This window comes from Bradyrhizobium sp. USDA 326 (genome assembly GCF_049739485.1).
GTDB lineage: Bacteria > Pseudomonadota > Alphaproteobacteria > Rhizobiales > Xanthobacteraceae > Bradyrhizobium.
In genome coordinates, this window is record NZ_JBMGQA010000001.1 from 5,301,485 (window position 1) to 5,359,155 (window position 57,671).

Below are 57,671 nucleotides of genomic sequence, written 5' to 3' on the forward strand. Positions count from 1 at the left end.
GCGCGGACGGAGAAGTCGTGTGGTCCTGACGCCCAGGGTCTGTGCGTCAAGTCATGTGGTGATGCTCACGGCCCAACCGGGCACGCACATCAGCCATCTGCATGGCGACGGGGGCAATAGTGCATCGCTCCCCGGGGAGAGCACGAAGGACACCGTTAAAACCATCCGCGCAGGGAAGGCCGGGATTCCGGCGTCACCTGTCGTCCACCCCGTGCGCGTTCTCATCGCACACGGGACTTCGGGTGCCTGCCGGTGCCCGGCCTTCCTTGCGCCCTCGCTTCGGATGAGGGCGGAAGAGGACAGCAAAGCTCGGGCGAAATGTGCCGCGAGGCCGCGAAGGTGTGTCCAGATGAAATGCGAGTCGTTAGAGCGATGTCGTCTCTCCACACTCCGTCATTGCGAGCGAAGCGAAGCAATCCAGAATCCCTCCGCGGAAAGATTTTGGATTGCTTCGTCGCCAGAGCTCCTCGCAATGACGGGGGGTGGGGAGACGCCGATGCCTATTTACGGCGACCGGCGCCCCGCTACGCCTTCTCCTCCAACGCGCGGCGCAGCCTTCGGATGATGACGCCGCGGGCGCGGTCGTCGGCGGCGGCTGCGACACGATCGTTGATGTCGAGCATGAGCTCGGACATCTCGTTGTGCCAGTCGAGACGGGTGACGGCCTCCGGCGCGAGCCGCCGGCGATGATCCACGTCGAGCACCCGCGGTTCGGGGGCAGCGAGCTCATAGATGTCGTCCAGCATCGGCTGGTAGATCTTGGCCGCGGGAATGATGCGTTCGGCCACGCGCTCGGCAAGCCCCGCAATCGCGCCTTCCTCGCCGTGGACCAGGAACAGCCCGCGGGCGATCGGTCGGCGCGCCGCGATCCAGCTGGCCATGCCGGCACCGTCGGCATGGCCGGAATATTCGTCGATCATGCGGATGCGGGCCGCGACCTTGATCTCCTCGCCCTGGATCCGCACGGCCTTGGCGCCGTTCTGGAGGAAACGGCCGAGCGTGCCGTTGGCCTGGAAACCGGCGAGAAGCACGGTCGCGCGCTCGTTCCACAGCCAGCGCTTCAGATGATGGCGGATGCGGCCGGCATCGCACATGCCGCTCGCGGCGATGATGATGTGGAATCCGCTGAGACGCATGATCGCCTTGCTCTCGTCCACGGTTTCGGTGAACTTGAGATGCGGCGAGTTGAGCAGGCGGGTGACATCGACGGAGGGGTCGAGGCTCTCGGCATGGCGGCGGAACACTTCGGTCGCGCGGATCGCGAGCGGCGAATCGAGGAAGATCGGTGCCGTCGGAATCTCGCCGTGCTCCATCAGGTCGACGAGATCGACGATCAGCTCCTGGGTGCGCTCGACCGCGAAGGCGGGCAGCAGCAGTGCGCCGCCGGCCGCCGCGGCATCGCGCACCTCGGCGGCGAGGTGCTTGCGGCGGAGTGCAGGTGTCATGGCCTCACGCACCCGGTCACCATAGGTGGATTCCGAGATGACGTAGTCGAAATCGGTCGGCGCTTCGGGATCAGGCTGGAGCAGCTTGGCCTCCGGGCCGACGTCGCCGGAGAGCAGCACGCGCAGCGGCCGCGCCGAACCTTGCTCGGCGATTTCGAGCTCGATCGAGGCGGAGCCGAGCAAATGGCCGGCGTTCCAGTAGCGCGCGCGGACGCCCGGGATCACGTCGGTCCAGCGTTCATAGTCGACCGGGCGAAACGATTGCATCGATGCGATCGCATCGGCCTGCGTGTAGATCGGCTGCACCTCCTTGCGCCCGCGCGAGGCGTTGCGCCGGTTGAGCTGGGTGACTTCCGATTCCTGGATGCTGCCGGCGTCGGGCAGCATGTAGGAGCAGAGGTCGATCGTGCCGCGCGTCGCCAGGATCGGTCCCTCGAATCCTGCGCGCACGAGTTTCGGCAGCAATCCGCTGTGGTCGATGTGAGCATGCGTGAGCAGCACGGCATCGATATCGGCGGGGCGAAACGGAAAGGCGCCGTAGTTGAGCTCCTTCAGCGTCTTCTGGCCCTGGAACAGCCCGCAATCGACCAGGAAGCGGCCGCTCGCGGTCTGGAACAGGTAGCTCGAGCCGGTCACGGTGCGGGCGGCGCCGCAAAATCGAACGGTGATGCTCATGTCGTCGTCTCCGGAAGCTGTGTCGTGGGCAGTTCGGACCGCAACGCGGCCGCGAGAATCTCGTCGAGCGCAATCGCATTGGTCGGATGCGGCACGCTATCGGTCGAGCGGATCGACCGTATGCCGGCCTCGGTGAATGCGGCGATCATCGCGGGTGGAAACAGCGCATGCGTCACGACCGCATCGACGACCGTCGCCCCCATTGCGGTCAGCGCCTTCGCTGCGGCCGTCAACGTCGTCCCGGAGGAGACGATGTCGTCCACCAGGAGCGCCGGTCGTCCCGAGAGCAGGGCAGGATCGACAAAGCTGACTGCCACGGAACGATCGTCATGCCGCGTCTTTCGCGCCACCGTGTGCTGCAATCGCAACCGGCCCGCGACATCGTTCACCCAGGACTCGGACTCCATGTCGGGCCCGATTACGACGGTCGCCGGATCGATGCTGCCCGCCGCCAGCGCCTTCGCGATCGCCGGCATGGCGGACAGATTCTCCGCTTCGATCCCAGGAAATACGGACCTGATATCGGGAGTGCGATGCAAATGCGCATCCACGGTGACGACGCGGTCCACGGTCGTTGCCAGCAGGCGGCCCATGGCGCGCTGGCTGATGGCCTCGCCCGCATGAAATGCAGCATCCTGCCGCATGTAGCAGAGATAGGGCGCGACCAGGACCAGCCGCTTCGTGCCGTTACGGCGCAGGGCCTCCGCAGCGAAGAGCAGGGTGATCAGCTTGTCGTTGGGTTGATCGAGCGAGGCGTAGAGAATCGTCGTGTCGGTCGCCGGCGCGACTGCGACGCGCAGTTCTCCGTCCGGAAAGCGATGCACGGCGATCTCGCCGCAGGCGAGTCCAAGCCGCGCCGCGAGGCGCTTCGCAGCATCGACGCTGCACGGCAATGTCTGGAGCGCGATCGTGCTCACGGCGTCGTCGTGCCCTGCAGGGCTTCGTGACCGTTGACGAGATACCCGGTCTCTTCGGCGGCGGCGTCGGCAACCAGATCATGCTCGGGATGGTCGAAAGTGTAGACGCGATAGAGCGGCTCGCCCTGCTCGACGCGGTCGCCGATCTTCTTGAACAGGCGGATGCCGGCGCCCTTGTCGAGCGGCGCGCCGGCGGTGCGCGCTAGGCGGTTCAGACGCAGGCAGTCGATAGCGGACACGATGCCGTCATGCATCGCCTTGACGTCGAAGCTGAGCGGTCCGAGCTCGTTGCTGCAGGTCGAGGGGCCCTGTGCATCGATGATCTTCTGCATCTGCTTCAGCGCCGCGCCGCTGTCGAGCAGCTCGCGCGCCCGGGCATAGCCGGCACCGCCGCGCAGCTTCGGATCGTATTCCAGGAGATGGGCGGCGAGCCGGAGCGACTTCTCGCGCAGATCGCGCGGTGCGGTCGGCTCGTTGCCGAGCACCGCCATGACGTCGTTGGCTTCGAGCACCGGCCCGATGCCGTTGCCGATCGGCTGGCTTCCGTCGGTCGTGATCACCTCGACCGAGCGGCCGAAGCGGTCGCCGACGAATTCGAACAGCTTTCGCAGCCGCATGGCCTCGACGCCGCCGCTGACCTTCGCGGTCGGCCCGACCGGAATATCGATCAACAGATGGGTCGAGCCTGCCGCGATCTTCTTGGACATGATGGAGGCGACCATCTGCTCGCGGGTATCGAGGCTCAGGGGACGCTCGACCGAGATCAGGACGTCGTCGGCCGGCGACAGGTTCACGTGCCCGCCCCAGATCAGACAGCCGTTGCAGGCGGAGACGATCGCCTTCATCTCCTCGACGCCGACATTCACCCGCGCCAGGACCTCCATCGTGTCGGCGGTGCCGGCGGGCGAGGTGATGGCGCGCGAGGAGGTCTTCGGTATCAGCAGGCCATGGGCGGCGACGATCGGGACCACGACCATCGAGGTGCGATTGCCGGGGATACCTCCGATGCAGTGCTTGTCGACGACGACCGGGGTCGGCCAGACCAGTTGCGTGCCGGCCTGCGCCATTGCCCCCGTGAGGGCGAGAAGCTCGTCGCTGGTGATGAAGCTCGCCGAACTGATCAGGAAGGCGGCGATCTCCATGTCGGAGTAGCGATAGTGCGCAAGGTCGCTGATGATCGCGCCGATCTCGGCCTGGTTCAAGGTTCGTCCGCGGATCTTCGCGCGCACGGCTTCCAGGCTCTCGGGAGGCGAGGCGGGCCTGACCGTCACCAGCGTGCCGACGGCTTCCGCGAAGCGCCGGAACGCAGGTTCGGAAAGGCCGATCTCGTCCGAAGCCGCCAGCGAATCGTCATCCGTGATCAGCAGCGTCGCCAGCAGAGCCTTGCCGCCCCGACGAAGCTCGACGCGGCTGAAGCCGCGGAAGATCTCCGCGCGCAGCGCCTTCGAGTGCCGCGAGACGACGACCACGTTCTCACGGCCGGTATCGAGGCGGACGCGGCGGATCTTCAGTTGGGAGTGCGGAAGGTCTGGATGCATGGACAAGCCGGCGGCAGGGAGTTGGGCCTCCATGCTTAAGCGTCTCACACCTGATGCTGTTGACCCAGATCATGGCCCGCAGGGCCGGCGAATATCGGCGAGAAGCGCGGCGCGCCGTTGCGCAAGCCGGGGCGGCGGTTACTTCATCGCCGAGCTGATCGAGTTGAACTTGTTGTTGAGCAGCGCGCCACCCGTGTTGTTCACGGCGGTCACGATTGCCAGAGCGATCCCGGCGGCGATCAGGCCATACTCGATTGCGGTTGCGCCATTCTCATCGGCAAGGAAAGACCTCAGCAAACGCATTGCCAGCTCCTGTTCATCCGATCCAATGTATGGTCGCGTCCTTATTGGACTCGCAAATCGATCTAATATGTCTTTGTGCTCGCCGGAAGAATTAAGCCCGGGCCATCGCGCTTTTCGCTCATACGACGGCATTCATTAAATTAAGGTTCCATCGATCCCTCCAAGTGGATTCGAACGGCAGCCCCAGGGTTGCGCCGGCGCAGTGCCCGTCAAGGCGTGATCATGCGGGCCGCTTAACCGATTGTTGAGCCTGTTCGTCGATGGGCCGGCATGGACATCTCCATCGCGCTTCATCCGCTCCGGCCGTCCGCATTCAGCGCCCGCAACATGGCGATGCGGGCGAACATCACCCAGCCGCCGCCCATCTCGGCGGCATTGATCAAGGTTTCGATGGCGGTCTGCCAGTTCGCCGCGTGCTGGGTGTCCTCAGGCAGCTGCATGATATAATCCGCCGCATCCTGAAGCGTGAGCAGCCTGCGCCTGTTACCCATGCGAATGGGATCGTCGAACGCCGTCGACCAGGGCATATGTCAGGCCGCCTGATCGACGGGGAGAGACATCACGGCGCGATCGCGGGGGATGGCGCTAGCCGGCCTTCTTCGCCCGCGCCGGTGCCCGCACCGGCTTGTCGGCCTTCTTCGAAGCGTCCTTGGCCGCTTCCCTGGTTGCTGTCTTCGCCGCGGCGTCCTTGCCGCCCTTGCCGGCGATCGGCAGCAGCATCTCGCGCTGACCCTCGACGCGCTTCTTCGGCCTCTTGCCTTTGATGGTCTCCTTGGCGACCTTCGCCGTGGGAGCTGCGTCCTTCTCGTTCGCGATGCTCTTCTTCAGCGCGTCCATCAGATTGATGACATTGCCGCCGGTCTTCGGTGCGGCCTTCGCGGTGATCGGCATGCCGCTGCGCTTCTTGTTGATGAGATCGATCAGGGCCGTCTCGTAATGATCCTCGAACAGCTCCGGCTCGAACGCGCCGGACTTCTTCTCGACGATGTGTTTCGCGAGGTCGAGCATGTCCTTGGTGAGCTTCACGTCCTGGATGTCGTCGAAATATTCCTTCTCGCTGCGAACTTCGTAGGGATAGCGCAGCAGCGTGCCCATCAGCCCGCTGTCGAGCGGCTCCAGCGCGATGATATGCTCGCGGTTGGTCAGCACCACGCGGCCGATCGCGACCTTGTCCATGCTGCGGATGGTTTCGCGGATCACCGCATAGGCGTCGTGGCCGACCTTGCCGTCCGGCACGAGGTAATAGGGCCGGATCAGATAGCGGTTATCGATGTCGGCCTTCGGCACGAACTCGTCGATCTCGATCGTATGGGTGGAGTCGAGTGCGATCTCGTCCAGCTCGTCCTTGGTGACCTCGATATAGGTGTCGGTGTCGACCTTGTAGCCCTTGACGATGTCCTCGGAGGTCACCTCGTCGCCGGTTTCGGCGTCGACCTTGAGGTACTTGATCCGGTGGCCGGTCTTGCGGTTGATCTGGTTGAACGAGACCTTCTCGGTGTCCGAGGTGGCCGGATAGAGCGCGACCGGGCAGGTCACGAGCGACAGACGCAGAAAACCCTTCCAATTGGCGCGGGGGGCCATGGGCTACTCCAGACGCAACAGAGGACAAGCGGCAAGGATAACATCGCCCAGGTGCGAATCATAGCAACCGCCCGCGCGGAATCTTGCAACGGCGTTAATCGCTGCCTGCGCCGTATTGCCGGCGCCCCATGGTCCGGAACATCGCCCGGGATCACGCGTTGCCCCGGCACTTCAGAGCCGCGAGGAAAGTCGCGGCCATCGCAAGCGACAGCCACAGATCGAGGTCACCATGGCAACCACGCGAGAGCAGAACCGCATCGTGGAAACTCCGACCGAGGCGCGCCAGGGCGAGCCCGGGCCTTCGGTGGCGGCGCTGCTCGCCATCTCGACCGGACTTGCGATCCTGATCCTCGCCGTCGTCTGGTTCGTGTTCTTCCGGACCTGACGGCCGGATCCGGACGCCGGGGGCCCCCCGGCTCGCCGCGCAACGCGGCACATTGCGCCCGCCATGCCGCCGGCTCGTCCTGCGGCATGGCGGGCGCAGTCGCATTGGCTCGCGACAGGTTCTATATGACCAAAAAGTAACGTAGCCCGGTTCCGCGCGTTCATATTCAGTTCACGCCGGAATTGTTCATCTCTGGCGGTGTTCATGCAGCCTGTTCTTGCAGTCGATCTTTGGAGAGAAGCGTGCGCCTGCTCGTTGTTGAGGACGACCCAGATCTCAATCGCCAGCTCACCAAAGCGCTGACCGACGCCGGCTATGTCGTCGATCGGGCCTTCGATGGGGAGGAGGGGCACTATCTCGGCGACAACGAGCCGTATGACGCCGTGGTGCTCGACATCGGCCTGCCGAAGAAGGACGGCATCTCGGTGCTGGAGGCCTGGCGCCGCAACGGCCGCACCATGCCGGTCCTGATCCTCACCGCACGCGATCGCTGGAGCGACAAGGTGCAGGGGTTCGATGCCGGCGCCGACGACTATGTCGCCAAGCCGTTCCACCTGGAGGAGGTGCTGGCGCGCATCCGCGCCCTGCTGCGCCGTTCGACCGGCCACGCCCAGAGCGAACTCAGCTGCGGCCCCGTCACCCTCGATACCAGGACCGGCCGGGTCAGCGTGTCGGGCAATCCCGTCAAGATGACCTCGCACGAATATCGGCTTCTGGCCTATCTGATGCACCATTCCGGGCGGGTGGTCTCGCGCACCGAGCTGGTCGAGCATCTCTACGACCAGGATTTCGACCGCGACTCCAACACCATTGAGGTGTTTGTCGGCCGTATCCGCAAGAAGCTCGATGTCGACATCATCCAGACCGTCCGGGGCCTCGGCTACCTGCTAACCCCGCCGCCTGCACCGGGCGCTTGAGGCCTGGACTTCGCGCCGTCCGGGCTTGACGGCCGCCCTGACACGGGCCTTGGTCGGCCCATGACCTCCGACGACCTGACTTCCAGCCCGTGCCGGGACCGTTCCGATGGCCGCTAGCTCGCTTGCGAACCGACTGTTCCTGTCGGCGACCGCCTGGCTGGTGGTGATCCTGGCCATCACCGGAGTGGTGCTGTCGTCGGTCTACAAGAACGCCACCGAGCGCGCCTTCGATCGCCGGCTCAATCTTTATCTGCGCACCCTCATCGCCGAGGTCGCGACCCCCGACGAGCCGCCGGACCGCCAGTTCCAGTCGCTCGGCGAGCCCCTGTTCGAGCTGCCGCTGTCCGGCTGGTATTGGCAGATCACGCGCACGGACACCGAAAAGCCGGAGGTGCGCTCCTCGCGCTCGCTCTGGGACAAGAAGCTGCCGAAGCTGGAAGACCAGGGCGCCGAACTCACCGCCGCCGGCATCCGCCTCGCCTATGTCGACGGCCCGGAGGGGCAGAATCTGCGCATGGTGGAACGGCCGGTCGACCTCGGCGCCGACGGCAAGTTTCTCGTCAGCGTCGCTGGCGACGACACCGAGATCTTCGACGAGACGCGGAGCTTCGACTATTATCTCGGCGGCACCTTCACCGCGCTCGGCATCGTGCTGCTGCTGACGACCGTGTTCCAGGTCCGCTTCGGCCTTGCGCCGCTCAAGCGCATCTCGGAGTCGATCGCCGACATCCGCTCCGGACGGGCGGAACGGCTCGAGGGTGAATTCCCGGTCGAGATCGCGCCGCTGGCGCGCGAGACCAATGCGCTGATCGATGCCAATCGCGAGATCGTCGAGCGCGCGCGCACCCATGTCGGCAATCTCGCCCACGCGATCAAGACGCCGCTCTCGGTCATCGTCAACGAGGCCGGTGCCCACCTGGCTGATCCGTTCGCGGCCAAGGTGATGGAGCAGGCGGACCTGATGCGCGACCAGGTCGCCCATCATCTCGAGCGTGCGCGCATTGCGGCGCGGGTCTCGGTGGTTGCGACCGTGACGGAGGTGGCGCCTGCCATCGAGGCGCTGCGGCGGACCATGGAGAAGATCTATCGCGATCGTGGCATCGTCGTTGAAGCCAAGGCGGATCCGTCGGCAAAATTTCGCGGCGAACGACAGGATCTGGAAGAGATGGTCGGCAATCTCGTCGACAATGCCTGCAAATGGGCAGCCTCGCGCGTCCTCATCGAGGTTTTGGTCGAGGCGCCGCACCGGGCGGGCGCGGGTCCGCGCCTGCGGATCATCGTCGATGATGACGGCCGTGGCCTGTCGGAAGCGGAGCGCGCGCAGGTCTCAAGGCGCGGCCAGCGGCTCGATGAGTCCAAGCCCGGATCGGGACTGGGCCTCTCCATCGTGGTCGACCTCGCCGCGCTCTATGGCGGCAGCCTTTCGCTCGGTGCTGCGCCGACCGGCGGCCTGCGCGCCGAATTGGTCCTTCCCGGACTTTAATCGCTTGTTTCGACGCCGTTTTTCGTCTTTCTCGATCTCCGGCCAGAGGAATCCAGGGGCATTCGGACACACTTCCTAAACGGCTTCTTAAGTGGGGCGTCCTATGATCGCGCCCGGACGCATCCCATGTCCGTCATTTTACCGTGCATTACCCGGGCGCATGAGCCAGACATCGATCGAGCGGCTGAGGGAATATCTCGCGCAGCTCCCGCCGCAGGCGCAGGCCCTGCTGATGCGGGAATTCGAGCGCGCGCTGGAGCGCGGCCAGGACACGGCTGTCGCGACCCTGGTGCTCGAGCAGCTGCGCAAGATCGTCCGCAAGACCGAAGTCGACGAGGCTCCGCCGCCGCGCACCGACGATCTATCCCGGCTGCTGTTCCAGATATTGGAACCGTTCCTGGTCGAGGCGGGCACTCCGCTCCGGGCCGGCCAGATTCGCCGCTCCTCGCTCCAGCCGATCTGGCAGTGGCTCGGCCGTGACGGCGCGCCGGAGAAGGTGAACGAATTCGAGGCGGTACTGTCGCGCATGCCGGCGGACGATGCAGGGCAGGTCGAAGCCCTGGCCTCGAAGCTCCAGTCGGTGGCGGCGGATGCCATCTTCGAGCTGACGGGGCCGGGCGGAGGCGACAAATCGCGCGCGCTGGCGCGTGTCGGCCCGCCGAACGTGATCGAGGATCTTTATTCGGTTGGTGCGATACTCCAGGTCCGCGAGGCCATCGCCACGGTGAACGAGAGGCTGCCGCGCTTCCTGCGCGCCTTCGGTGATCCCCAGATCGCTTCGGTGACGTCAGCGCTCAACGTTCCGGCGCTGCAGACGCCGCAGATGCTGCCCTTCGCGCTCTCGATGATCGTGCAGCGCATGACCGCCCCCTGGCAGATCATCCGCCTCGCCATCAAGATTGCCGCGTCCGACGACGAGATCCGCGTGGCGGCAACGCCTTATGGCGTCGCCGTCACGATCGCGCTGCATGATTTGTCCCGCGTGGCCGCGATCCTTCGCATGGACATCAAGCGCGGCCATTTCGACAACGTCGCCGACAATCTCAAGACGCTGCACGACGGCGTGCGCGGCCTGCGCACCGAGCTCGACCTGCGCAACGATTCCGCCTGGGGCAAGCAGTTGACATCGATCCGCGCCGATATCTCCAATGCGCTGCAATCCGAGATCGACAGCGTTCCCGGCCGCGTTCGCCGTATCCTGCGCCAGCGCCCCGAGAAAGACATTCCGCCGGGCGCGCGGGTCGACAGCACGGAGGTGGAGGAAGCGGTGGCGCTGATCGACTTCGTCGCGACCTGCCGCAACTATGCGAGCGAGCTTGCGATCAACGAGGTGACGCTGCGCACCTATTCCGATCTGCAGCAATATGTGGAACGCTCGACCGAGCAGCTGGTGCAGTCGCTGCGCGCCGCCGATCACAAGGTCCGCGCCTATCGACAGCAGCAGGTGCAGGCCGCGATCCGCTTCTGCCAGGTGCTGTTCGGCGACGATTATGCCTCGCTGATGAGCCGGGCCGCGGAGAACGCACTCACTGGCGAGCGCAAATCGTCGCGGGCGGGCTGACTAAGCGAAAATTTCGTTCGCGCAATTTCTGGTTGACCATATCGATGGCGCGCCGTACGGTCCCCGAGCAAGTTCGGGGAATTTCTATCTGTGGGCGCATGAAACCCGTTATCAGCTCGATCGAGATTGAGAACCGCGTCATCGTTGCCAAGTATCAAAGGCTGATGGTTGGCGCCAAGGTGGTGTTGGTCGAGAAGGCGAGCGATCGCCAACTGCCGGAGACAATCACGAGGGTTGCATCTCGGGTTCCGGTGGGAGCGCTGCGCATCAGATTGCCGGATGCAATCAAGCCGGGAACATACTTCTTGAGGGCCTTCAATGGGCACGGCGAGGACGCTGCGCGAAGTTCGGACTTCGAGATCGGCTAAGCTGTTGGATTTTCACTATTTCGGGACCGTATGCGGTTGCGCGCTTTGACAATTGTCAATTGCCGCATCGTCTGGCCGTGGTGTAAAGGCACCTATAGGCGCGGTTTGTGCGCTGCCGGAAGCTTGCCAGATGACTCTATGGTTCGTGTTCGCGCTGATGACGGTCGCGGCGATTTTCGCCGTGCTCTGGCCGCTTGGTCGCAGTAGCGGCGCGCAAGACCAGGGCAGCGAGGTCGCGGTCTACAAGGATCAGCTGGCCGAGATCGAGCGTGATCTCGCCGCAGGGCTGATCCCGGCGCCGGAGGCCGAGGCTGCGCGCATCGAGATCAGCCGCAGGCTGCTCGCGGCGGCAGCCAGCGAGCCCGCAACGGCGCCGAAGTCGAACCTCAAATGGCGCCGTGCGGCGGCCGTGCTGGCGCTCGCCGGCCTGCCGCTCGTTGCGGTCGGCGTCTACATGCCGCTCGGCTCGCCGCGGCTTCAGGACTTTCCCCTGGCGCAGCGGGAGCGCGGGTCCGGCATGGCACAGTCGCTCGAGAGTCTCGTCGTGCAGGTCGAACAACATCTCGAAAAGAATCCGACTGACGGGCGTGGCTGGAACGTGCTCGCCCCGGTTCTGGAGCGGCTCGGCCGCTTCGACGACGCGGTGCGCGCCTATCGCAACTCGCTCACCTACAATGGCGAGAGTGCGGAGCGCCGGTCCGATCTCGGCGAAGCGATCTCGGCTGCTGCCGGCGGCGTGGTGACCGCCGAGGCCAAGGCCGAATTCGAGCGAGCACATGCCTTGAACGCCGACGATCCCAAGGCGAATTACTTCCTGGGTCTTGCCGCCGAGCAGGACGGCCGCAAGGGCGATGCAGCCACGATCTGGCGCGCGCTGCTTGCGAAGGCGCCCGCGGATGCGCCCTGGCGTGCGCTGGTGCAGTCCTCGCTCGCGCGAGTCGGTGGGGGCGGCACGATGCCCGCGCTGTCCGATGAGACGCTCGCTGCTTCCAGGGATATGGCCGAAGGCGATCGCAACGCGATGGTGCGCGGCATGGTCGATCGTCTGGCCACGCGGCTGAAGCAGAACGGCGACGATGTCGAGGGTTGGCTGCGTCTGGTGCGCGCCTATCTCGTGATGGGCGAGCGGGACAAGGCCATGGGGGCATCGGCCGATGCCCGGCAGGCGGTTGCCAGCGACGCCGAGCGGCTGCGCCAGCTCAACGACGGCCTGAGGACTCTCGGGCTCGGCGGATGACGATTTCGGGACGAGAGATGCGGAGAACGGATACGCCATGACGCGCAAGCAGCGACGTATGACCATCATCGGCGGCTCGCTCGCCGTGCTCGCGCTCGCGGCCGCGCTGGTGCTCAACGCACTTCGCGACTCCATCGTGTTCTTCTCGACGCCAACCATGGTCGCCGAGAAGCATGTCGAGCCCGGCAAGCGGTTTCGCCTCGGCGGGCTGGTGCAGCCCGGCTCGCTGCAGCGCGGCGACAATCTCGCGGTGACCTTCGAGGTCGCCGACGGCAATGCAAAGCTGCCGGTCGCCTACAAGGGCATCCTGCCCGACCTGTTCCGCGAAGGGCAGGGCGTGGTCGCCGAAGGCGCACTCGACGCCAACGGCGTGTTCAAGGCCGATACGGTCCTTGCCAAGCACGATGAGACCTACATGCCCAAGGACGTCGCCGACGCCCTGAAGAAGCAGGGGCACTGGAAGGACGATTACGGCAAGCCTTCTGACAGCATCAAGGCTCCCGAGGGAGCCAAGCCTGCGGCCACGACCGCACAGGGCAATCCGCAAGGAGCAATGCGGTGATCGCAGAATCCGGACATTACGCGCTGGTGCTGGCGCTTGGGCTGGCACTGATTCAGTCCATCGTGCCCCTGGTCGGCGCGCGCCTGCGCGATGCCGCCCTGATGAATGTGGCGCGCTCCACGGCGCTGGCGCAGCTCCTGTTCGTCGGTGTGTCGTTCGCAGCGCTCGTGATGCTGCACGTGAATTCGGATTTCTCCGTCGCCAACGTGTACGAGAACTCGCACTCGACGAAGCCGCTGCTCTACAAGATCACCGGCGTGTGGGGAAACCATGAAGGCTCGATGCTGCTGTGGGTGTCGATTCTCGCGCTGTTCGGTGGATTGGTCGCTGCTTTTGGAAACAATCTGCCGCTCTCACTGCGCGCGCATGTGCTCGCCGTCCAGGCTTGGATCGCCAGCGCCTTCTATCTCTTCATCCTGGTGACATCGAATCCGTTCCTGCGCATCGCGAACCCGCCGGTCGAGGGCCGCGATCTCAATCCGGTGCTCCAGGACATCGGTCTCGCCGTGCATCCGCCGATGCTCTATCTCGGCTATGTCGGCTTTTCGATCTCGTTCTCCTTTGCCATTGCGGCGCTGATGGAGGGACGGATCGATGCGGCCTGGGCGCGCTGGGTGCGGCCGTGGACGCTGGTCGCCTGGATATTCCTGACGCTCGGCATCGCCATGGGCTCGTACTGGGCCTATTACGAGCTCGGCTGGGGCGGCTGGTGGTTCTGGGATCCGGTCGAGAACGCCTCGCTGATGCCGTGGCTCGCCGGCACCGCGCTATTGCATTCGGCGCTGGTGATGGAGAAGCGCAATGCGCTGAAGGTCTGGACCATCCTGTTGTCGATCCTGACCTTCTCGCTGTCGCTGCTCGGCACCTTCCTGGTGCGCTCGGGCGTCATCACCTCCGTGCATGCCTTCGCCACCGATCCCACCCGCGGCGTGTTCATTCTGCTGATCCTCTGCCTATTCATCGGCGGCAGCCTTTCGCTGTTCGCTGGCCGCGCAACGTCGCTGAAGCAGGGCGGCCTGTTCGCGCCGATTTCGCGCGAGGGCGCGCTGGTGCTGAACAATCTGCTGCTCACCGTGGCCTGCGCGGTGGTGCTGTTCGGCACCCTCTATCCGCTGGCGATGGAGATGCTCTCGGACTTCAAGATGTCGGTCGGCGCCCCCTTCTACAATCTCACCTTCGCTCCGCTGTTTACGCTGTTGCTGCTTGCGGTGCCGTTCGGGCCGATGCTGGCGTGGAAGCGCGGCGATCTGCTCGGCGTGATGCAGCGCCTGCTCGCGGCCGGCGTTGCCGGGCTTGTCGCCGTCGCGATCGCCTGGGGCTGGGCGACTGGCGGCAGCACGCTGGCGCCGCTCGCGATCGGGCTTGGTGTCTTCGTCATTGCCGGTGCTGTCACAGACATCGTCGAGCGGACGGGGCTGGTTCGTCTGCCGTTCGCAACGGTGCTGCAGCGGTCGCGCGGCCTGCCGCGATCGGCCTGGGGCACGGCGTTTGCGCATGCCGGCCTCGGCGTCGCGCTGATCGGGATCGTTTGCGAAACCACCTGGAACAGCGAACACATCGCGACCATGAAGCCGAACGACGTCGCCCATGTCGCCGGCTATGACCTGAAGCTCGACGGGCTGTTTCAACGGCAGGGCCCGAACTACCGCGAGATGATCGCCGAGTTCAAGATCAGCCGTGATGGCGAGGCGCTCACGGTCATGACGCCGTCGAAGCGCAGCTTCACCACGCGCGGGTCGTCGACGACCGAGGCCGCGCTGCTGACCCGCGGCGCGAGCCAGCTCTACGTCTCGCTCGGTGATGCCACCGCCGAAGGCGCCATCGCCGTGCGTATCTATTACAAGCCGATGGTGCTGCTGATCTGGTGGGGACCGGTGCTGATGGCGTTCGGCGGCGTGCTCTCGCTCTCCGACCGCCGCCTGCGGGTCGGCGCGCCGAAGCCGGCGCGGGCCAGGCAGCGCCTCCAGCCCGCAGAGTGATCCGATGCACCGGATGATGGCCGCGTTCGTCGCCTTGATGCTGCTGGCGTTGCCTGCGGTCCACGCTGTTCAGCCCGACGAGATCATGTCGGACCCCGCCAAGGAATCGCGCGCGCGGGAGCTGTCGCGCGAGCTGCGCTGCATGGTCTGTCAGAATCAGTCGATCGACGATTCCGATGCCCCGCTGGCACGCGACCTGCGGCTCCTAGTGCGCGAGCGCATTGCGGCGGGCGACAGCAACACGCAGGTGCTCGACTTCCTGGTGGCGCGCTACGGCGAGTTCGTGCTGCTGAAACCGCGCTTCGAGCGGCAGACCTTTCTGCTGTGGCTGCTCGGGCCGCTGTTGCTGATCGGGGGCGGCCTGGCGCTGTGGCTGCAAATCCGCCGTCGCTCGCGGAGTGGTGCCGACGTACCAGCGCCGCCGCTCACGCCCGAGGAGAAGGCTCGGCTCGCGGCCTTGATGTCGGACGAAGTTAAATCTTCCTAGCGGCGTGGAGTCGTCAGAGCTACGTAGTGCTACGTAGCCCGCCGGCCGCGGCCGCGTGGTTCATGCTATGTTGACCTTTGTCTGGAAGCTTGTCGCGAGATTCGATTCCAGACTCTGAGTTCCCGATGTTCGCGAACAGCAATCTGACGATCCGCTTCCTGGTCGGCGCCGTCGTCGCTGCATTATTGTTCCTGCTGGGCATCGGCGGCGGCACCGGCTTCATCGCGGTGCTCTATCTCAACAACGAGATCACCAGCCTGTCCTCGGACTTCGCCACACTGAGCGGCCCCGTTCGCGACCATGCCATGCAGATCTATCAGCAGGCGCAGACCACGTTCTCCTATTTTCTGGTCGCCTGCGGCATAATTGCTGTCGTCGCCGCCGCGATCTGCCTCACCACCTGGTTCGCCGTGCGCAACGGCATTCTCAGTCCGCTGGCGGCGATCGTGCATGCCATGCGCGAGGTCGCCGACCAGAAGTTCGAGACGCCCGTTCCCGGGCTCGGTCGCACCAACGAGATCGGCCTGCTCGCAGGTGCGCTGGAGGTGTTCAAGACCAGCGGCCTCGAGCGGCGCCGCCTCTCCGAGCAGCAGCTGCACGAAGCGCAGCATCAGGCCGAGCGGTCGAAATTTCTGGACGATCGGATCAAGCGCTTCGACGATCTCGTCGCCAGCGTCGTCGACAGCGTGGCGTCATCGGCCGTGCATCTGAAGACCAATGCCGAGACGCTGTCGCGGACGGCCAACGACACCAGCACCAAGGCCAATGCGGTCGCGAGCGCCGCGAGCCAGGCCAGCGCCAGCGTGCAGACGGTCGCGGGTTCTGCCGAGGAGATGACGAATTCGATCGGCACGATCAGCCGCCGCGTCACGGATGCGACCCAGCGCGCCGAGGGCGCGGCGTCCCAGGCCGAGAAGAGCCGCGATACGATCCACACGCTGTCGGATGCCGCCGACAAGATCGGCGAGGTCGTTCAGCTCGTGCAGGCGATCGCATCGCAGACAAATCTCCTGGCGCTCAACGCCACCATCGAGGCGGCCCGAGCCGGGGAGGCGGGCAAGGGGTTTGCCGTGGTCGCCTCCGAGGTGAAGAATCTGGCGCATCAGACCAGCAAGGCGACGGAGGAGATCACCTCCCATGTCGCCAGCATTCAGGGCATCACCGCGGAGACCCGCGGCGCGATCGACGGTATTTCCAGGACGCTGTCGGAGATTTCGTCCATAATGTCCGGCATCGAGGTCGACACCGCCCAGCAGCGCAACGCCACGCAGGAGATCACGCGCAGTGCCCAGGACGCCGCGCGTGGCACACTCGACGTCTCCAACCATATCGTCCAGATCACCTCGACCTCCGCGGAGACCGGCCGCATGGCCGCCGAGGCGCGGGATTCGGCGGTCGATCTGTCGCAGCAGGCCGAGACCCTGAAGCGCGAGGTCGACGAGTTCATCGTCAGTGTCAGGGCGAGCTGAGTGCGCCAAAAACTGCGCTCCTGCCCGTTCCGGGAACTCGGTTAAGTTCCTGGAACACCACGATTTTTGGCATGCGCTAAACTGCCGCATCCACCTCGTCCCTTCATTACGAAAGTTTAACCGCGCAGCCAGCGCACGGTAAGGCGCGAGCCCCCATCTTCAGGTCCGTAAGGTGCTGGCATCCGGCGCCAAAGGAATTCAAGGCCCTGGAGATTTCTGCATGACCGAACGTCCCGACCTTTCGAATCTTCCGTCGTACCGGCAGCCGCGCCGCTCGGTGTTCTCTGCGCGCAAGCTCGCGCTGATGGCATCGGTCGTCGCCGGCCTCGGCGCGGCCGTCTACGGCTTCAGCCCGTCGACCTCGCCGGCCGACCTGTTCTCGAGCCCGGCGCATGCGCAGGTCAACAACGAGGTTCGCAAAGTCGAGCGTCCGGTCGGTTTTGCGGACATCGTCGAACGCGTGAAGCCGTCGGTGATCTCGGTGAAGGTCAACATCAAGGAGAAGATCGCGAGCAACGATGACGGCGATGATTCCTCCTCGCCGTTCCAGCCGGGCTCGCCGATGGAGCGCTTCTTCCGCCGCTTCGGCGGTCCCGATGGCTTCCCGGGCCTGAAGGGCGGCCGCGGCCGCGTCGTGCAGGGCCAGGGCTCCGGCTTCTTCATCTCGGCCGACGGCTATGCCGTGACCAACAACCACGTGGTCGACGGCGCCGACAAGGTCGAGGTCACCACCGATGACGGCAAGAGCTACACCGCCAAGGTGATCGGCACCGACCAGCGCACCGACCTCGCGCTGATCAAGGTCGAGGGCGGCTCGAACTTCCCGTTCGCCAAGCTTGCCGACAGCAAGCCGCGGATCGGCGACTGGGTGCTTGCGGTCGGCAATCCCTTCGGCCTCGGCGGCACCGTGACCGCGGGCATCGTTTCGGCCAGCGGCCGCGACATCGGCAACGGCCCCTATGACGACTTCATCCAGATCGACGCGCCCGTGAACAAGGGCAATTCCGGCGGTCCCGCCTTCGATACCAACGGCGAGGTGATGGGCGTCAACACCGCGATCTACTCGCCCTCCGGCGGCAGCGTCGGTATCGCGTTCTCGATTCCGGCCAATACCGTCAAGAGCGTGGTCGCGCAGCTGAAGGACAAGGGCTCGGTCAGCCGCGGTTGGATCGGCGTTCAGATCCAGCCCGTGACCTCGGATATCGCCGACAGCCTCGGTATGAAGAAGGCCGAAGGCGCTCTGGTCGCCGAGCCGCAGACCAACGGTCCGGCCGCCAAGGCGGGCATCGAGTCCGGCGACGTGATCACGGCGGTCAACGGCGAATCCGTCAAGGACGCCCGTGAGCTCGCCCGCACCATCGGCGGCATGGCGCCGGGCGCGACCGTGAAGCTCAACGTGCTGCACAAGGGCCAGGACAAGGTCGTGAACCTCACCCTCGGCCAGCTGCCGAACACGGTCGAGGCCAAGGCCGACGCCGACAATGACAGCGGCAAGGGTGCCAGCAAGGGCACCGACGTGCCCAAGCTCGGCATGACCGTTGCGCCCGCGAACTCCGTGGCCGGCGCCGGCAAGGAAGGCGTCGTCGTCACCGAAGTCGATCCGAAGAGCGCCGCGGCCGAACGCGGCTTCAAGGAAGGCGACGTAATTCTCGAAGTCGGCGGCAAGAGCGTGGCCACCGCGGGCGAAGTCCGCGACGCCATCAACGCGGCGCGGACCGACAACAAGAACAGCGTCCTGATGCGCGTGAAGAGCGGCGGCCAGTCGCGCTTTGTCGCGGTGCCCCTCGCCAAGGGCTGAGGCCTTAAGGAGGCCTACGAGATGAAGGGTATCGCCGGCATCAGTCGCCCCCGCCGCCGGTGCCCTTCGGGGAAGCAGCGCAACGCTGGCTTCCCCTGTCTACCTTCCGGTGGAATTACGCCCCCCTCCGTCGGAAGGCCTAGGGCGGTGAGGTCCCCCCAGCTTCACCGCCCGCCTTTTTCCTGCTTCGAGACTCTCCCGCTCGGCTTGCATGCCGTTGCCGCTCGCGCCATGTTTAGAGAAGGTTGACCTCCTTGACCGCCGCCGAACGCACGATGCGCCTCCTCATCATCGAAGACGACCGCGAATCCGCCGACTACCTCGCCAAGGCGTTCCGCGAAGTCGGACACATTGCCGACCACGCCGCTGACGGCGAGGAAGGCCTCGCCATGGCCGAGAACGGCGATTACGACGTGCTGGTGGTCGATCGCATGCTGCCCAAGCGCGACGGCCTGTCGCTGATCGGCGCACTGCGCGACAAGGGCAACACGACGCCGGTGCTGATTCTCTCCGCGCTCGGGCAGGTCGACGACCGCATCAAGGGCCTGCGTGCCGGCGGCGACGATTATCTGCCAAAGCCCTATTCTTTCGCCGAGCTCCTGGCCCGTGTCGAAGTGCTGTCGCGCCGTCGCGGCGGCCCGGCCGAGGACACGCTCTACCGTGTCGGCGATCTCGAGCTCGATCGGCTGTCGCATCGCGTCGCCCGCGGCAAGGACGAGCTGACGCTGCAGCCGCGCGAATTCCGCCTGCTCGAATATCTCATGAAGCACGCCGGCCAGGTGGTGACACGCACCATGCTGCTCGAGAACGTCTGGGACTATCATTTCGATCCGCAGACCAACGTGATCGACGTGCACATTTCGCGGCTCCGCTCCAAGATCGACAAGGGTTTCGAGCGCCCGCTGCTGCATACGATCCGCGGCGCCGGATACATGATCCGTGACGGCATTCGGTAAACTCGTCCGCACCACGGCGTTCCGGCTGACGCTGGTCTATCTGCTGCTGTTCGCGATATTCGCGGCCTCGCTGCTGGCCTATTTCGCCTGGAACACGCGGCGACTGATCACCGAGGAAATCACGCAGACGGTCAATGCCGAAACCTCGGAGATCAACGAGATCTACGGGCGCCGCGGCCTGTTTGGCCTCGTGCGGACGATCGAATATCGGGCGCTGCGCCCGGGCGCGAACCTCTATCTCGTGACCACCCCGACCGGTCAGGCGGTTGCCGGCAATGTCGGCTCGCTCGCGCCCGGCGTGATGGCGACCCGTGGCTGGTCCGAGACCGCCTACCGGCGGATCGAGGATACGGATGATCGCGACCATCGCGCGCTCGTTCGCGTCACCGAATTGGAAAACGGCTTCCGGCTTCTGATCGGCCGCGACCTCGCCGAGCGGCGGCGCCTGTTCGGTATCGTCGCCAAGGCGGCGCAATGGTCGGTCCTCATCGTGGTCGTGCTTGGCCTCGCCGGCGGCATTTTCGTCGCGCGGAGGGTGCTGAGGCGCATCGACGCGATGACCGGCACAGCGCAGCGGATCATGACCGGAGATCTCAGCGAGCGCCTGCCCGTGGGGCGCAGCGGCGACGAGATCGATCGTCTCGCCGAGAACCTCAACGCCATGCTCGAGCGGATCGAGGCGCTGATGGCGGGCCTGAAGGAGGTCTCCGACAACATCGCCCACGACCTCAAGACGCCGTTGACGCGGCTGCGCAATCGCGCCGAGGAGGCGCTGGCGAGATCGGGCTGCGAGGCCGATTACCGTGCCGCGCTGGAGCGGACCATCGAGGAATCCGACGGACTGATTCGCACTTTCAATGCGCTTCTGATGATCGCGCGCGCCGAGTCCGGACAGGCGCGCGGCAACATGGATGATTTCGACGCCGCCGAGGTCGCCAATGGTATCCACGAGCTCTACGAGCCCCTGGCTGAGGACGACGGCATGACCTTGAAGGTGAAGGCCGATCCGACGCCGGTTCATGCCAACCGCGAGTTGATCAGCCAGGCGCTCGCCAATCTGGTCGAGAATGCGATCAAGTACGGCAAGCCCGCTTCGCAACCCGCGGGAACCGTGGTCAGTATGGATAGCCGGCAGATCACGATCGAGGCCCGGCGTGAGGGCGATCAGGCGCTGCTCAGCGTCACCGATCGCGGCCCGGGGATCCCCGAAAGCGACCGCAAGCATGTCGTCGAGCGATTCGTCCGGCTGGAGGCGAGTCGCACGCTGCCGGGCTCCGGCCTCGGCCTCAGCCTCGCCTCGGCTGTTGCCACGCTGCATGGCGGAGAACTGCGGCTGGGCGATGCCCATCCCGGTCTTGTCGCCACGCTGGTGCTGCCGGCGCGCGCGGGCGACAGGGTTGCTCCGCCAATGCCGGATGTGCCACAGAAGGTGGCATGAACCACTCCGCGCCGGGAAACGCGGACAAGCATGGTGAGAGACTGTCCGCACGCTTCGCGGAGGCTCCCCATATTGCCGCTTCCACAACCGACGAGCGACGTTTCGAAAGCTGGCTGGCCGAGCTCGAGCCGGCCCAATCGGCCCGTCTGGAAGCGCTCCTGGGCCATCGCTTCACCCGCGACATCCTGGCCGGGATCGCGGAATTCTCGCCCTATCTGTTCGACCTGGTGCGCGCCGATGCCCCGCGCCTGATCCGGCTGCTCGAATGCGATCCGGATACGCATCTCGCCGCACTGATCGTCGAGGCAAGGGGCGCGGTGCTCGCGGCACCTGACGAGGCCGAGGTGATGCGGCTGCTTCGCCGGATGAAGGCCGAGGCCGCGCTGCTGATCGCGCTGTGCGACATCGGCGGTGTCTGGCCGGTGATGCGGGTGACGGCGGCGCTCACCGATGTTGCCGTGTCCTCCGTGCAGGCCGCGCTGCAATATCTGCTGCGGCAGGAAGCCGCACGCGGCAAGCTCTCGCCGCTTAATCCGGAGGCGCCCGAAGAGGGCTGCGGGCTGATCGTGCTTGCGATGGGCAAGATGGGCGCGGGCGAGCTGAACTATTCCAGCGACATCGATCTGATCGTGTTCTTCGATCCCGATACGACGACGCTGGCGGCGGACATCGAGCCGCAGCCGTTCTTCGTCCGGGTCACGCAGGGCATGGCGCGCATCCTCCAGCAGCGCACCTATGAAGGTTACGTCTTCCGGGTCGATCTGCGCCTGCGGCCCGATCCGTCCTCGACGCAGGTGGCGATCTCGCGGGACGCGGCACTGAACTATTATGAGCGGGAAGGGCGCACCTGGGAGCGCGCTGCGATGATCAAGGCGCGGGCCTGTGCCGGCGATGCCAGGGCCGGCGAGGCGCTGCTTGCGGAGATCGCGCCATTCGTCTGGCGCAAGCATCTCGACTTCGCCGCGCTCGCCGACGTTCACGACATGAAGCGGCAGATGCAGACCTATCGCGGCCAGAGCGAGATCGCGGTCGAGGGACATAACGTCAAGGTCGGGCGCGGCGGCATCCGCGAGATCGAGTTCTTCGCGCAGACGCAGCAGTTGATCGCCGGCGGCCGCCATCCGGAGTTGCGGGTGCGGCCGACGCTGATGGCGCTCGATGTGCTCGCCTCCAGCAACTGGATCACCTCTGCGGCGCGCGACGAGCTGACCACGGCCTATGAATTCCTGCGCCGGGTCGAGCATCGCCTCCAGATGATCGCCGACGAGCAGACCCATACGCTGCCTGAGGACAAGCAAGCGGTCGAGCGCTTCGCGTGGTTCTTCGGCTATCAGGATCGCGACGCCTTTGCGCGCGACCTATTGCGCCAGCTCCAGATCGTCCAGGGTCACTACGAGAAACTGTTCGAGGGCGACGATCCGACCGGGACGGCCAGGCTGCCGGCGCTCGACTACAGTGCGGGTCCCGACGACCCGCGCCTGCTCCAGCACCTGGCGACGCTCGGCTTCAAGAAGCCCGCCGCGGTCGCGCAGACCGTGCGCGACTGGATCACCGGCGACTACCGCGTCTTCCGCAATGAGGCGACGCGCAGCGCCTTCGTCGAATTCGTGCCGGCTCTGATCGACGGCCTTGCCCATGCCGAGGAGCCGGATCGCGCCGTCGTGGCGTTCGATCATTTCCTCGGGGCGCTCCAGCGCGGTGGCCGGCTGATCACGCTGCTCGGCCAGAACCGCGATCTCGTCGCGCTGGTGGCGCTGGTGCTGGGGGCGGCGCCGCGGCTCGGCGAGATGCTGGCGCGGCAGCCGCAGCTCATGGATGGTCTGATCGATCCGCGCTTCTTCGGCGCCATGCCCGACAGGCAGGAATTGTCGGGCCGGCTCGCGGCCACCGTGCGAGACGCGGACTCCTACGAAGAGTTTCTCGATCGCCTGCGCCTATTCGGGCAGGAGAGCCTGTTCCTGATCGGCACGCGTATCCTGTCCGGCACCGTCTCGGCGCAGCAGGCGAGCACGGCCTTTGCCGATGTTGCCGAAGGCATCGTCCATACCGTGCACGGCCTCGTCGCCGATCGCTTTGCCGCGCAGCACGGCCGGATCAAGGGGCAGGAGACCGCGATCATCGCGATGGGCCGGCTCGGCAGCCGCGAGATGACGGCGTCGTCCGACCTCGACCTGATCCTGCTCTACGACTTCGACAGCGACAATCCGGACTCCGATGGGCCGAAATCGCTTCACGGCGCGCACTACTTCGCGCGTTTCACCCAGCGCCTGATCAGCGCCTTCACGACGCGCACCAATTACGGCGTGCTCTACGAGATCGACATGCGGCTGCGGCCATCGGGGCGCGCCGGCCCGGTGGCCTCGAATCTCGTTTCATTCGCGGACTACCAGGCCAACGAGGCCTGGACCTGGGAGCACATGGCGTTGACGCGCGCGCGCGTGGTCTCGGCGTCGCCCGAATTCAGGGAGCGGATCGAGCGCGTCATCCGCGATGTCCTGACCCGCCGCCGCGATCCCGCAATCACGGCCAACGACGTCGCCGACATGCGGCGCGCGATCGCGCAGGAAAAGGGCGAGGCCGATTGCTGGGATATCAAGCATGCCGCCGGCGGCATGGTCGACATCGACTTCATCGCGCAATATCTCCAGCTCGTGCATGCCCACGAGAAGCCGGACATTCTCGACGTCAGCACCATGCAGGTGCTGGAAAATGCATGCAGGCTCGGTGTGCTCGCACAGTCCGAGACCGAGATCCTGCGTGCCGCGGCGCGGCTTTATCACGACCTGACGCAGATCCTGCGGCTTTGCGTCAGCGAGCGCTTCAAGCCGGAGACCGCTGGCACCGACCTCCTGCGTGTGATGGCGCGCGCGGGCGATGCGCCGGATTTCTCGTCGCTGGAAGCGCGGGTGAAGGAAACGCAAAGCGAGGTGCGGCGCGTGTTCAGGGCGCTGCTGGAAGGGACGTCGCCTGCTTCAACGAGGTAAGGGCCTCGCGCACATCAGGCGCCAGGCCCGCACCGCCCGCATCGAGATGGGCGAAGATCGCACGCTTCATCCGGGGATCCCAGAATTTCTTGATGTGCTCGGCAATCCCCGGCACGGCCTTGTCATGGCCCTGGCTCTGGAAGAATTTGCCGATCTGGTTGGCCATGTAGATCAGGCGGTCAGGCGACATCGGCAACCTCCGTGGCATGGCGCGCGACGATCCGGCTGCCATGCGAAAATATCTCGAACCCGTCCTGCCGGGCGATCGCGATCAGCGTGATGCCGGCGGCTTCCGCCGTGCGTACCGCGAGTGCGGTCGGTGCGGACACGGCGACCATCACGGGGGCGCCGATCGCGGCCGTCTTCTGCACCATTTCCACCGAGACGCGGCTCGTCAGCAGCACCATGCCGCCGCGCGCATCCATGCGGTTGCGTGATAACGCCCCGGCGAGCTTGTCGAGCGCGTTGTGACGGCCGACATCCTCGCGCAGCGCGACGATGCCGCCTGCAGGGGCCCAGAACGCGGCGGCGTGAACGGCGCGGGTTTGCATGTTGATCGATTGCAAGGGCGCGATGGCCTGCATCGCTGTCATGATTTGCTCCGGCGTGAAGGTCTGCCCCTGCGGTATCACGGCCGCCGGCCGCACCGCCTCGGCAATGGACTCGATGCCGCAGATGCCGCAGCCGGTGGGTCCTGCGACGTGCCGACGGCGTTCGCTGATGCGCGCAGCATCCTCCGGCGCCAGCCAAATCCGCAGCTCGATGCCGTCGTCGAGACGGACCACGTCGAGCGAGCGAATGTCGTCGAGCGAACCGACGATGCCTTCGTTGACGCTGAAGCCGACCGCAAAATCCTCGAGGTTCTGCGGCGTCCCCATCATGACGGCGTAGGTGCCTCCGTTATAGGTCAGCGCCAGCGGTGTCTCCTCGGGGATCAGCCGAGCGCCCTCTGACGCGATGCCGTCGCGCCAGATCTCGCGGTCGATGGCCTGAACCGGCAGGTGCATGCGGTTACTCCGCGGCTTCGGCCGGCGCGATGCGGCGGGAGTGCCGCGCCTGCGCGTCATAGGCCTTCTGCCAGTCGGACGGGCCGTTCGACGGCGAAACCTGCACCGCCGTGACCTTGTATTCGGGACAATTGGTCGCCCAGTCCGAATAGTCGGTCGTGATGACGTTGGCCTGCGTGTCCGGATGGTGGAAGGTGGTGTAGACGACGCCCGGCGCGACGCGATCGGTGATCTCCGCGCGCAACGTGGTCTCGCCGGCGCGGCTCTTCAGCCGCACCCAGTCGCCATCGCGCACGCCGCGCTGCTCGGCGTCGTGCGGATGGATCTCCAGCCGGTCCTCGGAATGCCAGACCACGTTCTCGGTGCGCCGCGTCTGCGCGCCGACATTGTACTGGCTCAGGATGCGGCCCGTGGTGAGCAGCAGCGGATAGCGCGGCCCGGTGCGCTCGTCGGTCGCGACATATTCGGTCACGACGAACTTGCCCTTGCCGCGGACGAAGCCGTCGATATGCATCACCGGCGTGCCCTCGGGCGCCTTGTCGTTGCAGGGCCACTGCACCGAGCCGAGCTCATCCAACTTGGCGTAGGAGACGCCGGCGAAGGTCGGCGTCAGTGCCGCGATCTCGTCCATGATCTCGGAGGGGTGGCTGTACTTCATCTCGAAGCCCATCGCCTTGGCAAGGCCGATGGTGACCTCCCAGTCGGCCATGCCGTTCTTCGGCGTCATCACCTTGCGCACGCGCTGGATGCGGCGCTCGGCGTTGGTGAAGGTGCCGTCCTTCTCGAGGAAGCTCGAGCCGGGCAGGAAGACGTGGGCGTAGTTCGCGGTCTCGTTCAGGAAGAGATCGTGGACGATGACGCACTCCATCGCCGACAGCGCCGCAACCACGTGGCTGGTGTTGGGATCGGATTGCAGGATATCCTCGCCCTGCACGTAGATCCCCATGAAGGTGCCTTCGACCGCGGCATCGAACATGTTGGGAATGCGCAGGCCGGGCTCCGGGTTGAGCTTGGCGTTCCAGAGCGCCTCGAACTGCTCGCGCACCGCATCGCCCGAGATGTGGCGGTAGCCGGGCAACTCGTGCGGGAACGAGCCCATGTCGCAAGAGCCTTGAACGTTGTTCTGGCCGCGCAGCGGGTTCACGCCGACGCCGGGACGGCCGATATTGCCTGTCGCCATTGCCAGATTGGCGATCGCGATCACGGTGGTGGAGCCCTGGCTGTGCTCGGTGACGCCGAGGCCGTAATAGATCGCGCCGTTGCCGCCGGTCGCGTAGGTGCGGGCTGCTTCGCGCAGATCCCCGGGATTGACGCCGGTGAGGATCGCGGTGGCTTCCGGACTGTTCTTCGGCTGCGCGACGAAGGCGGCCCATTCCTCGAACTCGCTCCAGTCGCAGCGCTCGCGCACGAACGCTTCGTTGACGAGCCCTTCGGTGACGATGACATGCGCCAGCGCCGTCATGACCGCGACGTTGGTGCCGGGCATCAGGGGCAAATGCAGTGCCTTCACGTGCGGCGATTCCACCATCTCGGTGCGGCGCGGATCGATCACGATCAGCTTTGCGCCCTGGCGCAGCCGCTTCTTCAGCCGCGAGGCGAAGACGGGGTGAGCGGAGGCCGGGTTGGCGCCGATGACGACCACGACATCGGTCTCCTCGACCGAGTCGAAATCCTGCGTGCCGGCGGAGGTGCCGAAGGTGGTGGCAAGACCGTAGCCGGTCGGCGAATGGCAGACGCGGGCGCAGGTGTCGACGTTGTTGTTGCCGAAGCCGGCGCGGATCAGCTTCTGCACCAGATAGGTCTCTTCGTTGGTGCAGCGGGACGAGGTGATGCCGCCGATGGCGTCGCGGCCGTATGTCTTCTGGATGCCGCGCATCCTGGCGGCGGCAAACGAGAACGCCTCGTCCCATGACACCTCCCGCCAGGCATCCTCGATGCGCTCGCGGATCATGGGTTTAAGAATGCGTTCCTTGTGGTTGGTGTAGCCCCAGGCGAAGCGGCCCTTGACGCAGGAATGGCCGCGATTGGCCTTGCCGTCCTTGTACGGCACCATGCGCACCACTTCCTCGCCGCGCATCTCGGCCTTGAAGGCGCAGCCGACGCCGCAATAGGCGCAGGTGGTGACGACGGAATGCTCGGGCTGGCCGATCTCGATCACGGACTTTTCCGTCAGTGTCGCGGTCGGGCAGGCCTGCACGCAGGCGCCGCAGGAGACGCATTCGGAGCCGAGGAAGCTTTCGCTCATGCCGGGCGAGACGCGGCTGTCGAAGCCGCGGCCGGAGATGGTCAGCGCGAAAGTGCCCTGCACCTCCTCGCAGGCGCGGACGCAGCGCGAGCAGACGATGCACTTGGAGGGATCGTAGGTGAAGTACGGATTGGACTCGTCCTTCGGCAGCCAGTGGTCGTTGTCGCAGCCGTGGGCATTGGCGAACACGTGGTTCTCGCCCTCATAGCCGTAGCGCACGTCGCGCAGGCCCACGGCGCCGGCCATGTCCTGCAGTTCGCAATCCCCGTTGGCGCCGCAGGTGAGGCAGTCGAGCGGATGGTCGGAGATGTAGAGCTCCATCACGCCCTTGCGCAGCTTCTTGAGCCGCTCGGTCTGGGTGTGCACGACGAGGCCGTTCATCACAGGCGTGGTGCAGGAGGCCGGCGTGCCGGCGCGGCCCTCGACCTCGACGAGGCAGAGACGGCAGGAGCCGAACGCGTCGACCATGTCGGTCGCGCAGAGTTTCGGAATCTGGTGGCCTGCATCCATCGCGGCGCGCATGATGGAGGTGCCCTCGGGCACCGTAACCTCCTTGCCGTCGATGGTCAGCGTCACCATCGTCTCCGATTTGGAAGCCGGCGTGCCGAAGTCGATGTCTTGGATCAGAGACATTGTCGTTCTCCTATTCCGCGGCCTGAAGCGTGGTCGGGATGGGTGCGAAATCCTCCCGGAAGTGCTTCAATGCGCTGAGCACGGGGTAAGGCGTGAAGCCGCCGAGCGCGCAGAGCGAGCCGAATTTCATGGTGTTGCAGAGGTCCTCGACGAGCGCGAGGTTCTCGCTGACGCGCTCGCCCTTGATGATCTTCTCGATGGTCTCGACGCCACGGGTCGAGCCGATCCGGCAGGGCGTGCACTTGCCGCAGGATTCGATGGCGCAGAACTCCATCGCAAAGCGCGCCTGCCTACGCATGTCGACGCTGTCGTCGAACACGACAATGCCGCCATGGCCGATCAAGCCGTCGCGCGCGGCGAAGGCCTCGTAGTCGAACGGTGTGTCGAACAGCGACCGCGAGAAATAGGCACCGAGTGGCCCGCCGACCTGCACCGCACGGACCGGACGGCCCGTGAACGTGCCGCCGCCGATGTCGTCGACGAGTTCGCCGAGCGTCACGCCGAAGGCGGTCTCGAACAAGCCGCCGTGACGGATGTTGCCGGCGAGCTGGATCGGCATCGTGCCGCGCGAGCGGCCCATGCCGAAATCGGCATAGGCCTTGGCGCCTTCTGCGAGGATGAAGGGGATGGCTGCGAACGACAGCACGTTGTTGATCACGGTCGGCTTGCCGAACAGGCCGTGATGGGCCGGCAGCGGCGGCTTGGCGCGCACGATGCCGCGGCGGCCTTCGAGGCTCTCCAGCAGCGAGGTCTCCTCGCCGCAGACATAGGCGCCGGCGCCGACGCGCACTTCGAGATCGAAGGCTTGCTTCGAGCCGCCGATATTCGTGCCGAGATAGCCGCCGCGCCTGGCCGCGACGATGGCCGCGTTCATCGCCTCGACCGCGTGCGGATATTCGCTGCGGATATAGATGTAGCCCTTGGACGCGCCGACGGTGATGCCGGCGATGGTCATGCCCTCGATCACCAGGAACGGATCGCCTTCCATGATCATGCGATCGGCAAAGGTGCCGCTGTCGCCTTCGTCGGCGTTGCAGACGATGAATTTGCGATCGGCTTTGGCCTGGGCAACCGTCTTCCACTTGATTCCGGTCGGGAAGCCTGCGCCGCCGCGGCCGCGCAAGGCCGCCGCGCTGACTTCGGTGAGGATTGCATCCGAGCCAAGCGAGAGAGCGCGCGCGAGGCCGTTGTAGCCGCCATGGGCGCAGTAGTCGTCGAGCGAGCGCGGGTCGATCACGCCGCAACGGGCGAAGGTGAGGCGGGTCTGGCGCTTGAGCCAGGGGATCTCGTCGGTCGCTCCCAGCCGCAGGAGATGCGGCGTGTTGCCGGCGAGCGCGTCCAGCAGCGAGGGCACGTCGGTCTCGGTGACGGGCCCGAAGGCGATGCGGCCCTGGGGCGTTGCGACCTCGACCAGCGGCTCCAGCCAGTACATGCCGCGCGAGCCGGTCCTGACGATCTCCACTGCAACGCCGCGCTTGGCTGCGGCCTGCTCCAGCGCCAGCGCAACCTCGTCGGCGCCGACGGCGACCGCGCCCGCATCGCGAGAGACGTATAGACGGATGCTCATCGCTGCGCCTCCGCAACCAGCGCATCGAGGCGCTTCTGGTCGAGCCGGCCGACGAGGCGGCCATCGAGCATCGCGGACGGCGCCGTCGCGCACAGGCCAAGGCAGTAGATCGGCTCCAGCGTGACGCGATCGTCGGCCGTGGTGTTGCCGAGCGAGACGCCGAGCCTTGCCTCGGCGCGCGCAGCCAGCGCGTCGCCGCCCGCCGCCTGACAGGCTTCCGCACGGCACAGCTTCAGCACATGACGGCCGGCCGGCTTGTGGCGGAAATCATGGTAGAACGTGAACACGCCATGGACTTCGGCGCGCGACAAATTGAGTGCTTTCGCCACCATGGGAATTGCCGCCTGCGGCACATGGCCGAACGCCTCTTGAAGCGCATGCAGGATGACGAGCGTCGCGCCTTCCTGTCCGGCATGTTCGGCGATGATCCCGGCGCCTCGCGTCTCGTCCCAAGGTTCGTAAAGCGTTGTCATTTCTCGTTCTCAACCTGAGCGTTTCTTCCCCCCCAAACTATTTGGAATCATTCGAAGATCAATAAAGCCGTCCCGTGCTGCGATTGCGAATTCAGATCGATTGGCAAGCGCGATCACTTGATTTCAAATGGCAATCGAAGCCGCTCCCGCAGGCGATTTTTGCGTGTTGCGGAGGGGCGGGCGTGCTAGCTTGCATGCCACCACAGAAGCCGAAGGGATAACCGGTTGATCGATAAGCTTGAACTGCTGCTGGCGCTGGCGAAGGAGCGGCATTTCGGACGCGCTGCCGAGGCCTGCGGCGTGACGCAACCGACGATGTCGACCGGGCTGAAGCAGCTCGAGGAGATCCTCGGCGTCATGCTGGTCCAGCGCGGCTCGCGCTTTCAGGGATTCACTCCCGAGGGCGAGCGGGCGCTCGACTGGGCGCGGCGGATCGTGGGCGATGCCCGCGCGATGCGCGAGGAGATCAACGGGCTGAAGCATCAGCTCTCCGGCGAGATCCGCATCGCCGCGATCCCGACCGTGCTCGGTATGGTCGCCTCGCTGACGACGCCGTTTCGCGCCAAGCATCCCGAGGTGCGCTTCCGCATCCAGTCCACCACCTCGTCCGAGGTGCTTGGGCTACTCGAAAATCTCGAGGTCGATGCGGGGCTCACCTACATCGAGAACGAGCCGATCGGCAAGGTGCGCACCATTCCGCTCTACAACGAGAGCTATCGCCTGCTGACGGCGCCGGATGCGATGTTCGGCGATCGCGAGACGGTGACCTGGAAGGAGGTCGGGCAGGTGCCGCTGTGCCTCTTGACGCCCGACATGCAGAACCGCCGCATCATCGACCGCGCGCTGCGCTCGGTCGGCGCGGAGGCGACGCCGACGCTGACCTCGAACTCGCTCTTGGTGCTGTTCACGCATGTGAAGACGGGGCGCTGGGCGAGCGTGATGCCGGCCAAGCTGGCCGAGACGCTCGGCCTGTCCGATACGGTGCGTTCGATCCCGATCGTCGATCCCGAGGTCAATTACAGCATCGGCATGGTGATCCCGCAGCGCGATCCGATGACGCCGCTGATCGCGGCGCTGGTCAATGTCGCGCGGGAAGTGGCGCCGAAGCTGCAATTGTAGATCCGAGCGAGCGCCTCGTCCTTCGAGACGCGCGCCGGGCGCGCGCATCAGGATGAGGCTCCGAGCCATTGTGCTCCCTTGAAACTGCTGCGACGCGCCGTGCCCTCATCCTGAGGGCCCGCCGCAGGCGGGCGTCTCGAAGGATGGCCGCAGGACTTAGCTCGCGCCGCCTCTAGGCGGCAGCCGGTATCCCGGACGCCGCCTTGATCGCGTCGCGCGGCAGGGTCACGCGCACGACGGTGCCGACATCGATCTTCGAGCGCAGCCGCATCGAGCCGCCGTGGAGCTGCGCCAGCGAGCGGGCGATCGCGAGACCAAGGCCCGAACCGTGATAGGTCTTGGTGAGTTGGCTCTCGACCTGCTCGAACGGGCGGCCGAGCCGCGCCAGCGAATGCGGCGCGATCCCGATGCCGGTGTCGGCGATCATCAGCACGATCCTGTCGTCGAGCTGCCGGCTGCGCACCACGACGCGTCCGCCGTCGGGCGTGAACTTCACGGCGTTGGAGAGCAGGTTGACGATGATCTGCTTGGTGGCGCGCCGGTCGGCGACGACGGAGATGGATTTTCCGATGTCGGCATCTAACGTCAGGTGCTTGTCCTGCGCACGGCCGGTGACGACACGTAGGGATTCCGCAAGCGTCTTCGAGAGGTCGAGCTCTTCCATGTCGAGCTTCATGCGACCGGCTTCGATCTTGGACATGTCGAGGATGTCGTTGATGACCTCGAGCAGGTAATGGCCGCTGGTCAGGATGTCCTGGCAGTATTCCTGGTACCTTTCGCTTCCGAGCTCGCCGAACATGCCCGAGCCCATGATCTCGGAGAAGCCGATGATGGCATTGAGCGGCGTGCGCAGCTCGTGGCTCATATTGGCGAGGAATTTCGACTTGGTCTGATTGGCTTCCTCGGCGCGGGTCTTCTCGCGCTGGTACTTCTCGGCGAGGTCGGCGAGCTCGACCGCCTGACGCTCCAGCGCGGCCTGCGAGCGCTTCAGGTCGATGACGGTGGCACGCAGGCGCAGATCGTTGTCGACCAGCTTCTGCTCGTGCTCCTTGATGCGGGTGATGTCGGTGCCGACCGAGACGTAGCCGCCGTCCTTGGTGCGGCGCTCGCTGATGTGCAGCCAGCTGCCGTCGTCGAGCTGCGCCTCGAAGGTGCGCGCGCCCGGGCCTTGGGCGGCGGTCTCGTTGTGGCGCGTGCGCACCTCCGGCATGCGGCCGACCTCGAGCACGGTCTCGTAGGAAGTGCCGGGAATGACGGCCGTGTCGGGCAGCCTGTGCAGACGCTGGAAGTGCGAGTTGCAGAGCACGAGGCGATCGCTCGCATCCCACAGCACGAAAGCTTCCGGAATGGTCTCGATCGCGTCGCGCAGCCGGACGTCGGCTTCCACGGTCTTTTCCGCGAGGCTCTTCTGCTCGGTGATGTCGACGGCGATCCCGATCAGGTGCACGCTGTCATCGGTCGCGCCGCGCGTTTTCTCGCAGCGCACGCGGAGCCAGATCCAGTGGCCGTCGACATGCTGCATTCGGAAGGTCTGGTCGATGTGGTCGATCTCGTCGGAGATGAGCTGGTCGGCGATCGCGAACAGGTCGATGTCGTCGGACTTCACCAGCGCGTTGACCTCGCCGAAGGTGAGGAGCTCGTTGCGGCCGTCGAGACCGAGCATCGAGAACATCGACTGCGACCAGAAGATCCGGCCGCGCGATAGATCCCAGTCCCACAGCCCGCAGCGGCCGCGGTTGAGCGCGGTGTCGATGCGGCCGCGCACGGCGTCGTTGATGAGATCGCCCTCGCGGGCGCGGGTCGACTGCCAGTGGAAGGCGAAGCCGAGGATCAGGACGACGAAGCCGGTGGTCGCCGACAGCGTCACCGAGAGCGCGGCGTCCGAGCCCCAGATCGGCTCGTTGCGCTCCTGGATCACGGTGACGAAGCCGGGCAGCGACTTGATCTGCCGCGAGGTCGCCATTGCGGCGTTGCCGCTCGGCAGCGTCAGGTCGGAGACGTTGCCGTCGCGTAGCGGCGCCGCCATCAATTGGGCGGTCGTGATCGTATCGAGCAGGCGGTCGTTGCCGACGGAGTCGCTGTCGGCCGGGATGCGGGCGAGGATCCGGCGGTCGACGCCGGCCGAGGTGACGACGACATGGCGTCCCGAGGCCGTGCCCCAGGACGGGATCAGACCCGGCAATAGCGCGGGCAGGCTCTCGACGTTCCTCAGCCGCTCCTGCCGTACCGAGGTGAGACGGTCGATGCGCTCGGCGAGCAGGTCGGCGAGCGCCGAAATGTCGTGACGGATCACCAGCCGCTTCTGGCGCGTTTGGTCGACCACCTGCACGAATGCGCCGAGGCAGATCGTGATTAGGAATGCGATGATGAGTGTCGGCACCGCGCGGCGCAGCGCCGGCTCCGCGATCAGGAGCCGATGATAGGCAGGTTTCGCGATCGATTGCGCCAATCCCTTGATCGAATCGGATTGGACGCATGCGTTCGCGGCGTCTGCACGCGACATGCCTTCGGCCCCCTGAAAACCTGCTTGCAACTGAAGCTCGGAAGCAGCCCCACGTCGCTTCCGAATCACACTGATTTGAATCCAGTTTTCGCGGGCTGTCGAGAGTCAACGAATCGTTAACGCGAAATTATTCTTATCCAACGCGCAGTTTGCGCATCGAGTGTCCGCAAACGCGCGTGCGTGAGGAGTCCGAAACGGGAACGTGTGACTCCCCGTGCGCCCTGCGTCACGCGCGCGGCGGTTCGGCGTGACTGATCACGCGCTTCACGCTCGGGAACGCACGCCGCAACGCGCGCTCGATCGCGTCGACCTGTTCGTGCACCTTGATCACGCTCATCGACGGTGCCGCGCGGCAGTGGAAGTTGACGATTTCGCCGGCGTCGGTGTCGCGGACCCGCACGTTGTGGATGTCGTGGATCTCGCCGCCGGCAGCATATTCCGTCAGAGCGGCGGCAATGGTCTGCACCCGCTCCGGTGCGGCATCGATGCCGAACGGCAACTCCGGTTCCAATGGCTCGATGTGAACGTCGACCTCGACGTCCTCGCCGAACTCCTCCTGGATGTTGCGCTCCAGCGTGTTGGCGACGTCATGGGCGGCCTCGAGATGCATGTCGGCGTCGACCTCGAGATCGATGCTGACGGTCAGCTTGGCGCCGAGATCGTGTACCGTGACGTGGTGAACGGCGAGGCCCGAATTGTGCGCGATCACCATGATGCGGTCGCGCACGGTCTCGTTGTCGCGTGCGACGGGAACGGCGGTGAAGGTGAGGTCGGCGTCGCCGAACGCCCTGTCCACGGCGATTTGCGCGTTGCGCTTGATCTCCTCGACGCGGTCGATCGGATAGGTCCGCGGCACCTGCGCGATGGTGTCGATGAACGTGGTCGCTCCGACCATGCGCACGCGCAGCCGGTCGACGTCGATCACGCCCGGCACGCCGCGGATCGCGGCGGTGGCCTTCTCCTGCGCGCCTTCCGGGGCACGGTCGACCAGCGTCTGCACGGTGGAGCCGGCCAGCCGCAGTCCCAGCAGGGCGATCATCACGGCAACCGCCGCGGCTGCCGCCGCGTCGCCCCACCAGAAGCCGAGGGCGGCGAGGACCAGGCCAACGATCACGGCGAACGAGCCCATCACGTCGGAGGCGAAATGCAGCGCATCCGCCGCCAGCGCCTGGCTCCTGGTCTCCCGCGCGGCGCGGTGCAGGGCGCGGGCGCGCCACAGATTGACGGCGATGTCGATCACCAGCACCACGAACGGCACGGCCGAAATGGTCGGCGGCGGGGTTCCCTCGCTCAGCCGGCTATAGGCCTCGACCAGGATGCCGCCGGCAAGCACGTAGAGCAGGGCGGTGACGCCGAGCGCGGAGACGCTTTCCAGCTTGCCGTGGCCGTAATGGTGCTCGTCGTCCGCGGGCTTGTCGGACACCCGCACCACCGCCCAGGTGATGATGGTCGCGACCAGGTCGATCGAGGAATGCAGGGCCTCGGAGATCAGCGCCAGCGAGCCGATCGCGATTCCGACCGCGAACTTCGCCGCCGCCATGCCGCCACTGGCGAAGATCGAGATCGCGGCGACCGAGGTCTTGTTGTGCTGGGAGGTCATGGCCGGGATTTAGCAGCCCATGGGTGAACATCAAGCGACGATCCACAGCCGTAGTCGCGAGTGAGTTGCAGGAGCGATTCCCCCGGGCATCCACGTTCTTCTGCGCAAGCGGTAAAGACGTGGATGGCCGGGTCGAGCCCGGCCATGACGAGAGGAGAGAGCGTCGCTCCGCTCTTGTCTCACTGCCGCAACCTTCATAGCGTCACCACGATTTTCCCTAGGTGCTTGTTCGCCTCCATGTGCTCGAACGCCTGATCGATATCGTCGAACGCGAACACCTTGTCGATCGGCAGCTGCAGCTTGCGCGATTCCACTGCGCCCCAGATGTCCTTGCGGACCTCCAAGAAGATCTCGCGGACCTCCTCGATGGTGCGGGTGCGGAAGGTGACGCCGACATAGTCGATGCGGCGGGCCGCATGCAGGTCGAAATTGAAGTCGGCATGGGTGCCGCCGAGCCGGCCGACATTGACGATGCGCCCCTTGACCTTCGTCGCGGCGAGGTTCTCGCTCGCGACCTTGCCCGAAACCTGGTCGATGATGAGATCGACGCCTTCCCCGTTCGTCGCCTTCAGCACCTCGTCGACCCATTTGGGATCGGAGCTATCGATGGCGAGATCGGCGCCGTATTCCTTCAGCCGGCCGCGGCGAGTGGCATCGGTCGACGAGCCGATCACGAGCTTTGCGCCCTTGAGCCTGGCGATCTGCATCGCCATCAGGCCCACCCCGGAGCTCGCGCCCTGGATCAGCACGCTCTGGCCCGCCTGCACCCCGCCGACGGTGACGACGGCGTTGTGCATGGTCGCGAGCGCGACGGGGAGGGTGGCGGCCTCCTCGAAATTCATGTTCGAGGGTGCGTGGAACAGCCGGCCATGATCGGCCAGCGTATATTCGGCGAACGCCGCGCCGCCCGAGCCCATGATGCGGTCGCCGACCTTGACGCCTTGGGCATTCGGTCCGAGCTCGGCGACTTCACCGGCCCATTCCATGCCGAGCACGGTGCCGACCCCGCCGGCCGCGCCATGGGCATGGCCCTTGCGCATGGCGGTGTCGGCGCGGTTCAGGCCGCAGGCACGGACGCGGACCAGCACCTGCGTGCCCTTCGGCTTTGGTTGAGCGACGTCGGAAATCCGAGCTCCATCAGGACCGTAGACGTAAGCCTTCATGAATCACTCTCGCTTCTTGCCGTGACTATTCCGCGGCTTCACGTTGCGGATGAACGATCATGCCCTCCAGCCTGCCGCGGATGATCGCTTCCGCCTCGCGAACGATGCGGGAGACGAGTTCGGCGCAACTCGGGATGTCCTGGATCAGGCCCTGAACCTGGCCGGCCGACCAGATGCCTTCGTCGGAATTGCCGGTGGCATAGACCAACTTGCCGCGGGCGCCGGCGACGAGCTCGCGGATGTCCTCGAACTTCGCGCCCTCCTTCTCCATCGCGACGACCTTGGTCGAGATCGCGTTCTTGGCGACGCGCGAGGTATTGCGCATGGTGCGGAAGATCAGCTCGGTCTCGCGCTCGTCATTGGCGACGATCTTCTCCTTGATGAGCTGGTGGATCGGGCTTTCCCTGGTCGCCATGAAGCGCGTGCCCATGTTGATGCCGTCGGCACCCAGGGCCAGCGCCGCGACGAGGCCGCGGGCATCGGCAAAGCCGCCCGAGGCGATCATCGGGATCTTGATTTTGTTGGCGGCGGCCGGGATCAGGATCAGGCCGGGGGTGTCGTCCTCGCCGGGGTGACCGGCGCATTCGAATCCGTCGATCGAGATGGCATCGACCCCCATCCGTTCGGCCGAGAGCGCGTGGCGCACGCTGGTGCACTTGTGCACGACCTTGACGCCATGCTTCCTGAACTCCTCGACATGCTCCTGCGGCTTGTTGCCGGCGGTCTCGACCACCTTGATGCCGCTCTCGATGATGGCGGCGCGGTATTCGGCATAGGGCGGCGGCTTGATCGCGGGCAGGATGGTGAGATTGACGCCGAACGGCTTGTCGGTGAGGTCGCGGCAGCGCGCGATCTCCCTGGTCAGGTCCTCCGGCGTCGGCTGGGTCAGTGCCGTGATGAAGCCGAGCGCGCCGGCATTGGCGACGGCAGCGACCAGCTCGGCGCGGCCGACCCACTGCATGCCGCCCTGGACGATCGGGTGCTCGACCCCGACGAGTTTGGTGAACCGTGTCTGCAACATGATGTGTTTCCCCCTGCGTGCCGCTCTGTTCTCGGTTGATGCTGGAGGATGCCGCCCGGGGTGGCAAAAGTCTATTGCGGGGGTGTGCGGTAGGGGCGGGGCGCCATGCCGGCGGCGGGGGCGATTCCGCGAGGCGGATAATTCGGATGGCCTCGTGTCCCGGACGCGCTGCAACGCCCATAGGGCGTCGAAGACGCGCGTGAACGCGCTTATGGCGTTGCGGTGCAGAGCCGGGACCCACATTCCGCGAATGCTTTGAAAGATGATGGGCCCCGGCTCTGCAGCGCATCGTCGAAGGGACGCTGCGCTGCGTCCGGGGCACGGATAACTGAGGCTCCGGCTATTCCGCCGACAACCGCACCATTTGCCGGCCGCCATTCATTTCCTTGAGGCGGTTGACGAAGTTTTCCGGGCGTTGCCAGCGGTTGGGGACCTCTAGTCCCATGAATTCAGCGATATCGCCGATGAAGCCGGTGCAGTTGGCGGTCTCGGCGTTCCACACCGGCGAGTTCGCCTGCAATTTCTTGATGTAGGCGAACACGCGCTTGGCGTCCGCTTCGTTCAGATAGACGCGATAGCTCGCGGTCAGATATTCCGGATCGAGATCGCCGTAGCTCGCGCCGGTCTCCGACGGCACGAAGGTGATATGACCCAGCACGTAAGCGAGCGTGTCGCCGGCCGGCGTAAGCCCTGCGACCTCCACGGCGCGCTCGCTGGTCTTGCCGTACCAGACGAAGGCATGGCCCCAGCTCGCGGCGGTACGCGCGCGGAAGTCGACGTAATAGGGGCCTTTCTCCGCGCGCGCGACCGAGCGCCGCGTCGGTTGCGGCTGAGGTCGCGAGGCGGCGTCGGTCGTAGCAAGCGCGTTCGCATCGGCAGCACGCCTGTTTGCCTCGTGGGCCGACGCCGAGGGCGTCGTGCACGAGAGCATAGCCGCAAGAGCGAAGCCCGCGAGGATGCAGGATCCCGATCGATTAGCTTTGTTCGTCACGACATACCCCTCGACTGTCGGCCGCTACGCAGATTCTGCGCGTATTCCGCTGCGCGTCAGTAGCGCGCCGCGACCGGCCCGGGCGCCTTGCCGATCGGGGCCTTTCCAACCGGGCTCTTGCCAATCGGCATCTTGCCGATCGGCGCCTGCTCGGCCGGATAGGCCGGCACGGGCTGCCGGCGCGGCAGATCCGCAGCGTTCGCAGCCGTGACCAGAGCGAGCGTAGCACCGAGAGCAAATACAATCTTCTTCACAGTCATATACCCCTGAAGGTTTGGTCCAAACACGGCATCGCCGTGCCCCCAGACACGCCTCACAGAAGGGCGGCCGAATGCGTCCAAGTTGCGGCAGGCGCAGGACATGTTGGCGGCATATGTCAGGCGCGCGCAGATGTGATGTGTCCGAATGTTTCGGAGATGAAGACGTGCCGCGGCTTATCGTTTCCCGAGGATGTTCGAGCGCATCTTGTCGGCGAACCAAACCACGAAGATCGCGACGAACGAGAGAGCGAAGTAAAGGGCCGTCCACAAAAGCGCATTGCCGGCATTCGTCATGGCGTCCTCCCTTGCATCAGAAGTTGATTTCTTGCGAAGGATAGCGGTGGCGGCGATGTCGCGATTTGCGCCGGATCAATTTTGCTGCGCTGCGGGGGCAATGAGCCGGCGAGCCCTTCATTCCGGGCTCGGCTTTGCGTCGCCCCGGAATGACGGAGAGAGTGGTTAGAGCCGAAACTCGTTGGTCAACTCGCCGATTCCGTCGATCGCGACGGTGACCGTGTTCACCGGCTCCTTCATCACGCCGACGCCGACGGAAGTGCCAACGGCGATGAGGTCACCGGGCAGCAGGGTCATGTCATGGGAGATCCTGCTGACCAGCTCCTGAGCCGTGAAGATCATGTCGGAGATCGGATAGTTCTGCCGCTCCGCGCCATTGAGGATGGTACGGACCACGAGCCTGGCCGGATCGATGCCGGTCGCGATGGCAGGGCCGAACGGGCCGTAGTCGTCGATGCCCTTGGCGCGGGCCCATTGCGGGAAGGTGGGGTCGCGCGTCAGGATGTCGTTGGCAGTGATGTCGTTGACGCAGGTGTAGCCGAAGATGAAGCTGTCGGCTTCGCCAGGCGAGACACGCGCGCAGACCTTGCCGATGACGATGCCGAGCTCGCCCTCATAGGTCGTCTTGCCGTCGTAGGAGGAGGGGCGGCGGATCACCGCACCGGGGGCGGCGATGCTGGTGGTGGCCTTCAGCAGATAGAGCGGCTCCGGCGGCTCGGGTTGGTTGAGCTTGGCCGCGAGCGCGTGGAAATTGTTCCAGAGCGCGACGATCTTGCTGGGCGCGCAGGGCGCGAGCAGCTCGACTTCGGACAGCGACAGCGTCTTGCCAGTAGCAGTGCTGCGGCCGAACATCTCGCCTTCATGCACGCTGATGCCTGATGGGCTCAGCGTGCCGAAGCCGGTCGTGCCGTTGCTCCGGAAGCGGAGCCACTTCTTCATCTCGCTCGCCATCATGCCACCGCCAGTGCGCGCGGATCTGATGGCGTCGAGACCCCGTCATAAAGGCCGGCGATGCGGGCGCGCTGGGTCACCATCGCCAGCACCGAGTCGAGCGCGGGCGTGGCGATGCCGGTGAGACGGCCCATCTCCTGCACCACCGTGACGAGCGGATCGATCTCCATCGGGCGGCCGCGCTCGAGATCCTGGAGCATCGAGGTCTTGTGCGCTCCGACCTTGCGGGCGCCCTCGATGCGGCGCTCGACGTCGACGCGGAACTTGACCCCGAACGACTCTGCGATGGCTTGCGTCTCCACCATGATCGCCCGTGACAGCGCGCGCGTCGCCGGATCGGTGCAGATCACGTCGAGCGTGGCGTGGGTCAGCGCGCTGATCGGGTTGAAGCAGACATTGCCCCACAGCTTCAGCCAGATCTCGTCCCGGATGCGGTCGAGCACCGGCGCCTTCAGCCCGGCGGCGACGAACAGGCCGGCGAGACGCTGCACGTCCTCGGTGGTCTCGCCGGAAGGCTCGCCGAGCGGAAAGTTGTTGCCGTAAACGTGGCGGATCACGCCGGGCGCTTCGATCTCGGTGGCGGGATAGACGATGCAGCCGATGGCGCGCTCGGCGCCGATTTCGCGCCACTGCCGTCCGCCGGGGTCGATGCTCTCCAGGGTCGAGTTCTCGTATTGCCCACCGTGCTTGTAGAAATACCAATAGGGAATGCCGTTGACGGCCGTGACGATGCGGGTGTGAGGTCCGAGCAGCGGCCGCATCTTCTCGATCACGCCGGTGATCGAATGCGCCTTCAGCGTAATGATGATGAAATCCTGCACGCCGAGCTCGGCGGGATCGTCGGTGCAGCGCGGATGCACGGTGTGCTGCTCCTCGCCCGCGAGCAGCGTCAGGCCGCGCTCGCGCATCGCGGCAAGGTGCGCGCCGCGCGCGACCAGGCTGACATCGGCGCCCGCGCGTGCAAGCTGAACCCCGAGATATCCGCCGATCGCGCCGGCGCCGTAGATGCAGATCTTCATGAAATCCTCGCGGGACCAAACTTGGGGAATTGGCTCGATCGATCGTGACACAGGTTCGCTGCATCTCTCCCGCTTGCTTGCGGGAGAGCAAAGGCCGCCTTCGGCGGCCGTTCTTGAAACGCCGAAGCCGAGCTTCGGCCTTGGCGCTCGGAGAGCGCGGCGGGTGAGGGTTCTCTCTTCTTGGGCAGTCTCGCGGGCGGAGACAGCCCTCTCCCCAACCTCTCCCGCAAGCGGGAGAGGGGGCGCAGTTCTTCCGTGAATGAACGTCAGGCGAGCTCTTTTAGGCTGCCGCTTGCGGCGCACCGTTGAGTGCTTCGTCAACGGCCGCGGCGATGTCGCGCATGCTGATGACGGAGACGAGGCTGTAATCGTCGATCACGGGCAGGTGGCGAATGTGATGACGGTTCATCAGATGACGGACGTGCTCGATCGGATCCGAGGAGGTGCAGGACACCAGCTGCTGCACCGAGACGAGCTGCGAGACCTTGACATTGATGGCGTTCGCGCCGTGCTCGGCGACGGCGCGCACCACATCGCGCTCCGTGAACATGCCGACCGCGGTGTTGCCCTCGGAGCGGACCACGTCCTTCACCACCAGCGCGCTGATGTTGTTGGCGCGCATCAGCTTGGCCGCGATACCCACCGTTTCGTTCATACGCACCGTGACAACGCGCGGCGTCTTCTTGCGCAGAATGTCTCCGACCAGCATTGCAACCTCCCTGGGTGAGTGACGAGGCAAGTGTGGTATACATAATGCCAATCGTCAAGCGCTGGATTTCGCTGATCCGAAAAATCTTGCGACAGCCATACTGACGTTTGTGGTTGGCCAAAAAGAAAGGGGGCGCATCACTGCGCCCCCTTCTCAAGCATGCAATACGTGTGGTGGCTTACGCCGTTTCGGTCTTCGCAGTGCCGGTGGACGCACCGGTGCTCTCGGCTTCCTTGCCGAGGATGAAGGAGCGGCGCAACGGCTTGATCACGAACAGCGCCATCAGCGCCGCCGTTGCGTTCAACGCCACCGCAACCACGAACACGGCCTTCCAGCCATAGGCGGTGGAGATCACGCTTGCGAGCGGGACGAGCAGCGAGGCCGTTCCCTTCGCGGTGTAGAGCATGCCATTGTTGGTGGTTGCGAACTTCGCACCGAAGGTGTCGCCGCAGGTGGCGGGGAATAGCGAGTAGATCTCGCCGAAGACGCCGAAGTAAATCGCGGTCGCCAGCACGAAGACGGTGGGGATGTGCCCGTAGGCCGACAGCGTCAACAGCATCAGCGCGGCGGTGCCGAAAGCGATGAACATGGTGTGCTCGCGGCCGATCGTGTCGGAGACGAAGCCGAAGAAGGGGCGGCCGAAACCATCGAAGATGCGGTCGAGCGAGATCGCGAAGGTCAGTGCCGCCATCTGGAAGCCCGCCAGCGTGACTGGCGTATTCGCGATCTTGTAGTCGTGCGCGATCGGACCGATCTGCGCCGCGGTCATCAGACCGCCGGATGCAACCATGACGAAAACGAGATACATCACCCAGAAAACAGGGGTACGCAGCACCTGCGGCGGGGTGAAGTCGATCTTGGTCTGCGGCAGATTGAGCTGCTTCTTCCTCGGCGGAATCGAGATCCGCGGCGGCTGTATGAAGAAGGCGAGCACGAACACGACAACGCCCTGGCCGATGCCGAAGGTGAGGAATGCGTGCTGGTAGCCGCTCGAGACGATCATGCTCGCGATCGGCACGATCGTGAGCGCGGCACCCGCGCCGAAGCCGGCGGCGGTCGCACCAGCCGCGAGACCGCGGCGGTCGGGAAACCATTTCAGCGCGTTACCGACGCAGGTGCCGTACACTGCGCCCGCGCCCAGGCCGCCGATGATCGCGGCCGCGTAGAGCAGGGTGAGGCTGTCGGCGTAGGAGTTGAGAATCCAGGACAGCGCGATCATCGCGCCGCCGAACATGACAACGATGCGCGGGCCGTACTTGTCGACGAACCAGGCCTCGACCGGCACCAGCCAGGTCTCGGTGACCACGAAGATGGTGAAAGCGAACTGGATCGCGGCGCGCCCCCAATGATGGGCGGCGTCGATCGGATCGACGAACAGTGTCCAGCCATATTGCAGATTGGCGATCATCGCCATGCAGACGATGCCCATGCCGAGCTGGAGCCAACGGAAGCCGGTGCGAAGCGGCGCGGCGGTGACGGCACCATCCGGGCTGGAAATCATCAGAACCTCCCAACGCGCCTGTCTGTCGTACATCAGCTTGCCAAGATGACCTGATGTCGCAAATGTTGTGTCTTATCGTCGCAGGCGTTACTCGGAGATTGGTATACGATATTCCAGATTGCAAGCCCTATCTTGGCTCCGCAGTCACAAAATCCGGCGGGAGTCAGGCCGCATCCCGCCAATCGCGGCGGTCTTCTGCCAAACGAAAACGCCCGGCCGTGAGGCCGGGCGTCGTGCTCGCGTGAACTGCGGTGGGGCGGTCAGATGGTCGATTTCGCGACCACGACCTTGCGCCAGGGTTTCAGCACCGCGATCGCCAGCAGCGAAGCCAGGATGTTGGCGCCGGCCGCGATGATGAACACGCTGTCCCAGGTGCCCGACGATTGCTGCATGTAGTTGGCGATCGGCACCAGCAATGCGGCGGTGCCCTTGGCGGTGTAGAGCAGGCCCGCATTGGTGGTCGCGAACTTGGCGCCGAACGTGTCGGTGCAGGTCGAGGGGAACAGCGAGTAGATCTCACCCCAGGCGAAGAACACGAAGCCCGAGAGCAGCACGAACCAGACGGGATCGTGACCCCAGAGGTAAAGCATCCAGATGCCGAATCCTTCCATGCCGAAGGCGATGAACATCGTGTTCTCGCGGCCGATCATGTCGGAGATCCAGCCGAAGAACGGACGCGTCAGGCCGTTGAGCACGCGGTCGATGGTCGCCGCGAAGGTCACCGCCGTCATCGTCACCGCCATCAGCGTGACCGGCACGTTGTCGACCTTCCAGTCGGCCGCGATCGGCTTCAGGTTCGCGGTCACCATCAACCCGCCGGCGCCGACGATCACGAACATGAAGTACATCAACCAGAAGATCGGCTGACGCAGCACCTCGGTCGGCTGATAGTTGCGGCGGGTCTGCAGCAGATTGGCATTCGCCACCACGTTCGGCACCTGGCCCGCTTTCGGCGCGAGCAGGAAGAAGGCGAGGATACAGATGATGATGCCTTGCCCGAGGCCGAAATAAAGGAAGGTCGTCTGGAAGCCGCTGTCCTTGATCATGGCCTGGATCGGCGCGACGGTCAGCGCAGAGCCTGCACCGAAGCCCGCGGCGGTGATGCCGGCGGCAAGACCGCGCTTGTCCGGAAACCATTTCAGCGCATTGCCGACGCAGGTGCCGTAGACGCCGCCGGCGCCGATGCCTGCGATGATCATGCCGAGATAGTAGCCGTTGAGCGAGGTGGCCTGCGCGTTGATCGCCCAACCGATGGCGCAGAGCACGCCGCCGACCAGCACGACGATGCGCGGCCCGTATTTGTCGACGAACCATCCTTCGACCGGCACCAGCCAGGTCTCGAACAAGACGAAAAGAGTGAACGCCCATTGGATCGAGGCGCGATCCCAGCCGAACGTCTTCTGGATGTCGGGGACGAAGAACGTCCAGCCATATTGGTAATTGGCGATCATCACCATCGCCATCACACCGATCGCCAATTGAGCCCAGCGATAGGCATCGCTTACGCGAGCGGCACTAGGGGCCGCTGCCGACTGCACCATGTCCGTCATTAAAAACCCTCCCGAACGCGCCGATCATTTTTATGCATGCGCTGCCCGCATCCTGGTATTCATTATGCCAAGATTCAAGGGAAGGACGGGAGGTGCGGCGAAATAACGCGGGCCTGTTTACATGCGCAATCAAAACGGGATTGTAAAGCCTCAATCGCTGCCGGCGTGCCGGCGCAAATGGCGGCCGATCCTGATCAAATGATTGATTCAACGACTGTTTTGCCGTCGTCGCGACGCCGCAAGACCGCTGTTGAAAAGCCCGCGCGTCTTGGGGATTTTCCCCGCCAGCGCTGGTCGCGTGCGCCGAGGGCGCGGTCGGTCGGTGACCGCGCAATCCCTGGAATTCTATATTCCAGAAGTCCGGCCTGCGGCAATTTGGCGTGGGCGGCGCTGATCGCGCAGGTCGCGCCTCACGCCATCGACGTGCGCAGCCGGCTATAGCCTTCCTGGATCGCGGACCAGAACAAAGCGACCAGACCGAGCGCCATGATCGTGCTGACGAGGCCGTTGGAGAAGAACACCCCGAGCGATCCCTGTGATCCCAGCAGCGATTGGCGGAAGGCTTCCTCGGCCTTATCGCCAAGCACGATGGCGAGCACCAGCGGCGCGAGCGGGTAGTTGCACTTCTTCAGGAGATAGCCGAGCACGCCGAACACCAGCATCAGCATCACGTCGAAGGTGCTGTTGTGCACCGAATAGGCGCCGATCGCGCAGAGCACCAGGATGAGCGGGGCGATGATGCCGAAGGGTACGCGAAGGATCGCGGCGAAGATCGGCACGCAGGTGAGCACGACGATGAGGCCGGCGAGGTTGCCGAGATACATCGACGCGATCAGGCCCCAGACGAACTCCTTCTGCTCGACGAACAGCATCGGGCCGGGCTGCAGGCCCCAGATCAACAATCCGCCGAGCAGGACGGCGGCGGTGGGCGAGCCCGGCACGCCGAGGGAGAGCATCGGCAGCAGCGCGGCGGTGCCCGCGGCATGCGCGGCCGTCTCCGGCGCGATCACGCCTTCGATCTCGCCCTTGCCGAAATTGTTGCCGCGTCGCGCCAGGCGCTTGGCGATGCCGTAGCTCATGAAGGATGCCGGCGTTGCGCCCGCGGGCGTGACGCCCATCCAGCAGCCGATCAGGCAGGAGCGGAGCGAGGTCATCCAATAGGTGGGCAGCTCGCGCCAGGTGTGAAGCACGACCCGCAGGTTGATCTTCGCATTGCCGCCGCGGAACGCGAGCCCTTCTTCCATCGTCAGCAGGATCTCGCCGATGCCGAACAGGCCGATCACGGCGATCAGGAAGTCGAATCCGTTGAGCAGCTCCGTGACGCCGAAGGTCAGCCGCAACTGTCCGGTGATCGAATCCAGGCCGACCGCGGCGAGCGCAAAGCCCATCATCATCGCCGCGATGGTCTTGAACGGCGGTTCCTTGCTCAGGCCGACGAAGCTGCAGAAAGCGAGGAAGTACACCGCGAACTTCTCCGCCGGACCAAATCGCAGCGCGAAGCCCGCGACGAGGGGGGCGACGAGCGTGATCATGATGACGGCGAACAGCGCGCCCACGAAGGAGGAGGTGAAGGCGGCGGTGAGTGCCTCGCCGGGCTTGCCCTGTTGCGCCATCGGATAGCCGTCAAAGGTGGTCGCCACGGACCAGGGCTCGCCGGGGATGTTGAACAGGATCGAGGTGATGGCGCCGCCGAACAACGCGCCCCAATAGATGCAGGACAGCATGATGATCGCCGATGTCGGCGGCATGCTGAAGGTCAGGGGAAGCAGGATCGCGACTCCGTTGGCACCCCCCAGCCCCGGCAGCACGCCGATGATGACCCCGAGCGTGATGCCGATGATCATCAGCATGATGTTGTAGGGCTGCAGGGCGACGGCGAAGCCGTGAAACAGATTGGCCAACTCTTCCATATCGATACGTCCTGCAGCAGTGGCGGAAATGTCGACGCGGCCTTTACAGGCCGAGCCATTCCTCGAGCGGGCCCTTGGGAAGCGGGACCAGGAACCAGCGCTCGAAAACGAGATAGGTCAGGACCGGCATGCCGACGGAGACCGCGACGGTCGTCAGCCAGCGATAGCCGCCGAGCCAGCGCATGAACCAGGCGATGAAGACCATCGAGCCGACGTAGAGGCCGATGAACGGCATCGAGCCGACATAGATCGCGGTCGGCACGACGACGCTCATGACCTGGCGCAGCTGTCCCCATTGTGCGAACAGCCGGCCGTCATCGTCGCGCTGCGCATGCCAGAGGTTGATGGCGCTCGCCACGACGATGGCGGCGCCGATATAGAAGGGGAAGAACCCGGCACGGGGGCCCTCCGCGCCCCAGTTGATGCCGGCCTTCAGGCTCCCGAAGATCACGACCAGGCCGAACACGCCGATCAGCAGCGCCATGCCGATTTCCAGCGTCTTGTGTGCCGGGCCACGTTCAGATCGTTCAGTCATGGGACCTCCGGGCGGAAACGCGGTTCTTTCGCGGTCGCGGCGGGCGTGAGGACGAGCAGCATCCTCAGCCGTCATCGATGTCGCGGCTCAATTCGCCGATGCGAGGAAGCCGGCTTCCTTCATCAAGTCTTGGTGGCGCTTCTCCTCCGCCTCGACCCATTTGGCGTAGTCGGCGCCAGTCATGAAGGTCGTGTTGAAGGCGCCGCTCTTCATGAACTCCTGCCATTCCGGCGTGGCGCGGACCTTCTTGAACAGCTCGACATAGTATTCGACCTGGTCCTTCGTGGCCTTGGGGGACATGAAGATTCCGCGCAGCATGAGATATTCCATCGCGAGGCCCTGCGACTTGCAGGTCGGAATATCCTTCCAGGCCTTGCCGTCGGCGATCGGCTCGTCATAGGCCATCGGCTGAGCATCGAACACGCAGAGCGGACGGAGCTTGCCGCCGCGCCATTGCGCGACCGCCTCGATCGGATTGTTGACGGTGGAATCGACGTGATTGCCGACGAGCTGGACGGCGACTTCGCCGCCGCCCTTGTAGGGGATGTAGGTGAACTTCGCGTCGACCGCCTTCTCGATGCCGACCGTGATGATCTGGTCTTCCTGCTTGGAGCCGGTGCCGCCCATCTTGAACGAGCCACTTGGTGCCTTCTTCGCGGCGTCGACGTAATCCTTGACCGAGTTGTACGGCTTCTCGGCATTCACCCAGAGCACGAATTCGTCGAGCGCCAGCATCGCCACCGGCGTCAAATCCTTCCAGTTGAACGGAATGCCGGTGGCCAGCGGCGTCGTGAACAGGTTCGACAGCGTGATGATGATCTTGTGCGGATTGCCCGACGACGTCTTCACATCGAGGAAGCCTTCACCGCCCGCGCCGCCCGCCTTGTTGATGACGACCAGCGGCTGCTTCATCAGGTTGTGCTTGGTGACGATGCCCTGAATGGTGCGTGCCATCTGATCGGCGCCGCCGCCGGTGCCCGCGGGCACGATGAACTCGACCGGACGGACCGGCTCCCAGGCTGCCCGGCTTGCGGTGCTGCTCGCGCACGACATCGCGATTGCCGCCAAAGCGACACTCAGAACGGATGGCTTCATTTGTTTCTCTCCCTGTCGAACCCTCAACGCAGCCGCTCTTTGTCGACTTGCGTCAGCCCATCTCGATTCAGATGCCTGGTGTCACCCTTGCGGTCGATCTCCCCTGGCAATCCCGATAGAAACTGTATGAGGAGGGGCCGCGCGCGGCATCCGCTCCTTTCGGCTAAGGTTCCGCCAGGTTCGCCGTGCGTGTGCCCTCAGCTGTTCCCGTACTGCGTTATGTTTTTTTTCGCTCTACACCTTGGGTTGTGCAATCGTTCCTGCTTGTCCAATGGTATGCGCGATGCCAGCGAACAAACAATCGGATCGGCAATCAGTCCGGCGGACGAATCGTCGCAGTTGAGGTCGCAAGCTCAGGCAAGGAGGCAAAAGAAAATGGCCCCGAACGTGCGGGGCCATTTGACCGAACCTGGTGTCGGCGTGGTCCTGTCAGCTCCGCCGTTAGGCGGGAGGACAAGGCCTTCCTTACAGGCCGAAACGCGGCAGGTCGCCGTTGTGATTGGAAATCTCGGCGCTCGCCATCAGGAAGCTGTCGATCGCGGCCATCAGGCGGGCGAACAGCGAGGCGGAGGGGGCGAGAGCGACGGAAGCGGTCTTGGACATCGGAAATCCCTTTCTGGAGACAGTCAGTCTTGCTGCCTCATGTCGAAAGGCAGTTTATGTATACCAGATGCCAGCGTCCATGCTCTTGTTTGCATAGCAGCATTAATTCTTCGCATTGCGGTATGTCCCGGCGAGCCCCGGGTGAGCAGGGCATCTTGACACGTTCACGCCGAAGAAAGAATGTTATGTTATAACATAACATAGTGAGATGCCGTGTCTCGCCGTTCTCGATCTATCCCGCTCAAAAGGCTGTTCGATCTCCATGCGCAAACTCCCCGTCACCGTCTTGTCCGGCTTCCTCGGGGCTGGAAAGACCACTTTGCTGAACCACGTCCTGAACAACCGGCACGGCCTGAAAGTGGCGGTGATCGTGAACGACATGAGCGAGGTGAACATCGATGCGGATTTGGTCCGCGATGGTGGTGCCAACCTCTCGCGGACTGATGAGAAACTGGTGGAGATGACCAATGGCTGCATCTGCTGCACCCTGCGCGACGATCTCCTGAGGGAGGTACGTGCGCTCGCCGAAAGCGGGCGCTTCGATTATCTGCTGATCGAATCGACAGGCATTTCGGAGCCGCTCCCGGTCGCAGCGACGTTCGATTTCCGCTCGGAGGAGGGCGAAAGCCTCTCCGACATCGCCCGGCTGGACACGATGGTGACGGTGGTCGACGCCGCCAACCTGCTCAAGGACTATTCCTCGACCGAGTTCCTCGGCGAGCGCGGCGAGGCGCTGGACGGCGACAAGCGGACGCTGGTCGATCTCCTCGTCGAGCAGATCGAGTTCGCCGACGTGATCGTCCTCAACAAGGTGGACGATGCCTCGCCGCAACAGCGCGAGGCGGCACGGCAGATCATCCGCTCGTTGAATCCCGAAGCCGACATCATCGAGGCCAATCACAGCCGCGTGCCCTTCGACCGCGTGCTCAACACCGGCCGTTTCGACTTCGAGAAGGCCCAGCAGCATCCGCTCTGGTACAAGGAGCTCTACGGCTTCGCCGACCACGTGCCTGAAACGCAGGAATATGGCGTGAAGAACTTCGTCTATCGCGCCCGCCGGCCGTTCGATCCGTCGAAGTTCGACCAGTTCGTCAAGGGGGCCTGGCCGGGCGTGATCCGGGCGAAGGGGCATTTCTGGCTGGCGACGCGGCCGCAATGGCTCGGCGAGATCAGCCAGGCGGGAGCGATCGTGCGGACCGAAGCGCTGGGGTTCTGGTGGGCGAGCGTTCCAAAGGAGCGGTGGCCGAATGATGTGGGCTGGCGCAAGCGGCTCGGCCAGTACTGGGACAAGGTGTATGGCGATCGTCGCCAGGAGATCGTGTTCATCGGCACCGGCATGGACGAAGCCGAACTCCGCCGCAGGCTGGATGCATGCCTTGTCCCTGAAACGTCCACCATGGACATCGTCGCATGGTCCGCGCTCGCCGATCCGTTTCCGGCCTGGCGTCGAGGCGATCAGTCCAACTGATCGACGTGCATACCGGACACTCGGCGTGAGGTCCGGGCTCGATCATCTCGGACCAGGTCTTGCAAGGGGGCGGCAAAGCCGTTAGTGCTCTGCCCCCCCTTCCAATCATCTGTCAGAGTGGTTCATGTCGAGCGCCTCGCCCGCCGTCTCGATCGGCATCGATTTTGGGACCAGCAACACGGTCGTCGCGCTTGCGGCGGACGACCGCCGGGTCGAGGCCATCCGCTTCGATCATGGCGGACAGCGCCACAGCGTCTACGTGTCGGCCCTGTGCTTCTGGGAGGACCGGCCGGGCGCCGGCGCCCAGGCCGAAGGCGGCCCGTGGGCGATCGAGCAATTCCTCGAAGGGCGCCACGTCTACCGCTTCCTTCAATCGTTCAAGACGTTTGCGGCGAGCAGCAGCTTCAACACCACGCAGGTGTTCCGGCAGCGCTACAAGTTCGAGGATATTCTGGCGGCGTTCCTGCGGACGCTGGCGCGCCATGGCGGTGGGAAGTTCGGCTTCGAGGCGGCGAATATCACGGTCGGTCGCCCGGTGCGCTTCGCCGGCGGCAATCCCGACGAGGCGTTGGCGATGCAGCGCTACCGGGCCGCGTTCGAGCGGCTCGGCGCCGGTCACGCGCGCTATGTCTACGAGCCCGTGGGCGCGGCGTTCTCCTTCGCGCGCCGGCTGGAGCGGGATGCCACCGTGCTGGTCGCCGATTTCGGCGGCGGCACCAGCGATTTCTCCGTGATGCGCTTCTCGCGCGCGGGCGGCAGCCTTCGCGCCGAGCCGCTCGGCCATGCCGGCATCGGCATTGCCGGCGACACCTTCGACTATCGCATCGTCGACCACGTCGTCTCGCCGCGGCTCGGCAAAGGCTCCAGCTTTCGCTCGTTCGACAAGGTGCTGCCGGTGCCGAGCGGCCACTACACCAACCTCGCGCGCTGGCATCAACTCGCGATGATGAAGAGCAACGGCGATCTGCGCGAGCTTCGCGAGCTCGCGCGCACTGCGTTGAAGCCGGATCTGCTCGAGGATTTCATCACCATCGTCGATCTCGACCTCGGCTTTTCGCTCTACCGCGCCGTGTCCGACGCCAAGGTCGCGCTGTCGGCACAGGACGAGGTGGACTTCCGCTTCAGGGGCGGCGGCGTCGACATCGGCGCGGCCATCACACGGAAGAACTTCGAAGCCTGGATCGCCGACGATATCGCCCGGCTGGGGGCGACCGTCGACAAGGTGCTGGGCGAGGCCGGCATCACCGCGCACGAGATCGAGAAGGTGTTCTTGACCGGCGGCACGTCCTTTGTGCCGGCCGTCCGGAAACTGTTCGCCGAGCGGTTCGGCAACGAACGGCTGATGTCAGGCGACCAGTTCGAGTCGATCGCCTACGGGCTGGCGCTGATCGGACATAGTCCCGACCCGGATCGCTGGGCGGCAAGTCAGGTCGGATAGCAGGCGGCGAGCAGCCTCCCTGCGGCGACGCTGGTCGATCGCTATTTCTGCTGAATTCGGTTCAGGTAATCGATCACGGCGAGAATGCGGGTCCGCACGACGACCTCAGGGTTTTGCTGCGGCCCGGCCTTTTGCCAATAAGTGGGATCGACAGCGTGAGGCAGGCTGACGATGGGGTTGAACCGTTCGCCCCAGACCGGCATTTCACGCGTGCCGTGAGCCGGGACTGATTTCGACCCATAGATGGTTTCGTAAACGGCGTTGGTGGGAAACACCCCGTTATTGTTCTTCGCCAACACGGTCAGGTCGGAAGGCGGTGTCTTGAGCTGGCCGCTGACCGGTCCTTTGCCCTTTGCGTCGGCGCCATGACAACTCGCGCATGACGACAGAAACTCCGCCTTGCCGATGTCGACTTCTTCGGCCTTGGCGGCAGCGGCGAAACCAGCGGCAAGACCGGCAATGATCAACCATCCGATAGCAGATCTCATCATCTCGCCTCCGAGGCCGGCAGGGAAGACTCCTGCTCCTAGCCGTTTTGCCCTTCAGACAGTTTGACGCACATCAAGACCGCACAGCCAGAACTGAAGCGCGCACATGGCCCTGCGCAGTCGCTCGCTCCCCGCCGTGACGTCGTCAGTTCTCCATGGCCTCATAAATCAGCTGCTTGACGGTCCTTTGGATGCGCTGGCGCTCCGAGGGAGTCTGCTCGAGCAAGACGAAGAACATGTCCTGCTTGGGGTCGATCACGAAATAGCAGCCGCTGGCGCCGTCCCATTTCAGTTCGCCCAGATTGCCCGGCGGCGGCGGTTTGGCGTTGCCCGGATCGGTGCGTACGGCAAGGCCGAGCCCAAAGCCGAAGCCGTCACCCGGAAAGTAGAAGAAGTCCCGCTCGACGCCCGACCCGGGCCCGACCTGATCCGTCGTCAGCAGCTTGAACGCCTTGGGGCTGAGAATGGTCTTGCCCTCGTACGTGCCGCCATTGAGCAGCATCTGAGCGAAGCGGGCATAGTCCGCCATCGTCGAGACCATGCCGCCGCTGGCGTACATCATCTTCTTCGGCTTGGTCGGGTCGTTCTCGCGTCCCACCCGGAAATCGCTGTCGTTCGGCATCGGCTTGGCGAGCAGCTTCTGCTTTTCGGGATCGCCGACGAAGAAGCCGGTATCCTTCATGCCGAGCGGATCGAGCAGCTTTTCCCGCTCGACCTCGATCAGGGATTTCCCGGACGCGATTTCCATGATCCGCGCCAGGATGTCGGTGGAATGGCCATACTGCCAGAGCGCGCCGGGTTGATTGTGCAGCGGCAGTCTTGCGATCCGCTCGGCGAACTCGGCGAGGTCGAAATCACCGGCATAGAGGTCGGCAGCCTTGTAGGCCTTGCGGACCAGGCTGTCGCCGTAGAAGCCGTAGGTGACGCCGGAGGTCTGGCGCATCAGGTCGAGCACCGTCGGCGGCCGGTTCGGCGGTACCAGTTCGAGCGTCTTGGTACCGTCGCTGGCCGTCTTCTCGACGCCGACCTTCACATTTGCGAACGACGGAATGTATTTTGCGATCGGATCGTCGAGGGAGAACTTGCCCTCATCGATCATCTGCACTGCAACCACGCTGGTGATGGCCTTGGTCATCGAGAACAGGCGGAAGATGGTATGGTCGGTGATCGGAGCCTTCGACTCCACGTCCTGCACGCCGAAGGATTGGTGATAGACCGGCTTGCCGTGCTGTTGGATGAGCAGGATCGCTCCGGGAATTTTCCCCGTCGCCACTTCGTTGCGGAAGAACTCGTCGAGTTTTGCCAGCTTGTCCTTGTTGAAATGTGCTCCCGCGGGAATTTCAAAAGTCCCTTCGGCCCGGGCCGAAGCTGCTGCGGCCGCAACGAGCAGCGCGCCACAGGCAATCATCCGCAACGCCTGGAATGGTTTCATCAACCCCCTCCCGATTCCTCCCGAGTGTAGCCGTCCGCTCAACCGGCACAAGGGGCATCAATTTGCAGGGAGCGCCTGCACGCAGGCGGGGGGCACCTGCCGCGCCGCCGTCGGATACCGTTTCGCACGCACCCGATGGCGGTCTCCTTAAGGCCAAGCGGCACAGCTGCCGTTGAAGCGGCAGCCGCACACTCGAGCTGCGTCCTGAGGGGCGCGCCACTGCGTCCAGCCTATTGATTGATCTCGGGCTCGACCAGTTTGGCCAGATTCCGCAGCGATTCCTGCCAGCCGAGATAGCAGGCCTCCGGCGGGATGACATCCGGGATGCCCGACTGCGTGATGTCGATTTCGGTTCCGACCGAAACCTTCTTCAGGATCACGGTCACCTCGATCAGGCCGGGCAGATTGGGATCGTCGAATTTGTCAGTATAGCGGATGCGTTCGCCGGGCACGAGCTCGACATATTCGCCGCCAAAGGAATGGCTGTTGCCCGTGGTGAAATTCCGGAACGACATCTTGAAGGTGCCCCCGACCTTGGGCTCGAAATGATGCACGGTGCAGGTGAACCCGTTCGGTGGAAGCCATTTCGCCATCGCATCGGCCTCGAGGAAGGCGCGATAGACTTTCTCCGGCTTGGTGGCCAGGACGCGGTGCAGGCGGACGGTATTGGGCATGTTTCGTTCATCCTCTTGCGTTGATGGGCGCGACGTTGGCGTCTATGGCCCATTCATGTCACGAGGACGACCGGGAAGCTGCCGATCCGACAGGCACTCTCAAATTTTTTCGCCTTTTTGTTGGGAGCGCCGACAGCTGCTGTGGTCGCGCCCGAGCACGATCCGGAAAGTTGCGTGGCGAGCTTCCGAAAAGATCCTGCTCGGCAACGACCTAAAGCGCGATGCGATCCATTCCGAACTCATTCCGCTCTGGACAGCCGCCACCCCGGACACCGTCGTGAACGCCCGTCATTTTGTGGTGACGTGCTTCGTCGGCGTCACTGCAGGCGGCGGTGCTGCCGGCGAAATCACGAACGTCACCCATGCATTCCAGCCCTCGGGGCGGTGTTCGGCAGCAAATTCCTTGTAACCCTTCAAGTTGAGGTAACCCTGCATGTCGCCGAGCGGGAAGATGAATCCGATCTGTGGGCCGACCCCGCCCACCCTCGAGCGGAAACAGCCGACGCGATCGCCGGAGCCGCTGTCGCACCCGAGTTGCTGGTAGAAATACCCGACGAGCCCCACCTGCACCTGCTTGCTCAGGAACTGGGAGGCGCCCCAGTCGAAGTGCATGTCGACACCGCTTTGGTACTGCGTGTCGGTGTTCTTGAAATTATAGGTGAAGCCAAGCACGCCGGACAGTTCATGTCCGGCCTGCGGATTGAAATAGGTGTAGCCGCCGCCCGCGTCGATCGCGCCATGCCCGAGCCCGATGTTGGCGAGCCGGGACGACTGGTAGGCTCCGACCGGGATGTCACCAGTGATGTAGGTCATGTAGTTGTGGACACCGGCATTCCAGCGCAGCGCGAATTGCGGGATCAGGTCGCCAAAGCCGGTCACGGAATCGCTGATGGAATCGGAGCGCGAGAAGGGAATGGAGCCCAGCGGCGTTGCGAGCGTACCCGTCACCAATCCGTTGAGCGTGGTCGTGTTCGCACCGTAGATTCCCATCAGAGTGGCCGAGGCCTGTCCGCCCAGCACCGGTGTTGCAAAGACGTAGGTCGCGTTCAACAGGGCCAGATCCACACTCGCGTTGAGGTTCGCATTCAACGTGGCCGTCAGGTTTGCGGGGATGCGGCCGATCTGGATTTCGCGTGCACGCGCCACGTCGCCGCCGGCGGACACTGAAGTATGATAGTAGATCGCAGCCGTCGTCCAGCCCGGTTGCTGAGGTGTGGCAGCAAGGCTGCCGAACATGCCGGGAATCCAGAAGCTGATGCCGCTTTCGTCGGCCAAGGCTGTCGTCGGTATCGATGCAAAGGCTGCAAATGCAAGAGCGGCAAACGCTTTCGTCAATCGCATGGTGACCCCTCCCAAACCACGAGCGTCGCTCAGTGGGAGCGCCTGATATGCTGCCGATCATATGACGCAGCCGGCCAGGCTTGCCATGGTTGCCGATCCGCCGGGAATTTTTGGCAGTCAGGTGTAGCAAGAGAACAACACTACCGCGCCATGATACCGACGCATGGAGATGAGGCTCCGGGAGTTTACGGAAAAACGGCGCTCCTCTCCCACATCTCCGCTTCTGAGCCGTCATCTTGATCTGTTGATCCATATCAAGTCTTTTTTCTGGTTGTCGGAAAATGATGGCGCCTCGTTTCACGGGGAGGAATTGCAATGAGCACTGCCCGATCCTTTCATCTCGTCGCCTTTTCACTGACCCTTGCTTTTTCGGCGCCAGCATTCGCACAACAAGCCGCACCGCCTCCCGGCTCGCCCGCCGCGACCATCACCATTCCGGGCAATCAGCTGCCACCCCCGCCGCAGCAGTTCGGCGGCAAGATCGAGCGCGATGCGCGTAATTCGACACCTTTCTGGCCCTCGCGCGTGGTCCCGCCCAAGGGCGCACCGAACGTGCTGCTGATCATCACCGATGATGCCGGCTACGGCGTGCCGAGCACATTCGGCGGCGTCATTCCAACGCCTGCGCTCGACCGCATCGCGCAAAGCGGATTGCGCTACACCAATTTCCATTCAACGGCGCTGTGCTCGCCGACGCGCGCGGCGCTGATCACCGGACGCAATCATCACTCGGTCGGCTATGGCGTGATCGCCGAGCAGGCGACCGGTTACCCCGGTTACGACAGCATCATGACAAAGGACAAGGCAACGATCGGCCGCATCCTGACCGACAACGGCTATCACACCGCCTGGTTCGGCAAGAACCACAACACGCCGGAGTACCAGGCGAGCCAGGCCGGCCCGTTCGACCAGTGGCCGACCGGCATGGGCTTTCAATATTTCTACGGCTTCATGGGTGGCGACACCAATCAGTGGGAGCCCGGCAATCTCGTTCGCAACACCACGGCAATCTACCCGTACCAGGGAAATCCCGGCTGGAATCTGGTGACGGCGATGGCGGATGATGCCATCGACTATTTGAACCGCATGAACGCGCTGTCGCTCGATACGCCGTTCTTCATCAAGTTCGCGCCCGGCGCGACGCATGCGCCGCATCATCCGACCAAGGAGTGGGTGAAGAAGATCAGCGACATGCACCTGTTCGACCAGGGCTGGAACAAGCTGCGCGAGACCATCTTCGAGAACCAGAAGCGGCTCGGCGTCATCCCGCAGAACGCGAAGCTGACGCCCTGGCCGAAGGACCTGATCAAGGAATGGGACCAGCTTTCGGCGGACGAGAAGAAGCTCTTCATCCGACAGGCCGAGGTGTTTGCCGCGTTTGCCGCCTATGCTGACGATGAGATCGGTCGCGTGATCCAGTCGGTCGCTGACGTCGGTAAGCTCGATAATACGTTGATCATCTATATCGAGGGCGACAACGGCACCAGCGCCGAAGGGCAGCCGAATGGCACGCCCAACGAAGTGGCGATGTTCAACCAGATCAATCCGTCGGTCGAGGACCAGCTCAAGTACTTCTACGACGTCTGGGGCACCGACCGTACCTACAACCACATGTCGATCGGTTGGGCCTGGGCCTTCGATACGCCGTTCTCCTGGACCAAGCAGATCGTTTCCCATTTCGGCGGCACGCGCCAGGGTATGGCGATCTCCTGGCCGGCGGTGATCAAGGACAAGGGCGGCATCCGCAGCCAGTTCCACCACGTCATCGACGTCGTGCCGACCATTCTCGAGGCCGCGAAGATCAAGCAACCGGACATCGTCGACGGTATCAAGCAGAGCCCGATCGAAGGTGTCAGCATGATGTACACGTTCGACGCCAACAACGCGAACGCGCCGTCAACCCACAAGACGCAGTATTTCGAGATGTTTGCCGATCGCGCGATCTACAGTGACGGCTGGATCGCCTCGACCAAGGTGTTGCGGCCTCCGTGGGTGACT

The 57,671-nt window shown here is 64.7% G+C and carries 48 protein-coding genes (1 of these 48 cut by a window edge); 18 read left to right on the top strand and 30 right to left on the bottom strand.

The genetic code is table 11. From position 1 onward, the window contains the following. Positions 1 to 524 precede the first annotated feature (524 nt). The 6 genes from ABIG06_RS24905 to ABIG06_RS24930 all read right to left on the bottom strand — a co-directional run bounded on the left by ABIG06_RS24905 (position 525) and on the right by ABIG06_RS24930 (position 6,459). Entirely contained in the window at positions 525 to 2,120 is a 1,596-nt protein-coding gene (locus tag ABIG06_RS24905) for an MBL fold metallo-hydrolase (protein ID WP_370138956.1), read from the bottom strand. Beyond that, positions 2,117 to 3,037 (bottom strand): ribose-phosphate diphosphokinase, encoded by a 921-nt coding sequence (locus ABIG06_RS24910; RefSeq protein WP_370138957.1) that lies wholly within the window; start codon positions 3,035 to 3,037, stop codon positions 2,117 to 2,119. Before ABIG06_RS24910 ends, ABIG06_RS24905 begins: the two co-directional genes overlap by 4 nt. Further along, a complete protein-coding gene (locus ABIG06_RS24915) occupies positions 3,034 to 4,575 on the bottom strand; it encodes a thymidine phosphorylase family protein (protein ID WP_124161511.1) in 1,542 nt (513 codons plus the stop codon). The genes ABIG06_RS24910 and ABIG06_RS24915 overlap by 4 nt, the downstream gene beginning before the upstream one ends. A 138-nt stretch (positions 4,576 to 4,713) precedes the next feature. After that, positions 4,714 to 4,878, bottom strand: coding sequence for a Flp family type IVb pilin (locus ABIG06_RS24920; protein WP_124161510.1), 165 nt, complete (start codon positions 4,876 to 4,878; stop codon positions 4,714 to 4,716). A gap of 290 nt (positions 4,879 to 5,168) precedes the next feature. After that, positions 5,169 to 5,405: a hypothetical protein gene (locus tag ABIG06_RS24925; RefSeq protein ID WP_370138958.1), complete on the bottom strand. Its 237-nt coding sequence runs from the start codon at positions 5,403 to 5,405 to the stop codon at positions 5,169 to 5,171. Between the two features lie 58 nt (positions 5,406 to 5,463). Next, positions 5,464 to 6,459: a Ku protein gene (locus ABIG06_RS24930; RefSeq protein ID WP_370138959.1), complete on the bottom strand. Its 996-nt coding sequence runs from the start codon at positions 6,457 to 6,459 to the stop codon at positions 5,464 to 5,466. A gap of 229 nt (positions 6,460 to 6,688) precedes the next feature. Here ABIG06_RS24930 and ABIG06_RS24935 point away from each other — a divergent pair, with 229 nt between their 5' ends. From ABIG06_RS24935 to ABIG06_RS25000, 14 genes are all read left to right on the top strand, one after another. Next, the gene (locus ABIG06_RS24935) at positions 6,689 to 6,844 is read left to right on the top strand and encodes a hypothetical protein (RefSeq protein ID WP_162832009.1); all 156 of its coding nucleotides are present in this window, start codon (positions 6,689 to 6,691) and stop codon (positions 6,842 to 6,844) included. A 242-nt stretch (positions 6,845 to 7,086) separates the two neighbouring features. Beyond that, the gene (locus tag ABIG06_RS24940) at positions 7,087 to 7,761 is read left to right on the top strand and encodes a response regulator transcription factor (protein ID WP_011085905.1); all 675 of its coding nucleotides are present in this window, start codon (positions 7,087 to 7,089) and stop codon (positions 7,759 to 7,761) included. Positions 7,762 to 7,867: 106 nt separating this feature from the next. Continuing rightward, complete coding sequence (locus tag ABIG06_RS24945; protein WP_370138960.1) at positions 7,868 to 9,244, top strand: ATP-binding protein; 1,377 nt, start codon at positions 7,868 to 7,870, stop codon at positions 9,242 to 9,244. Between the two features lie 160 nt (positions 9,245 to 9,404). Continuing rightward, on the top strand, positions 9,405 to 10,805 hold the full coding sequence (locus ABIG06_RS24950; RefSeq protein WP_370138961.1) for a hypothetical protein: 1,401 nt from the start codon (positions 9,405 to 9,407) through the stop codon (positions 10,803 to 10,805). 98 nt (positions 10,806 to 10,903) lie between these two features. Next, entirely contained in the window at positions 10,904 to 11,173 is a 270-nt protein-coding gene (locus ABIG06_RS24955; protein WP_199751751.1) for a hypothetical protein, read from the top strand. A gap of 130 nt (positions 11,174 to 11,303) precedes the next feature. Then, positions 11,304 to 12,410: a c-type cytochrome biogenesis protein CcmI gene (gene ccmI, locus ABIG06_RS24960; RefSeq protein WP_424578400.1), complete on the top strand. Its 1,107-nt coding sequence runs from the start codon at positions 11,304 to 11,306 to the stop codon at positions 12,408 to 12,410. Positions 12,411 to 12,447: 37 nt separating this feature from the next. Next, entirely contained in the window at positions 12,448 to 12,972 is a 525-nt protein-coding gene (gene ccmE / locus ABIG06_RS24965; RefSeq protein WP_124161503.1) for a cytochrome c maturation protein CcmE, read from the top strand. Beyond that, on the top strand, positions 12,969 to 14,951 hold the full coding sequence (locus ABIG06_RS24970) for a heme lyase CcmF/NrfE family subunit (protein ID WP_370138962.1): 1,983 nt from the start codon (positions 12,969 to 12,971) through the stop codon (positions 14,949 to 14,951). Before ccmE ends, ABIG06_RS24970 begins: the two co-directional genes overlap by 4 nt. A 4-nt stretch (positions 14,952 to 14,955) precedes the next feature. Beyond that, positions 14,956 to 15,438 carry a cytochrome c-type biogenesis protein gene (locus tag ABIG06_RS24975; protein ID WP_370138963.1) on the top strand — a complete coding sequence of 161 codons (483 nt, stop codon included), beginning with the start codon at positions 14,956 to 14,958 and terminating at the stop codon, positions 15,436 to 15,438. A 125-nt stretch (positions 15,439 to 15,563) separates the two neighbouring features. After that, positions 15,564 to 16,907, top strand: a complete 1,344-nt coding sequence (locus ABIG06_RS24980) for a methyl-accepting chemotaxis protein (RefSeq protein ID WP_370138964.1) — start codon at positions 15,564 to 15,566, stop codon at positions 16,905 to 16,907. A gap of 220 nt (positions 16,908 to 17,127) precedes the next feature. Beyond that, entirely contained in the window at positions 17,128 to 18,705 is a 1,578-nt protein-coding gene (locus ABIG06_RS24985) for a Do family serine endopeptidase (protein ID WP_370138965.1), read from the top strand. Positions 18,706 to 18,980: 275 nt separating this feature from the next. Further along, positions 18,981 to 19,661 carry a response regulator transcription factor gene (locus ABIG06_RS24990; RefSeq protein ID WP_061020281.1) on the top strand — a complete coding sequence of 227 codons (681 nt, stop codon included), beginning with the start codon at positions 18,981 to 18,983 and terminating at the stop codon, positions 19,659 to 19,661. Beyond that, on the top strand, positions 19,645 to 21,099 hold the full coding sequence (locus ABIG06_RS24995) for a sensor histidine kinase (RefSeq protein WP_124161498.1): 1,455 nt from the start codon (positions 19,645 to 19,647) through the stop codon (positions 21,097 to 21,099). Before ABIG06_RS24990 ends, ABIG06_RS24995 begins: the two co-directional genes overlap by 17 nt. Next, positions 21,096 to 24,083 (top strand): bifunctional [glutamine synthetase] adenylyltransferase/[glutamine synthetase]-adenylyl-L-tyrosine phosphorylase, encoded by a 2,988-nt coding sequence (locus tag ABIG06_RS25000; RefSeq protein WP_424578401.1) that lies wholly within the window; start codon positions 21,096 to 21,098, stop codon positions 24,081 to 24,083. Before ABIG06_RS24995 ends, ABIG06_RS25000 begins: the two co-directional genes overlap by 4 nt. Here the strand turns inward: ABIG06_RS25000 and ABIG06_RS25005 are convergent. The 5 genes from ABIG06_RS25005 to ABIG06_RS25025 are packed head-to-tail and all read right to left on the bottom strand — an operon-like array spanning position 24,040 to position 30,008. After that, entirely contained in the window at positions 24,040 to 24,273 is a 234-nt protein-coding gene (locus tag ABIG06_RS25005) for a formate dehydrogenase subunit delta (protein ID WP_319325799.1), read from the bottom strand. The two genes, ABIG06_RS25000 and ABIG06_RS25005, sit on opposite strands and share 44 nt — an antisense overlap. Continuing rightward, positions 24,263 to 25,090 (bottom strand): formate dehydrogenase accessory sulfurtransferase FdhD, encoded by an 828-nt coding sequence (gene fdhD / locus ABIG06_RS25010; RefSeq protein WP_370138968.1) that lies wholly within the window; start codon positions 25,088 to 25,090, stop codon positions 24,263 to 24,265. Before fdhD ends, ABIG06_RS25005 begins: the two co-directional genes overlap by 11 nt. 4 nt (positions 25,091 to 25,094) lie before the next feature. Beyond that, the gene (gene fdhF, locus ABIG06_RS25015; RefSeq protein WP_424578402.1) at positions 25,095 to 27,968 is read right to left on the bottom strand and encodes a formate dehydrogenase subunit alpha; all 2,874 of its coding nucleotides are present in this window, start codon (positions 27,966 to 27,968) and stop codon (positions 25,095 to 25,097) included. Between the two features lie 10 nt (positions 27,969 to 27,978). After that, positions 27,979 to 29,535: a formate dehydrogenase beta subunit gene (locus tag ABIG06_RS25020; protein ID WP_370138970.1), complete on the bottom strand. Its 1,557-nt coding sequence runs from the start codon at positions 29,533 to 29,535 to the stop codon at positions 27,979 to 27,981. Next, positions 29,532 to 30,008 (bottom strand): formate dehydrogenase subunit gamma, encoded by a 477-nt coding sequence (locus tag ABIG06_RS25025; protein ID WP_124161492.1) that lies wholly within the window; start codon positions 30,006 to 30,008, stop codon positions 29,532 to 29,534. Before ABIG06_RS25025 ends, ABIG06_RS25020 begins: the two co-directional genes overlap by 4 nt. Positions 30,009 to 30,233: 225 nt before the next feature. Here ABIG06_RS25025 and ABIG06_RS25030 point away from each other — a divergent pair, with 225 nt between their 5' ends. Continuing rightward, the gene (locus ABIG06_RS25030) at positions 30,234 to 31,127 is read left to right on the top strand and encodes a LysR family transcriptional regulator (RefSeq protein WP_370138971.1); all 894 of its coding nucleotides are present in this window, start codon (positions 30,234 to 30,236) and stop codon (positions 31,125 to 31,127) included. A 172-nt stretch (positions 31,128 to 31,299) separates the two neighbouring features. Here ABIG06_RS25030 and ABIG06_RS25035 read toward each other — a convergent pair whose 3' ends face one another. From ABIG06_RS25035 to ABIG06_RS25105, 15 genes are all read right to left on the bottom strand, one after another. Continuing rightward, positions 31,300 to 33,630: a PAS domain-containing sensor histidine kinase gene (locus tag ABIG06_RS25035; protein WP_370138972.1), complete on the bottom strand. Its 2,331-nt coding sequence runs from the start codon at positions 33,628 to 33,630 to the stop codon at positions 31,300 to 31,302. Positions 33,631 to 33,856: 226 nt separating this feature from the next. After that, the gene (locus ABIG06_RS25040) at positions 33,857 to 35,230 is read right to left on the bottom strand and encodes a cation-efflux pump (protein WP_370138973.1); all 1,374 of its coding nucleotides are present in this window, start codon (positions 35,228 to 35,230) and stop codon (positions 33,857 to 33,859) included. 194 nt (positions 35,231 to 35,424) lie between these two features. After that, a complete protein-coding gene (locus ABIG06_RS25045; protein ID WP_370138974.1) occupies positions 35,425 to 36,393 on the bottom strand; it encodes a zinc-binding dehydrogenase in 969 nt (322 codons plus the stop codon). A 25-nt stretch (positions 36,394 to 36,418) separates the two neighbouring features. After that, positions 36,419 to 37,414 (bottom strand): NAD(P)H-dependent flavin oxidoreductase, encoded by a 996-nt coding sequence (locus tag ABIG06_RS25050; RefSeq protein WP_370138975.1) that lies wholly within the window; start codon positions 37,412 to 37,414, stop codon positions 36,419 to 36,421. Positions 37,415 to 37,754: 340 nt separating this feature from the next. Beyond that, entirely contained in the window at positions 37,755 to 38,405 is a 651-nt protein-coding gene (locus ABIG06_RS25055; RefSeq protein ID WP_370138976.1) for a hypothetical protein, read from the bottom strand. A gap of 56 nt (positions 38,406 to 38,461) precedes the next feature. After that, positions 38,462 to 38,665 (bottom strand): hypothetical protein, encoded by a 204-nt coding sequence (locus tag ABIG06_RS25060; protein ID WP_124161485.1) that lies wholly within the window; start codon positions 38,663 to 38,665, stop codon positions 38,462 to 38,464. Between the two features lie 459 nt (positions 38,666 to 39,124). Continuing rightward, positions 39,125 to 39,913 (bottom strand): fumarylacetoacetate hydrolase family protein, encoded by a 789-nt coding sequence (locus ABIG06_RS25065; protein WP_370138977.1) that lies wholly within the window; start codon positions 39,911 to 39,913, stop codon positions 39,125 to 39,127. Next, the gene (locus tag ABIG06_RS25070; protein ID WP_370138978.1) at positions 39,910 to 40,929 is read right to left on the bottom strand and encodes a 2-dehydropantoate 2-reductase; all 1,020 of its coding nucleotides are present in this window, start codon (positions 40,927 to 40,929) and stop codon (positions 39,910 to 39,912) included. The genes ABIG06_RS25065 and ABIG06_RS25070 overlap by 4 nt, the downstream gene beginning before the upstream one ends. A 280-nt stretch (positions 40,930 to 41,209) precedes the next feature. Next, positions 41,210 to 41,638: a CBS domain-containing protein gene (locus ABIG06_RS25075; protein WP_124161481.1), complete on the bottom strand. Its 429-nt coding sequence runs from the start codon at positions 41,636 to 41,638 to the stop codon at positions 41,210 to 41,212. A 178-nt stretch (positions 41,639 to 41,816) separates the two neighbouring features. After that, entirely contained in the window at positions 41,817 to 43,139 is a 1,323-nt protein-coding gene (gene oxlT / locus ABIG06_RS25080; RefSeq protein WP_424578403.1) for an oxalate/formate MFS antiporter, read from the bottom strand. A 260-nt stretch (positions 43,140 to 43,399) separates the two neighbouring features. Then, positions 43,400 to 44,689: an oxalate/formate MFS antiporter gene (oxlT, locus tag ABIG06_RS25085; RefSeq protein ID WP_124161479.1), complete on the bottom strand. Its 1,290-nt coding sequence runs from the start codon at positions 44,687 to 44,689 to the stop codon at positions 43,400 to 43,402. 410 nt (positions 44,690 to 45,099) lie between these two features. Further along, complete coding sequence (locus ABIG06_RS25090; protein WP_370138979.1) at positions 45,100 to 46,599, bottom strand: tripartite tricarboxylate transporter permease; 1,500 nt, start codon at positions 46,597 to 46,599, stop codon at positions 45,100 to 45,102. A gap of 43 nt (positions 46,600 to 46,642) precedes the next feature. Continuing rightward, positions 46,643 to 47,134, bottom strand: a complete 492-nt coding sequence (locus ABIG06_RS25095) for a tripartite tricarboxylate transporter TctB family protein (protein WP_370138980.1) — start codon at positions 47,132 to 47,134, stop codon at positions 46,643 to 46,645. An 87-nt stretch (positions 47,135 to 47,221) separates the two neighbouring features. Further along, positions 47,222 to 48,229, bottom strand: a complete 1,008-nt coding sequence (locus ABIG06_RS25100; RefSeq protein ID WP_370138981.1) for a Bug family tripartite tricarboxylate transporter substrate binding protein — start codon at positions 48,227 to 48,229, stop codon at positions 47,222 to 47,224. A 465-nt stretch (positions 48,230 to 48,694) separates the two neighbouring features. Then, positions 48,695 to 48,832 carry a hypothetical protein gene (locus tag ABIG06_RS25105; RefSeq protein WP_194388353.1) on the bottom strand — a complete coding sequence of 46 codons (138 nt, stop codon included), beginning with the start codon at positions 48,830 to 48,832 and terminating at the stop codon, positions 48,695 to 48,697. 262 nt (positions 48,833 to 49,094) lie between these two features. Between ABIG06_RS25105 and zigA the strand changes: the two genes are divergently transcribed. Both zigA and ABIG06_RS25115 read left to right on the top strand, forming a co-directional pair. Next, a complete protein-coding gene (gene zigA, locus ABIG06_RS25110) occupies positions 49,095 to 50,300 on the top strand; it encodes a zinc metallochaperone GTPase ZigA (RefSeq protein WP_370138982.1) in 1,206 nt (401 codons plus the stop codon). Positions 50,301 to 50,424: 124 nt separating this feature from the next. After that, a complete protein-coding gene (locus ABIG06_RS25115) occupies positions 50,425 to 51,738 on the top strand; it encodes an Hsp70 family protein (RefSeq protein ID WP_370138983.1) in 1,314 nt (437 codons plus the stop codon). Between the two features lie 41 nt (positions 51,739 to 51,779). Here ABIG06_RS25115 and ABIG06_RS25120 read toward each other — a convergent pair whose 3' ends face one another. From ABIG06_RS25120 to ABIG06_RS25135, 4 genes are all read right to left on the bottom strand, one after another. Beyond that, on the bottom strand, positions 51,780 to 52,229 hold the full coding sequence (locus ABIG06_RS25120) for a c-type cytochrome (protein WP_124161473.1): 450 nt from the start codon (positions 52,227 to 52,229) through the stop codon (positions 51,780 to 51,782). 142 nt (positions 52,230 to 52,371) lie between these two features. Then, entirely contained in the window at positions 52,372 to 53,658 is a 1,287-nt protein-coding gene (locus ABIG06_RS25125) for a serine hydrolase domain-containing protein (RefSeq protein ID WP_124161472.1), read from the bottom strand. A gap of 230 nt (positions 53,659 to 53,888) precedes the next feature. Next, positions 53,889 to 54,332 carry an SRPBCC family protein gene (locus ABIG06_RS25130; RefSeq protein WP_370138984.1) on the bottom strand — a complete coding sequence of 148 codons (444 nt, stop codon included), beginning with the start codon at positions 54,330 to 54,332 and terminating at the stop codon, positions 53,889 to 53,891. A gap of 288 nt (positions 54,333 to 54,620) precedes the next feature. Next, positions 54,621 to 55,607, bottom strand: a complete 987-nt coding sequence (locus ABIG06_RS25135) for a SphA family protein (protein ID WP_370138985.1) — start codon at positions 55,605 to 55,607, stop codon at positions 54,621 to 54,623. Between the two features lie 381 nt (positions 55,608 to 55,988). Here ABIG06_RS25135 and ABIG06_RS25140 point away from each other — a divergent pair, with 381 nt between their 5' ends. Then, positions 55,989 to 57,671 carry the 5' portion of an arylsulfatase gene (locus ABIG06_RS25140; RefSeq protein ID WP_370138986.1) on the top strand. It continues 1,002 nt past the right edge of the window, so the window shows 1,683 of its 2,685 coding nt (coding positions 1–1,683); its start codon is at positions 55,989 to 55,991; its stop codon lies beyond the right edge, outside the window.

Bases quoted from the DNA above. Each gene is read 5' to 3' on its own strand.
- ABIG06_RS25045 (WP_370138974.1), bottom strand. From the start codon at position 36,393: ATGAAGGCTTACGTCTACGGTCCTGATGGAGCTCGGATTTCCGACGTC.
- ABIG06_RS24955 (WP_199751751.1), top strand. From the start codon at position 10,904: ATGAAACCCGTTATCAGCTCGATCGAGATTGAGAACCGCGTCATCGTT.
- ABIG06_RS24905 (WP_370138956.1), bottom strand. From the start codon at position 2,120: ATGAGCATCACCGTTCGATTTTGCGGCGCCGCCCGCACCGTGACCGGC.
- ABIG06_RS25065 (WP_370138977.1), bottom strand. From the start codon at position 39,913: ATGATGGCGAGCGAGATGAAGAAGTGGCTCCGCTTCCGGAGCAACGGC.
- ABIG06_RS25020 (WP_370138970.1), bottom strand. From the start codon at position 29,535: ATGAGCATCCGTCTATACGTCTCTCGCGATGCGGGCGCGGTCGCCGTC.
- ABIG06_RS25095 (WP_370138980.1), bottom strand. From the start codon at position 47,134: ATGACTGAACGATCTGAACGTGGCCCGGCACACAAGACGCTGGAAATC.
- ccmE (WP_124161503.1), top strand. From the start codon at position 12,448: ATGACGCGCAAGCAGCGACGTATGACCATCATCGGCGGCTCGCTCGCC.
- ABIG06_RS25075 (WP_124161481.1), bottom strand. From the start codon at position 41,638: ATGCTGGTCGGAGACATTCTGCGCAAGAAGACGCCGCGCGTTGTCACG.
- ABIG06_RS24975 (WP_370138963.1), top strand. From the start codon at position 14,956: ATGCACCGGATGATGGCCGCGTTCGTCGCCTTGATGCTGCTGGCGTTG.
- ABIG06_RS25040 (WP_370138973.1), bottom strand. From the start codon at position 35,230: ATGACCTCCCAGCACAACAAGACCTCGGTCGCCGCGATCTCGATCTTC.
- ABIG06_RS24980 (WP_370138964.1), top strand. From the start codon at position 15,564: ATGTTCGCGAACAGCAATCTGACGATCCGCTTCCTGGTCGGCGCCGTC.
- ABIG06_RS25105 (WP_194388353.1), bottom strand. From the start codon at position 48,832: ATGTCCAAGACCGCTTCCGTCGCTCTCGCCCCCTCCGCCTCGCTGTTC.
- ABIG06_RS25035 (WP_370138972.1), bottom strand. From the start codon at position 33,630: ATGTCGCGTGCAGACGCCGCGAACGCATGCGTCCAATCCGATTCGATC.
- ABIG06_RS25050 (WP_370138975.1), bottom strand. From the start codon at position 37,414: ATGTTGCAGACACGGTTCACCAAACTCGTCGGGGTCGAGCACCCGATC.
- ABIG06_RS25115 (WP_370138983.1), top strand. From the start codon at position 50,425: ATGTCGAGCGCCTCGCCCGCCGTCTCGATCGGCATCGATTTTGGGACC.
- ABIG06_RS25060 (WP_124161485.1), bottom strand. From the start codon at position 38,665: ATGACTGTGAAGAAGATTGTATTTGCTCTCGGTGCTACGCTCGCTCTG.
- ABIG06_RS25070 (WP_370138978.1), bottom strand. From the start codon at position 40,929: ATGAAGATCTGCATCTACGGCGCCGGCGCGATCGGCGGATATCTCGGG.
- oxlT (WP_124161479.1), bottom strand. From the start codon at position 44,689: ATGACGGACATGGTGCAGTCGGCAGCGGCCCCTAGTGCCGCTCGCGTA.
- fdhD (WP_370138968.1), bottom strand. From the start codon at position 25,090: ATGCACCTGCCGGTTCAGGCCATCGACCGCGAGATCTGGCGCGACGGC.
- ABIG06_RS25120 (WP_124161473.1), bottom strand. From the start codon at position 52,229: ATGATGAGATCTGCTATCGGATGGTTGATCATTGCCGGTCTTGCCGCT.
- oxlT (WP_424578403.1), bottom strand. From the start codon at position 43,139: ATGATTTCCAGCCCGGATGGTGCCGTCACCGCCGCGCCGCTTCGCACC.
- ABIG06_RS25100 (WP_370138981.1), bottom strand. From the start codon at position 48,229: ATGAAGCCATCCGTTCTGAGTGTCGCTTTGGCGGCAATCGCGATGTCG.
- ABIG06_RS24915 (WP_124161511.1), bottom strand. From the start codon at position 4,575: ATGCATCCAGACCTTCCGCACTCCCAACTGAAGATCCGCCGCGTCCGC.
- ABIG06_RS25125 (WP_124161472.1), bottom strand. From the start codon at position 53,658: ATGAAACCATTCCAGGCGTTGCGGATGATTGCCTGTGGCGCGCTGCTC.
- ABIG06_RS24925 (WP_370138958.1), bottom strand. From the start codon at position 5,405: ATGCCCTGGTCGACGGCGTTCGACGATCCCATTCGCATGGGTAACAGG.
- zigA (WP_370138982.1), top strand. From the start codon at position 49,095: ATGCGCAAACTCCCCGTCACCGTCTTGTCCGGCTTCCTCGGGGCTGGA.
- ABIG06_RS24950 (WP_370138961.1), top strand. From the start codon at position 9,405: ATGAGCCAGACATCGATCGAGCGGCTGAGGGAATATCTCGCGCAGCTC.
- ABIG06_RS25005 (WP_319325799.1), bottom strand. From the start codon at position 24,273: ATGTCGCCTGACCGCCTGATCTACATGGCCAACCAGATCGGCAAATTC.
- ABIG06_RS24920 (WP_124161510.1), bottom strand. From the start codon at position 4,878: ATGCGTTTGCTGAGGTCTTTCCTTGCCGATGAGAATGGCGCAACCGCA.
- ABIG06_RS24930 (WP_370138959.1), bottom strand. From the start codon at position 6,459: ATGGCCCCCCGCGCCAATTGGAAGGGTTTTCTGCGTCTGTCGCTCGTG.
- fdhF (WP_424578402.1), bottom strand. From the start codon at position 27,968: ATGTCTCTGATCCAAGACATCGACTTCGGCACGCCGGCTTCCAAATCG.
- ABIG06_RS24985 (WP_370138965.1), top strand. From the start codon at position 17,128: ATGACCGAACGTCCCGACCTTTCGAATCTTCCGTCGTACCGGCAGCCG.
- ABIG06_RS25090 (WP_370138979.1), bottom strand. From the start codon at position 46,599: ATGGAAGAGTTGGCCAATCTGTTTCACGGCTTCGCCGTCGCCCTGCAG.
- ccmI (WP_424578400.1), top strand. From the start codon at position 11,304: ATGACTCTATGGTTCGTGTTCGCGCTGATGACGGTCGCGGCGATTTTC.
- ABIG06_RS24990 (WP_061020281.1), top strand. From the start codon at position 18,981: ATGCGCCTCCTCATCATCGAAGACGACCGCGAATCCGCCGACTACCTC.
- ABIG06_RS25130 (WP_370138984.1), bottom strand. From the start codon at position 54,332: ATGCCCAATACCGTCCGCCTGCACCGCGTCCTGGCCACCAAGCCGGAG.
- ABIG06_RS24945 (WP_370138960.1), top strand. From the start codon at position 7,868: ATGGCCGCTAGCTCGCTTGCGAACCGACTGTTCCTGTCGGCGACCGCC.
- ABIG06_RS25025 (WP_124161492.1), bottom strand. From the start codon at position 30,008: ATGACAACGCTTTACGAACCTTGGGACGAGACGCGAGGCGCCGGGATC.
- ABIG06_RS25000 (WP_424578401.1), top strand. From the start codon at position 21,096: ATGAACCACTCCGCGCCGGGAAACGCGGACAAGCATGGTGAGAGACTG.
- ABIG06_RS24935 (WP_162832009.1), top strand. From the start codon at position 6,689: ATGGCAACCACGCGAGAGCAGAACCGCATCGTGGAAACTCCGACCGAG.